This is a genomic window from Bradyrhizobium sp. 23AC (genome assembly GCF_054863025.1).
The window spans coordinates 222,694-280,364 of the sequence record NZ_JAVAYN010000005.1 but is presented as its reverse complement, the minus strand read 5'-3'; the positions used below and the strand labels follow the sequence as shown (position 1 = coordinate 280,364).

The following is a 57,671-nucleotide window of genomic DNA, read 5'->3' as shown; positions in this document are numbered from 1 at the left end:
CGCCAATGCGAAGATTGGGAGGACAGCGTAGCTCGATCGCGCGCCGGCGTATCGTAGCAGCCGATCGGCGGGCGACTCGAGTCTCTCATAAATTGCGTCGAGCGCGTGCAGAGCCGAAGTGGAGGGACCGTGCCTGAGAACTTCGCCCTCGTGCCGGGCCTCGGACGCTATGATGGTGCTCGCCTGCGTCATCAGGGCGGCCAAATTGGCGGGCGGTCTCGTCGGAATGAACAACGCAAGTACCACCCCGGCCAACGTAGCGTGGAGGCCGCCCGCGTATACGGAAACCCACAGCGCACCGCCCAACAGGATGTAGGGCGAGAGAAGGTAGACTCCAGATCGGCTCAGCAGCACCAGCAAAACTACAACTATCGCGGCCGCAGCAAGGTAGGCGGCATGGATCTCACCGGAGTAAACCGCAGCGACGACGACGATCGCGCCGATGTCGTCAACGATGGCCGTCGCGGTGAGGAAGATACGCAGCTCGACGGGAACGCGGGAGCCCATCACAGCAATCAAGGCAACGGCGAACGCGGTGTCGGTTGCCATCGGGACACCCCATCCGTGCGACCACGGCCCCGCAGGGATCACTAGCGCATACAGAAGCGCCGGTCCGACCATGCCGCCGAGCGCGGCCGCGATCGGAAGCGCGGCCGAACGACGGCTTGCGAGATGGCCCACCGTCATCTCGCGCTTGACTTCCAATCCCACGACCAGGAAGAACACTGTCAACAGCCCGTCATTGACCCAATTAAAGACCGGTATCCGAAAGGCTACGTTGCCCAAGCTCACGCCGAACTCGCGACGCCAGAGCGCCTCGAAGTGCGGCCCGATAGGCGAGTTCGTCAAGACGATCGCCGCCACGGCCGCGAGGACGAGCAAAATTCCGGCGGACGGGCCCCAGCTCGCAAAATCCAAGGCAGCCGTCCGGACTCGATGGCCTAGCGTGCCAAGCATCGCATCAACGAAAGAACTCTCGTCCCAGGGCCCGTCGTAACGCCGGCGGTTGATGTAGAAGGTCGGCGTGACTCTCACTCCGCTCGCGCGCGCGCTTGCGATGTCCAACTCCACTCTCGACCTCGCGCGCCGTACGGCTTCGCTGTCGCTAAGCGAGAGGTCGGCGTTCACACCGAGGTCGGCGGCCACCGCGAAGAGATCATCTTCTGTGAGCTGTGCCGATCTCGTCATAAGCTTGATGTGTGCCCACCAGAACGCTTCGGGCGTTTCAGCAAGCTCCACGATCTGTGCGGCCCGAAAGGAAAGGCTGTTGTCTGTGAGCGGCTTGTGACGGAACACATAGCAGACACGGTCGCCGAGTTGGTCGCGCGCCTGCGCGATGAGGTCGTTGGCGGCCCTGCAGTGTGGACACGCGTAGCTGCCGTACTCGACTAGCGAGATCTCGGCGTCAGGGGACCCGAGCACATGCTCCGTATTGTGATCAACCGGACGATCAAGTCGGCCTGATGGGAATACGAGCTTCATCACTGAGCCGGTCCGGTGTGTTCGCGCCTGGCCACGACCTCGGCGCCGCCGTCGCGGTGTTGAAGATTTGAAATACGCCACCATCGGGTGATGGCGTGTATGCAATCACGGTGTCGACGAGGCTGCAGGAGAGCCCAGCTGACTGCACGCGCGGCAGGAAGAGCCGCACCACGGTTGCGACACCCCGCCCGCTCTCTATCCAGACCGCGCCATCTTGTCTGTCGGCGAAGTGCCGGACCTGGGGAGTCCGGTGCCGCTACCTTTGAGCTTTGTCGTGAAGTATGGGATGAAGGCCTGCGACAGAACATTCTAGGGCATGCCCTCTCCGTCGTCGGCGACGAAAATCTCGACAAACTCTCCGGCCGTGCCGGCGGAAGACTCGATGTTCCGCGCCGCGACAGTAATCACGCCGCCGGTCGGCATTGCATGGGCCGAGGCGAAGTACAGCTGTTCCGGGTCGGCATTGAAGGCCCATAACTCAGGGGCGATTTCCGTGCGGACGGAAACGTCTGGCCGCAACACCCCGTCAAGCTTCCCCGCTATCACTGGGAGCCGACTGCCTGTTATAGATCCACCATTAGACTTTGGGCGCGGTCTCGCTGCGTCGAGGAGCTGCCGGCTAAGCAATGCGCTTCGTGTGATCGCTTCCTGCATTTTGTCGAAGATAGCCTTCCAGTACGCATCATCGCTCTGACGCTCGACTTCCCGCAGACCGCTCCCGATTACGGTGAGAAGGTTATTGATTTCGTGGACGAACTGCGTCACGTCCGCTATCCTCGCCGCCCTTGGCCCCCCGCCAGCGAACGCGCCTCGCGAGTCGCGCGGCGGATCGGTATTGCGCAAAATCCCCGATACCTCGCCGTCGGACCCGACGACTTTGATCTCCACACATCTAAACGTGCGGGCGCCACCACCATCGCGCACGCAGCTCATCCTTCTGACCGCACGCTCCACTTCAATCGCAGCACCGCTCCCGTCCACGAGCACGACCACGTCCTCCAGCAGCGGGCGTTCGACGGCGCCGGGGAATGTCTCGTCGATGTGCATTTCGGGATCTCCTGGCATCGGATCGTTCCGAAGTATCGTCGGCAACTGCGGCCACGGTCGAGAACGGGCGATGATGGATTTAGATTGGGCCAACGACGGTGGAAACGAAAATCACCTCTCGCCATGAAGTCGATAGCCGGCTGTTATCGGAATAGCTCTGCCGCGGTTCATCCGAGTTCTCAGTAATAGCAATGGCGCCGCGGGCGCCTCGTTAGCCAGAAGCGCCCGCCTACATCCCGCCGCGGCCGGAAGCGCGAGTACCATTACGGCAAAGCATTGCGAGGACCTGCCCCATACTTCGCGGTTCCCCACCCGCAAGGATATCCGGACGCCGAGGACGTCGGCGAAGCAGCGGCCCGACCGCTTCAGGCACCAATGCTAGTGCGCGCAACAAATTACCTGAACTAGCAGCGCCATCGCGCCGGGCTCCCTTGGACCACGAGAGCCATGGTCGGCCAGTGTCTTCCTTAAAACTGAAACGGACGTTCTTTACATAGCATTCGAGCTTGCCGCCATCGTGCTTTCGCCCGTCGTGCGATCGCGTGGTCCCTTACATGATTGTCTGCTCGTCAAACCGGCGGTTCTGGCTTGTAACGCCAAGTCTTCGCAATACCACACCCAGCACGTCTCGCCGGCACCATCAGCAGACTAACCAAATGGTGATCGGATGCCGGACCTAGAGAACAGCAATTGAGGTTGCGCGTGCCAACTTCCCACGATGACTACGTCGCGCCTCGCGTTGAAGACAACGCGTTTCTCACTCTGTTGATGAACGACGACAGCTGCCGCATCCGCAGAGACTTCTACCCCCTTGGGCCAGCAATTGGTGGCGCTTCTGACTGTTGCTTCACCTAGCGGTCCGCCAATAATGGTCGTCTATCGACTTCATGGCGAGAGGTAATTTCACTCACCGGCGTTGCAATGTCATTCTCCCCGCAGGGCTCAACTGTAACAGGATCTGCCATGAAGGCTCAACTTCGCATTTGCGCGTCTGCGGTCGCAATTGCGGTACCGATCGCAATTGCCGCCCCGCCCAAATCGTCAGCTGTCCCCATCATTAATACGTCCATCAAGGCGGCGATGCCGGCATTGACGACGAACGTGCACTTAAGGGGCCGACCGGGTCATCCCACCGAACCGGCAACGTACGGTCGCTCAGCTTACGACGGCTCTTGGGACCTCGTCTTTGTGACGCAACGAGGAACCTGCGATCCTAGCTACAGCTTTACTGTCGATGTGACCAACGGGATTGTCACGCATCCGAATCTCGTGAAGTTTCGAGGTTACGTCGCAAAGTCGGGCGCAGTTCGCGCTTCCGTGACGGTCCAAGGCAAATATGCCGCGGGTGCGGGCAAGCTGTTCGCGGCCTCCGGTCGAGGGACCTGGAGCGGCCACTCAGGATCGGCGCGCTGCTCAGGCTATTGGACGGCGCGACGCAATTGAAAACGCAACGTCGGCCCGCACCCGACTGGACACTGGCGCGAAAGCCGTCGCCGCTATGCGAGACGGAAGGGAATGTTCTTCGGTGAGCCGGGAACCATAATGGAATGAGATCTCCCAAACTAGCCGTCGTTGCGGTCTTGCTTAGCTTGCTCTCAGCCGCTTCCGACGGGACGATGCGGCCGGACACACCTCGGTCCACGAGCGAGTCCATCTGGCCGGGCCACGCCACGCCCCTCGATGCTAGTCGACTGGCGTTGGTGATTGGCAATTCAGCCTATCCCGATGCGGACTTTCCTCTTCCCCAAATAACACGCGATGCGGAAGCCTTGACAAATGCTCTTCGCGAGGACGGCTTTCTGGTCGATGCACTTGAGAATACGACGCGTCTCGGGTTGACCCGCGCAATCGATCGTCTAAAGACACGACTACATTCGAACTCAGTTGTGTTGGTTTATTTCGGTGGTTACGGCATCCAGTCTGACGGACAAAATTACCTAATCCCTATCGATGCGACGATCTGGAGTGAAGAGGATGTTCGTCGACAAGGCGTAAGCATCGACCGCCTCCTTTCACAACTCAAAACTTCCGGAGCTCGCGTTAGGCTCGCAGTCATTGAGGCCTCACGCCGCAACCCGTACGAGCGACGCTTTAGGACTTATTCACATGGGCTAGCACCCATTCCACCGGCCGAGAACGCACTTGTCCTGAGCTCAGCCGGGCCTGGAGAAGTAGTTGAAGACCTTGAAGGACTGCATAGTCAGCTGATGAATGCTCTTCTTATGCAGATGGAAGCCTCGAGGGAGATCAAGGAGGTCTTCAATGATACTCGAAACGCGGTGGTGGCTGCTACCCAGGGCCAACAGATTCCAGTTGTGTCATCTACGCTAACCGAGAGTTTCCATCTTTCGCCGGCGCAGAGCGGCGCTCCCGCGTACTCCGTTGGCTCTGCGGCTAGTGGTCACCAGTGACCATACAGATTCAGCCGGTTCCAGACTTAAAGCTCAAGGCTCTCTTCCCATGGAGGGCGCCGTTCAATTGCCGCCAGCTTTTTTGAAACTTTGACGAGGATGCACCGCGATGCCGAATAGATCCGTTCTACCCCGGCTGCCGCGCTGAATGCGATCGCTGAGTGCGCCCCTTAAAACCATCGTCGTTGCGGCGTACAGAACGCGCACGGCGCAGATCACAGATTACCGCTGGATGAACGAAAATCGCGCCCGCAGAGCCAAAATTCCCTGGATTTGCGGGACAGATGCCTCTCAGTCTCGTGCCCTGGGCGGATACCTGCTCGCTTGATTTTACTCAGGAGCGCTCTAAGCTAAAATGGCCGAGATCCCATAAGCCTTCGAGGCCATCATGCAGGGCGACCCCAGAGTCATCGAGTATCTTAACAAGGGGCTGCGTCACGAGCTCACCGCCGTCAACCAGTACTGGCTGCACTACCGCCTGTTGGCCAATTGGGGCCTCTTGGAGATGGCCAATGTTTGGCGCAAAGAATCGATCGAGGAGATGCAGCACGCTGACCGCATCACCGACCGGATAATCTTCCTCGAAGGCTTTCCCAACATGCAGGTGCTCGATCCGTTGCGGATCGGCCAGAACGTCAAGGAAATCGTCGATTGCGATCTCGCCACCGAGATGAGCGCGCGGGCGCTGTACCAAGAGGCGGCGACGCATTGTCATTCCGTGAAGGATTATGTCACCCGCGACCTCTTCGAGAACCTGACGATGGACGAGGAGCACCATATCGATTTCCTCGAGACACAGCTTGATTTGATCAACCGCATCGGGCTCGAACTTTACACCCAGAAGCATGTCGGTGAGCTCAAGACCGAAGAGCACTGAACTTTCGCGCCACACCGCAGCTGCTCGTACGCGCTCTCGCCGCGGCCGTGTGATGTCGCTGCGAGGCCGGGTCCAGCAAACGAGCGAGAGGCTGGGACCAACCTCCTTCCCAGTGCGAACGTACGTGCATCGATGCGACAGATGCGAGCCTCGCGGACTGGCAATTAGAGCATCCTAGCCTGCTCACTTGAGGCGGCCTGAAGGGCTACAGCCTTTTCGATGAACCCTGCACGTTCCCATCCGGTTCTTACTAAGACATTCTCGGGCGCGGCCGTTCAGCGACCGGTATCACCACAGACCAGGGTCGACACGATCGACAGGGCGCATCGGGCGCCGGAGCGATACGGACCTCGCTTGCGGCATGTGGCGCTAACATTGGCTCTTGAGTCGTCGCCCCGCGGTCCTCTGTGACTGGTGAGGCCGGAGCGACGGTGTTACACGCGTCGCCGCCCCGACTGCCGACCGACCCGCAGCGTCCGTTGGTATCGAGCTGCTGGCCCTTATGCAAAGCTATGCGTGGACTGAGATCAACGGCACCCGTCTTTCGCGAGCCACCAGTCGCGAGGCCCGCCGGAGCATAGACCCTGCAGTATGGCATGGCCTTGGGACGCGTCGATTGGAAGGAAGCCTCCATGGCGAAGAGACATTGCGCTCCTCGCGTTCGCAGGGGAGCCGCAATTATGCGATCGAGCGGCTATTCATTGGTGAAGCCTACAACCGGACAATTCACTAGATTCCCCGTCGTCTTCACCGGCCCTCCCGCAGGGCTCACCAGTAAGCCCGCCGCACTTTTGGATTCAAGATCGTCACCGTCAGTGATCAGTTTCCTTTGATCCTTCTCGATAGCTTCCTTGGTCCACTCGGCTAGTCGTACGTCCCACATCGGGGAGTACCCGGCGCTGATCTCAGTGAAGTGCGCGAGGATGTCGAGCGAAGGCCCCTCTCCCTTGATAGCACTGTTGATTCCCTGGCGATTCGGATCTTTCGCCCCCATGTTGCCATTCAAAATCGTGTAGATCACCTCGATCGCGCCGCTCTGAAGAATGTCGCTTTCCGCAGGCGCAAAGGTGGACGCCTCAAGGGTCGCCGACTCCTCGGAATTTGCGTCAAAACTAAGATAACGCAGGTGTTTTCCGTTCGCGAATCCAGACCGGAGTTTCAAGTCGACAGTGCCCTTATCAGGACAGATGCTTGCTACGGAGTCCGTCACCACGGAGTAGTCAGGGCTGCCGTTGCAGAATGAAATTTTGTCCGGCCCGACATCGAACGCGATGATCGGCGCATTGAAAACGATATTCATACTATTGGATACCCGCACCAGTGGGCTGTAGTGCGCATCCCCAATAGATCCGGCTCGGGCTGTCTTAGGAGGAAAGAAACTGGGCGCGTCCCCTCCGACCAACTTCTGCGAAGGTGAGAAATCGACCCGCCCTGATTTAAAGGTGAAGTTACCCGAGTCGTCCATTTCCGCAACCCGTGTGCTCTTCAGGTCCTTGGCATCAGTGAGACTCGGCGCCCACGTAAGTCCCATCTTTTGCGAAGTATCGTAATCGCTTACGTCGGTGAGAACGAACCAAACGGTCTCTCCCGAGGCAAGACGGCCGCGATGGAGCGGTAGCGTCACCACCTCTCGTACTAGGTCCACCTGGCCCGACGTAAGAAATTGCTTCGTGATCTTTTTGCCAGCAGCTGGATCGGCCGCTAGACTTACATGAGGTGTCGAAAACGACACCACAAACATCACCATCGATCCGCAAACGCATCTGACGAGCTTCGCGCTGGGCTTCATGACGCTACCTTCTTTGCATCCAGTCTGGTTATGCACACGTGACATTGACGCTAGTTCGCCGAGGGCCTGTCACTTTTTGAGTCCAGGATAACCTTGAACATAAATCCAGTCAGTCGCTTTGGCAGGGATGTGGCAACCTAGACAATCTGAGCGGAAGTCGGTTGAGGTCGTTTTCACCGGGTCACCCGCGTCAAACCAGGACCAGCCCCAACCGTTGCCCCACAACTTATTATCGGGGTGACTGTTTTTGCCGTCCTTCACCATCATGAACCATCCTTTAAGGCTTTGTTGATGGCTGACGGTCCCAGTCGTCATTTCCGAAGTCGCCGCGGCGTACACTTCTTTCACCAGGATCGAACCTTCGGGAAATTTGCCAGCCGTCCGATAAGCTGCCGCAGTTCCGGGCGACCCATAGACCACGTGCATCTCCTTAGCACCTTTGTCACCTGCAACAGACCAGCTCCCAAGGAATTCGTAGGTCGTTCGGTACTTCTTCGGGATATGCATGTTGCCTGCCCCGTCGACGAGTTGTTCTTGCGCAGAGGCGGCCTGGCTAGGTACGACCTGGGATACTAGGCAGCCGACGCTCACAGCGATGAACGATGCGGACGCTATGGCCGCACTTCTGAGAATTTTCATCACGGTTGTCCCTACTTTTTGATAGACGGATTCTCGCTGGGCGGCATTTTCTTGGAGCCACTCTGGCCGGGCGGTAGCGGCACCTGGTCGAGCAGCGCGTAGAACTGCGTCCATACGTCATCCCGTTTCGCGCTTGCGATGTGGCAGTAGCCGCATTCCTCGACCGGCCGGACTTTGGCAGTGGCCGCTTTCGGTTCGTGGTGATTGAAGTTGAAATAACCCCAACCGTCGCTTGCCTTATATCTCTCGGTGTCCTTGACGGTCACATCCGCTCCGTTGAACGCCCCCGGGAAAAATCCTTTTCCCGATGGCGCGGTACTCGAACCGTCCGGATTGGTGGCAGGCTGCATAAGCTGCAATTCCTTCACGAAGATTGTTCCTTCAGGGAAGACGCCCGTTTTCTTGTAAATATCGTAAGAACCGGGCTCGATATACACGTTATGAAATTCCGGGAAGTTTGCTTGAGGCGGGTTCAAAAAGTTGGGCGTCAGTGGCGATCCAACGTAAACCCATTCGTGAAAGTTTTTTGGCAGAATAAGGTCCCCGTCTTTCGTGTATTCAGGAAGATAGCGGCCGGTGGCGTGCCAATCGTCGGGTGGCGGAAGCTGTGGTTGCTGCGCGAAGGCTGCGGTTGCTAGAGCGCCAACGCCAAGGACCGCGGAAAGTGCCAGTACGGTGCGTCTCATGATCTCTCTCCTATGACAGCTCAATATTGCCGATGAGGCAATGACTGCATTCTTGCGCAGATGGTCTCATTAACTACGCGCAGATCAGACTAGGCGTGGATGCCCAAGTGCGAAAGCAACAAGGGGGCATGAAATCAATGCCCGATGGAAATGACGCACTCTCGAACTATCGATGTTTGATCATCGAATTTTTCTGTTCCCTCGCAACGCGGCGCAGTGAGTTGCGACTAATGGCCATGTCCAGTCCTTGCTGATGAGCTAGACTCTTTGCTCATCTGCAGATTGGGCAATTGAGTGTCCAATTCTTGTTGTTCCAAATGTCGCACGCGATCCCACCGAACGGGGCAGTGCAGTTTCTCGGCCGATACCGAGCCCCGATCACTCAATCCCTTTTAGCGTCGTCAACTCGCTCGCGGCTCGCCTCTGCCTACTCCGAGCATTGTCGCGTCACCGCAGCTTACGAGCTAATGTCCAGCGGGTTGGTGGAGGCACTTCGCGAGAAGGCATAGTGTCTCGACTGGCGACACCTCACCGCGCCAGCGCTGAAGAGGCCTCCTACATCAAACGATGGGTGCATGACACTACCAGTCGGCTGGCGCTCTTTGTTCACTTCGAACCGGCTGCCGATCCGGATCGCCCAGCTCTTCACTGTTGAACAGCCATCGAGCGGCTTGGACTATGATCTGGGCGGCATCTTAGAATGCGGTGAGCGACGAACCATCTCGCTGATCTTGCTGATCTGGTCATACAGTTGACTTAGCTTCCGGGACCAAGTCGCGACCAGGGGGATTTTGCGTCCGGGCGGCGTGCGCACCATGCAAACAGGACAGGAGGCTAGCCTAAGTTTGAGCTGCCTCGGAAGCGGCGCTCGATCATAACCGGAGGATTTTAAAATCATAACTGAGACGAGTGCGAAGCGCTCTGCGTGATGGGCTATGGTCGACCTATGCTCGAGCGACGGATAGGGAAGGTTGACATGGAAGATCTCGACGTATCGGCTGAGCGTCAAGCGAAGCATCCAGCGCACGGAAGCTCCGGTAATGGACATTCGTGTACGAACACACATTCGTGTGCGGACATGTTGTGCATGAAACGAGCGTTGACGACGTCCACCGCAACCTTCGTTAGGGGCGCCGTCAATTGTGCGGCCGAAACATACGAACACCATTTTCGTGGCTCTCTTGAGCGCCTGCGCGAAGAACAACGTTATCGCGTCTTCGCTAACATCGAACGCGTCTCCGGTCGCTTCCCAACCGCCAAATGGCGCCGCCTCGACGGATCGGTTACTGAAATCACGGTTTGGTGCTCGAATGATTATCTGGGCATGGGACAACATCCTGAGGTCGTGAGCGCGCTGACCGCGACGGCACACCGCTGCGGTGCAGGAGCAGGTGGAACTCGCAACATCGCGGGAAATAGTTCGCCCTTGGTTGATTTAGAGGGCGAACTTGCTGATCTGCACGGCAAGGAGGCCAGTCTCGTCTTCACCTCCGGCTACGTATCGAACCAGGCCAGCATCTCCACGATCGGTAAGCTGATCCCAGAGTGCGTAATCTTTTCTGATGCATTCAACCACAATTCGATTATCGAAGGCATCCGCCAATCAGGTTGCGAAAAGCGAATTTTCCGCCACAACGATCTTGGTCACCTTGAGGCCTTGCTTCGCGAGGCGGGAAGCCGCCCCAAGCTCGTCGTGTTCGAATCGGTCTACTCAATGGACGGCGATGTGGCGCCGATCGGCGCAATCTGCGACCTTGCCGAGCGGTATGGGGCGATGACCTACCTTGATGAGGTTCACGCCGTCGGCCTCTACGGCGCTCGCGGCGGCGGAATTAGCGAGCGCGAGGGTGTGATGCACCGCTTGACGGTGATCGAGGGTACTCTCGCCAAGGGATTTGGCTGCATTGGCGGCTATATCTCGGCGTCGCGATCTATTTGCGATGCGGTGCGCAGCTTCGCGCCCGGATTCATCTTCACGACCGCCCTCCCTCCACCGATTGCCGCCGCAGCGCGTGCATCTGTTCGGTATCTGAAACACTCGTCTGCCGAGCGCGAAGCACACCAACGACAGGCCGCTGCAACGAAAGAGGCGCTCCAAGCCGCCGGGCTTCCGGTTCTCCGGACCGGAACCCACATCGTGCCTGTGATCGTCGGCGATGCGGAATTGTGCAAGGCGGCAGCCGATCGCCTTCTACAGCGCCACGACATCTATATCCAGCCGATCAACTATCCGACGGTCCCGCGTGGGACGGAGCGGCTGCGCATCACGCCGTCGCCATACCACACGGATACCCATATAGCTGAACTCGCAGCTGCGCTCGCTGAGACCTGGGAGGCCCTTTCTCTTTACTGAGAGCCGTGATTGGGAACGCTCCCGCGATCGCCTACCCGGCTTCGTCGGCGGGGCGTCGGCTAACCGACGGCGCAGCGTACAAGGGAAGGGCGTCGGGCGTTACCGGTCGTGCAGCCGAGGCAGCAAGTTGGGCAATGCAACATCGCTTCACGTTTGTACAGGCGATCGCGTGGCACATCCTGCCCTCAACGTTCACAATCTGGCTCGCATCCGTTTAATTGGCAGCCCCGAAGAGCGAACTGGGCTGTTCTCCCGCACGTCGCCGCTCGAACACGTTTGTCTCGAACCGTCGTTCATTTCGATAAGCCCTCCAAATAAGGGTTCGTTGAAAACGATCACAACGAAACAACGGACAACGAGGACTGAACATGGATATTAGGCAGCGATCCCATCTACTGATCGAAAGTCTGTCCGTGGCGCGTGGCGAGCGCATCCTGCTCGGCGGGATATCTTTGCGACTAGGCTCGGGCCAAATCGCCGAAGTGACGGGTCCCAACGGAGTGGGCAAATCTACACTCTTGCGGGCGATCGCCGGTTTTTTTCCACTGAGATCCGGTCGCATGTCTTGGGTGGAGTCCGAAGCCGCGGATTCGGCGCCCTTGGCAGAACGCCTCCACTACGTGGGCCATCTCGACGGGCTGAAATCGGCGTTGACCGCCCGCGAAAACCTCGAGATCGGCCTGGGATTTTTGGGGCGAGACCGGCGAACCCCGTTACAGGCGCTGGACCGCATGGAGTTGGCCCACGTTCTCGATCTGCCAGTCGGTTATCTTTCCGCGGGGCAGCGTCGCCGTGTCGCATTGGCCCGGCTCTTGATCGTCGATCGCCCTCTATGGCTGCTCGACGAACCGCTAACTGCGCTCGACCGGCACGCGCGCGCCTTGCTGAAGGCTATCGTCGCGAGCCATCTCGAAAGCGGAGGATTGACGCTGGCCGCGACCCACGAACCTCTTGGTCTGCCAGAGACATTCCAAGTCAGGCTTGGAACCAGGTGATAGCCATTTCGCTGAAGTGCGGTCGCACCCCACGTAGCTGTTTGTCTCGAGGTCGGGAAAGAAGAGATTACGCTGCGCTTCCGATTTCAGTGGAGCGGTCTCAACGCAACAGCGATACCGGATGGGCACCATGACCCGTATTCTCCTCCTCGTTTTTCTTCGCGACCTCATGCTAGCCCGCCGCATCGGTGGCGGCGGGATTCTCGGTCTGGTCTTTTTCCTCAGTCTCGTGACGGTCGTACCTTTCGCGATCGGGCCTGACCTGCGTTTGCTGTCGCGGATCGGCCCAGCAATTCTATGGATAGCGGCACTTCTCGCGAGTCTATTGGGCCTCGACCGTCTGTTTCAGGCGGATCAAGAGGACGGTTCGCTGGACCAAATGTTCCTGTCGCCGGCGCCCCTAGAACTCATTGTTCTTGTGAAGTGCGTGGCTCACTGGTTTGTGACGGGGCTGCCGCTCGTTATGCTCTCGCCTCTGTTTGGCCTGATGTTGGATTTGGATGGTCCCGCCCTTCGATCGGTAGCAGCAACGTTGTTGGTTGGCACGCCGGCCTTCACCTTTCTGGGGGCGATCGGGGCGGCCCTTACTGTCACCCTGCGGCGCGGTGGTCTGTTGCTATCGATCCTCGTCGTACCACTAGCCGTGCCGGTGCTGATCTTCGGTGTCTCCGCGGCGCAAAGTGCCACAACGCCCTTTTTGACACCGTTCTTGGTCCTCTGCGCGCTCGGACTCTCGTCCATCGCGCTCGCTCCGATAGCTGCGGCCGCAGCACTTCGTAGCGCGGGAGAATAATGACGGCATACAACGATTGAGTTTTCTTTCAGGGCACCCTACGTGGAACGACTTCGGCCTTGCCCGAAGCCAAGACCGCTTGACCTCAGGAGGGCCTATAGCGGGGTATCGGAGTCAAACACAGCGGCAAGCCGATCCCGCTCGGCTTGGCTCAATGGTGCGGCTGGCGTGGACTGCTGGCGGCGCAATCCGAACAGGAGAGCGATGGCGCCCGCTACGAGCACGAAAGCCGGCATTCCCCAAAGGAGAGCGGTTTCCAGGTCGAGTGGCGGTTTCAGCAGGATAAAGCTTCCGTAACGCTTTACCAGAAAAGCACGGACCTGCTCGTCACTCTCTCCGAGCTTAAGGCGCTCGCGCACGAGCAGGCGAAGGTCCCGCGCGAGCTCTGCCTTGGAATCGTCGATCGACTGGTTTTGACAGACCAGACAGCGCAGTCCGGCGGAAATAGCGCGCGCGCGTGCCTCAAGTTTCGAATTGGTCAGGATTTCATCCGGCTGAACCGCCCTTGCCAAGCTAGGGGCCACGCTTGCGAGTACGATCGAAAGCAGAAGAATGCGACGAAGCCACGTCATTCGGCGGGCTCCGGCGCTGCGCGGCTGTCGGCGACGCGGAGGCGAGCCGCGCGGCGCGCGAAGCCAATTCGGAGGCGTCTATCGGACAACGACACCATTCCTCCAAACGCCATAATGATCGCACCGATCCAGATGCTCGTCACGAGCGGCTTCCAGAACAGGCGCGCATCAATCGAACCATCCGCGTGGCGGTCCCCAAGCGAAATGTAGATCTGCCCAAAACTCAGCGTTACGATCCCCGCCTCGGTGACGGTTGTCTGTCGTGTGGGAAAGCTGCGCTTGGCTGGCTCGACGGCGGTCACGTATGCGCCGCCCTGGCTGATGACCGTATGGCCAACGAGTTCGGAGTAGTTCGGGCCCTGCTGCAATCGAAAATTCTCGATGGTGGCTTGAAAAGGGCCGAGATCGATCCTCTGGCCTAACTTGACGGTCGCGATCCGCTCCACACCCCACCCCGTCGCCGCCAAGCCCATGAGTGTCAAGCCAAGGCCGGCGTGAGCGATCGCCGCACCCCAGGCGGAGCGCGGCAACCCGACCGCGCGGGCTAGCATAACCCGGCCGCCTTGCCCACGTGTCCAGATACGAGATGCCACATCGGTGAACGAACCGACGATGAGGTAGACGGCGAGGCCGAGACCGACTGCGGCGAAGACGGGGCCGCCTCGGATGACGGCAACGAGCACAATGGAGACTACAAGACCACCCAAGGCTGCGACCGTCACCCGTTGTGCTGCGCCGAGCAGGTCGCCGCGCTTCCAGGCGATCGACTGACCGAGCGGCATCAGCAGAACGATAGGCGCTACGAGCGGGCCGAGCGTTAAATTGAAAAACGGCGCGCCGACCGAGATCTTGTCTCCCGTCAGCGCCTCAAGCGCGAGCGGATAGAGCGTGCCGGTCAGAACCGTAGCGCAGCAGGTGGTCAGCAGCAGGTTGTTGACTGCCAGCGCGCTCTCGCGTGAAAAGGGTGCGAACACGCTACGCTCGCTCAGGGACGGCGCGCGCCACGCGTAGAGTGCGAGTGGCCCGCCGATGAATACGGTCAGTATGACCAAGATGAAGACGCCGCGAGCCGGGTCACTGGCGAACGAATGGACGGAGGTCAGTACTCCGGAGCGCACGAGGAACGTACCCAGCAGCGACAGCGAGAACGTAAGTATCGCCAGGAATAGTGTCCAAATCTTGAGGGCTTCACGCTTCTCCATGACAGCAGCCGAATGGAGGAGCGCGGTGCCCGCAAGCCAGGGCATCAGTGACGCGTTTTCGACCGGATCCCAGAACCAGAATCCGCCCCAGCCTAGGGTGTAATAAGCCCAGTACGACCCCATGGCGATGCCAAGCGTCAAAAAGATCCAGGCGATCAGTATCCAAGGCCGAACGTAGCGGGCCCAAGCGGCGTCTAGTCGGCCACTGATCAGCGCGGCTACCGCGAAGGAGAACACGATCGAAGAACCGACATAGCCGACGTAAAGGAGCGGCGGGTGTATGGCAAGGCCCGGGTCTTGAAGCAGCGGATTGAGGTCCTGACCCTCAAACGGCGCAGGAAATCGTCGCAAGAAGGGATCGGAGGTAAACAGAATGAAACAGAGGAAGGCAAGGGAGATCCAGCCTTGGACCGCTAGCGTATTCGCGCGCAATTCGTTCGCCATGCCGCGCTCGAAAATCGCCACCGCCGCTCCAAAAACCGCGAGAATCAGAACCCAAAGCAGCATCGATCCTTCGTGATTGCCCCAGACCCCTGCGATTTTGTATATAAGTGGTTTGGTGGTGAGTGAGTTCTCGGCGACCGTCACGAGACTGAAATCGGACACCACGTGAGCGTAAGTCAGTGCTACGAAGGCATAACCCAAGAGTAGGAACTGGGTGATTGCGGCAAGGACCGCGATTGAGGTAAGTGCCGAATCGCCCGTACGGGTTCCCCAGAGCGGCAGAATTGATTGAAGCAGCGCGACGGCGAGAGCTAAAGCGAGCGCGTAATGTCCGGTTTCGATGATCATCTTGTCGGTCCCATCAGCTGGGATGTTTCGTGGCGCGCGGCGCTATTGCGCTCGCGCAGATCTTTCGTTGCGCCAAGTGCCTTCTTGCTTGAGCTTGTCAGCAAGGTCCTTGGGCATATATCGCTCGTCGTGTTTTGCTAGCACGGTGTCGGCATGAAAAAGGCTCGGTCCTTCCACGGTGCCCTCGGCGACGACGCCCTGTCCTTCCCGGAAGAGATCCGGCAACAATCCGGTGTAGCTGACCTTGATGTCGTGCTTTAGGTCTGTCACCGCGAAGACGACAGTCGACGATCCCTGATGAGTAAGTGAGCCACGTTTCACTAAGCCGCCGATGCGCAGCCGTGTCCCTGACGGCGGCGCCTTTGCGGCCATTTCGCTCGGACCGTAAAAGAACACGATACTGTCACGCAACGCGAACAGGATGAGCCCTATCGCGATCGCCAAAGTGAAGCCAGCTGCGCTGATGATAACGAGGCGCCTGCCCTTTCGCGTCAAGATCTACTCCTTTAAATGAAGCTGTCTGGCGAGTTCATCCACGCGGGTCGACGCTTGCGCATCGCCTGCTAGCTCAGCCCGTGCGCTTGCGACAGCCGCCTCGGCCTTCTGGCGCTCACCCAATGTCACGTAAGACCCAATAAGTTGCAGCCATCCTTGAAGGTGATGGCCGTCCTTCGAGAGCTTCTCAGCGAGCTCCGCTACCATCGCGCGGATCGCGTTGCTCCGTTGCTCCGGAGGAAACACTGCAATGTTAGCTCGGGCTTCGCCGGCGTCGATATCAGGAACCGCGGCGGCGAGGCTAAAATCTCCATTGGTCCGCCTCGATGCGATCGGCATGTCAGGCTGGCTGGGAGCTCCGACCTGGAGATATGACGCGAGCGCGACGAGCGGCAGCACTAAAACGATTGCCAAAGCCGCCGCGGCGCGTCGCTGACTTCCACGACGGGACGCATGCGGCCGGCCCTCGGATGCCGAGTTGAGTGACGCGAGCAGCCGGCGCTCGATCTGGGCGCGAGTCGTCAGGGCATCTTCAGATGCTAGCAGTCCGCAGCGCACGTCTTCATCCGCTTCAGTCAGAAGATCGCGATAGAACGTCACATTCGGATCGTGAGCGCAAAAGGCCTCGCGTCGCTCGGAAAGCGACCGCGCAAGCGCCAGCACGACTGACGACGTCATCATTGCAAAAATGGCCCACAGCACGTTTCAAGACCTCCGTTCGTCCTCGCCACCGCATATCGCACCACCCGCTGGCATCGGCCGCCGTTGAAGCTCGGGCTAACCGACTGTGCCGTTTTCATTGTCCGGGCGGACTTTGCGAACAATGTAAGCGCACGGAGCCCTACGACGCCGAGACACGAAACGATCCTTCTTGCATCCATCGCGGAGTGCAATGGAGCCGTCATGGACGCTCCGCCTCGGCAATCGCGGCCATCAAACCAGGCCGGCTTGCGTCCGAGATGCCACCGACCAGCTTGTAAGCGATTGTGCCATCGCCCATGATCACGTAGGTCTCGGGAACGCCATAGACACCGAAATCGATTCCCGTTCGGCCCGAGCGGTCAGTGCCGACCTGTGCGAACGGGTTGCCGTGAGCGGCGAGATAGGCCAGCGCATTTTTGGGATCATCCTTGTACACAATGCCGGTGAGTTTCACGCCCCGTCGCTGCAGCGTCGGGTCGCTCGCCAACGCCATTAGGGCTCCTTGTTCTTCCCGACACTCAACACACCATGATGCAAACACGTTCAAGATTGTCACGTGCCCTCCCCGCAAATCTGCGCTCGACAAGCCGGGTGGACCGGATGTTGAAAGCCCTTCGAGCGGCTTCAGCGCAAATTGCGGTACTGACTTGCCGATTAGAGCAGAGGGCACGAGTGAGGGGTCTCCGGCCCCGAGCCGCACTAGAAGTAGTGCCGCAATGCCGCAGAAGACCAATAAAGGGATAACCACCCACAAGCGGGCCACTCGGCGTCGAGGCAGCCTGGCGCCCGATGATAGGTGAATTGAGGCCGGGATGTTGCTCATGCGCGACCACGCCGATCCGAGTGATCAAGAAGACGAGACAAGGTACGGCGCTGAAAGCGATAGTCGATAAGCACTGCTACAATCATTCCAGCTAGAACAGTGCCCGTCACCAGAAACGCCGCCATGATGAATCCGTCATGCCGCAACATAGTCTGCTCAGGAAGCTATTTCGGCAGGCAGCATACGAGCCATCACCGCCTCGCCATTTACCGCCAGCGTGATCGCAAGCCGCCGGGCTCGGCGTCGCATGATCTCGTTGCGAACCGCCATAACGTGGAGCGTCACGAACAAGAGCGTGTATGCGAGCGCCATAACGATCAGCGGCCATAGCATCGAGCCAGCAATCGCCGAGCCCTCCATCCGGAACACCGACGCCGGCTGGTGGAGCGTGTTCCACCAATCAACCGAGAACTTCACAATCGGAATGTCGATAAAACCCACCAGGGTCATAATCGAAACTGCTCGTGCCGCTCTACTCGGGTCCTCGATTGTCTGCCAGAGCGCGATGAGACCGAGATAAATGAGAAGCAGAACCAGCATGGAAGTGAGCCGTGCGTCCCAGACCCAATATGTGCCCCACATTGGTTTACCCCACAACGAGCCCGTGACGAGGCAGATGAAAGTGAAAGCTGCGCCTAGGGGTGCGGCCGCTTTTTGAGCCGCATCGGCGAGCGGATGACGCCATACCAATGATCCGAGCGCAGACACCACCATGAACGTGTAGGCAAGCATCGCTGTCCAGGCGGCGGGGACGTGGATGTACATTATTCGCGCCGTCTCACCTTGCTGATAGTCGGGGGGCGCGTCGAACGCTCCAAATAGACCAATCGCGAACGCGACGGCTGTCGAACCCCAAAGCAAAGGCAGCAGCTTTGCGGCAATGCGCACGAAGTTGCCCGGATTGCTATAGGCGCTAAAGCTCAGCTTCAAATTTCGCTCTCCTCGAAGCTACCCCTGCAGGCGGGGGGGAATTCGCTCGCTTCCGAACGCGGCTCGCGAAAGGACTCTGCTCTCGGGTCGCTTGCAAGCAGATGAGTATTGCATCACAGGAAGCACGGGTTCGCAAATTACCCTCAGTTATCATTTCAATGCCCGAAGGTCAGAGTTTAGACATATCTATCGAGACATCCGCCCGATGAGGTTTGATCCTTGACGCTGATTTTGCACGAAGCGAATTTGGCTACGCTTTGAGGCTCGGTGTTGTGCAGTCACGTAGTTGGCGTTGAGGATGTGGAAAGCGTCTGGGGATGCGCGATCACCTGGATAAGCGGCCTCGCGTCTGACGCATGCGTGTCGTGGTAACGGTCGAAGCACTCAACGTCTATCCGTGCTCCTGGCTCGCCGCTTGATCCGGAGGCGGCACTTATGATTACCTCGATGTGTAGTGCGGTAAGCTAACGGCTTAGGTCAGTAGAAGCGGTTCGCCGAGCGGCGAGCGTCTTGACCTTTCGTATAGGACCCTTGCTGCATTTGGATGGCTGACCTGTACCGGCGTTCAATTGAGCCGGCGATCGCGATCATCGTATGTATGAGGCTGCGATGGTCCTCCCCCCATCGCTGCCCACCTTGGGCGCCTCCCTAGACTTCGGCCGCTTGTGGCAACGCAGGCGGCCTTCTTTTGTCTACGCCCATTCGGAATTAGACTGTCGTTGATTCGACCAATACCTCTGTACTGTCACTTGATACCCGCGCCCAATGGCGTCAATCACACGACCCGTGCTAGCTGTTGATACGGAATGAAAACCAACGGAACCGGCCCGCGAGCAGGCAGTTGCAGGATAAGGTCGGCGGCGTAGCGCCCGACCGACCTTTCCCCTGATTGAAACGTGCGTCGCCGATCTCGCAAGTGTCTCTACTTCGACGGTTCGCTGCGGAGAGCCGGCCATGAAAACATCGTGGATCTCCTAATCTGGTTTTGGCGAGGGAGCCCGCCCGCGCCCAACACACAACTTGAGGCTATAGCCGAAAATCGGGACCAATCCAGCATGGCCGATTTTGTCCGCATCCTGCAGGCCTACGATCAAGACCAGTACGGAGGGAGTTAGGGGTGTCCGCGTAGCAATCGGTTTCGCGGGTGTCATGGGCCGGGATAGAAAATGCAGGCCACGGGACCGCTATCAAGGGTACTTTTCTAAACGGCCATCGCGGTACCACTGCCTCCTTCGAGAATCGGCCACGCATCTTCAAAATCAAACCCGTGACCGAACTCATGAGAACTATCTCGCACCAATCACGATAAGCACATAGTGGCCTATGATGTTGTGACCGCGACGATTAGGGACGCATTTCGATTGCACTCGCCACAAAGTCGCAAGCTCGGGCGGACGCGATGATCTACCACCTCCGAATGAATTGCCGTGTCTGACGAGTTTGCTCGGCGACGGCATAGTTTGCCTCCAAGTAGGGCGTACGGAATTATTGATTTGCTACAGGCCTGACTAGCCGGCGCGGCTAACCAAAGCTGCACTAAAATTGGGTTCAGGCCAAACAATAGGCGCTTGAAGAACAGTCGTTGCAGGTTAGACCCGCCGCCCGGTCTTTCTGGTCTTGTGTTTCTCCGTAGCATGCGCGCGATCCTGAGGGACATCCAACCAACTCGGGGGCGCGCACGACGGTTCAGAACTCCGAGTTGGCCATGTGAAGCTCCGCGTGAATTAAGTCGAAGCCGGGATATACGAAAGTCGCAGCTCGGCTCCGCGAAAGTTTATCCCCGTTTGGCCCTTCCTGTCAGACGCGCAAATGCGAGTGCAATTGAGGACCAAGGTATCACACGGCATGCTCACCTCCAGCCGTTCGTCGCGGATTCGGGCGAAGAAAGCCGACGCTCGGCCTAGTGCCCACGCAGAAACACCGAGACAATGGAATGGATGAAAGCGTCCTGAATGGGCACCCGGAGGTCGACCCCATGCGTCTAGCCAATGACGGTCAGTTGACAGCACGAACCCACTTTGAGCGAACAGGAGAAGCCATGCCAGAAGGCCCCCTACTACTTCCGACCTCCAAACTGGGAGCCGAACTCCACCAAGTCCGTTTACGGAAGAATTCGACGACGCTACGCCGTTCGCCGCGTGGCCCTGACGATCTGCAACAGCTTTCAAGATCGCAAGCGTTGCTCCCGATAACCCCGTCCCGAAACTTTGAAGGCGACCATGACTGCTCCATTTTTGATACAATTCGCCAATCAGATGGTCACCTCGTGGCGGACGTGATCCATCCCGTCGTTGAAATCTCTCCTTCCGACACTGTGGCACGCTTCAAGGTAAATGGGCATGGCATGACGGCCGAATCCTTGCGATTCACCGGACGAGGTAGAATCCAGAATCATTTTCGGGCCCCAGTCCATATGCTCGTGATGTACGAGAAGGGAAAGCGCGGTGAAGGAGAGACATTCGTGGAAGGTCTGCCGCGATCTGCGCTCCGAAACCTCGAGCGGAAACTGACATTCGTGCCGGCGGGCCACGAATTTCATGATTGGCACGAGCTGCGCGGGTCGCAGATGCGGCTCATGTACTTCTACTTCGAACCGAACAAGCTGGTGGACCTTTCTACGCTAGGTCTCGCTGAAGCATCGGCAGCTCCTCGCCTGCTATTCGAGGACGAAACGCTGTGCCACACCGCACTCAAGCTGAAGACGCTCGTCGATGGCTCTGCAGCAGACCTACTCTACTTCAGCAGCCTCGGTACTCTGCTCATACACGAACTCTTACGTTTAACTTGCGGGCTGCCCAGCATTAAACCTCAACTCCAAGGTGGCCTTGCACCGTGGCAGCAACGACTTGTCACCACCTACATTCGAGAGCATTTCAATGAACGGATACCGATCCGCACGTTGGCGCAGCTGGTGCGTCTCAGCCCGCATCATTTCTGCCGGGTATTCAAGCAATCTCTCGGGGTGCCACCACATCGCTACCAAACCAACGAGCGTGTTGAGCACGCGAAGTTGCTGCTTGCGGGGCGATCGGATTCGATGTCGGAAATCGGTCGGGCGGTGGGCTTCAACAGTCGTAACGCGTTCGCGACGGCGTTCCGGAAGGCGACAGGGATCGCCCCCGCCGATTACCGCCGGAGCTTGGTTCCTCGCATGAGTGAAGAATGACCTGAGACGTCGCTACCAGCTTCCCCAATCGGAAGATGGAGGCATCTCGGCGTCATTTTGGGATGAGAGCGATCAGGCTTTCGCTGCCTGTTAGCAGCTCACAACCCTGGTAAGGAAATGTATCTAGGAGCGACGGCCCAGGCGCAGCCGTTCTCGCGAGAGTCCCCCCAACGCACGTAAATCCTCAAGCCGCCAAACCACTTAACACCCACCAAACCGGAGATCTCGGCCTACTCGATGCTCCCATAGCCGCCAGCAACTGTAAGGTCGATTTGTCATTTGGCTCGGTGAGCCGGAAGACTCTTGGCGAAGAGAACGCACAAAACCCAAAGCCCGCGAGGCAATCGCTCCGCCACAGCGCTCGCAAACGCCTCTAGGGCGCTCCGCGATCTGGGGCGCCGGCGACCATCGATCTGACGAACTTCTCGCGGCCACCACCTGTGGCGTTCCACTCTGGAACTCGGGCGGTGTCATGCGTTGAATGACGTTCGCGAAGGTGATATTTTGCACACCCATTTGGTCGCGTGTCGGGAGAGTAGCACTAGTGGCGCAGCATTCTACTCGAACGCTTGCGGTAGCGGGGGAGCCGACTATTGTCGTTGTCGATGACGACAAGGATTTCCGCGACTCACTCGGAGCTCTCCTCAGCTCGGTCGGGTTCAAGGTCAAGCTGTTTGGGTCAGCCGCGGAGCTGCTCGAAGCCGACTTGTTCGCCGACGTGGTGAGCTGCCTCGTACTTGACGTCAGATTGCCAGGATTGGGTGGCCTCGATTTGCAAACGGAGCTGTCGAGAAAGAGCGCTTCAATTCCTATCATCTTCATGACTGGCCACGGCGACATTCCGATGTCGGTCAAGGCGATGAAGGCAGGAGCCGTGGACTTTCTGACTAAGCCGTTCCGAGAGCAAGACATGCTGGATGCAGTGACGATCGCGCTAGAGCGTGATCGAACGCGGCGGAAGACCGAGCAGCGGCTCACGGACCTGAAGTCGCGTTACGAGCGATTGAGCCCGCGCGAGCGAGAAGTGTTGGCTCTCGTGACCACTGGCCTAAAGAACAAGCAAATCGCTTTTAAGCTAGACGTGGCTGAGATCACCGTGAAGGCGCACCGCGCCCATGTGATGCAAAAGATGGGTACGCAGTCGCTAGCCGAGCTTGTCAAAATGGCGGAGACGCTCGGCGTAAAGTCGCCAGGGCCCTGATCGTTCAAGATGGCATGCTTCCATCAGCAAAGAACGTTGTTGCTTGCGCAACCAACGGATGCGCTTTGTCGCGCGCGGAAAGCCCTGCTGCTGCCAGTCGAGCGCAATGAGCCTTAAGCACGTTCTGATGTGCCAAAGCCGCCTTGAACTATTCAGAAGCTCCGCATTACTTATTCCAAACTATAGCACCGATTATTCCGAAGTATGGTGTCTCCTGTCCAGTGTATAATCGTCAATCCAGAGCCTTGCCATTACGTTACGCTGACTGCACGGTCACCCCGTGCGCTCCTTGAGATGGACACAGAACGAGAGATGCGGCGCACCGCATCCCCAGCAATCAGGTGGGGATATGTCAGCCGATATTCAAATTTCGCTCATAGATGATGATGAGCAATCTCGCACGGCATTAGCGGGCCTCATGGAGGCAATGGGGTTCACGATTGAGGCCTTCCCGTCCGCAGTGGATTTCTTGAGGTCTCCCAACTTCCAACATGCCTCCTGTTTAATCGTTGATGTCCACATGCCGCACATGACTGGGATCGAGCTGCATAGCTTCTTGATTAGATCTGGCTATGACCTACCAACGATTCTGATCACAGCTTACCCGGAGGACAGCGCGCGAGTTCAGGCTCTGCGTCAGGGCGTCGTTTGCTACCTGGCCAAACCCATCAACGAGCGGGATTTACTTGGATGCGTCCAATCCGCTCTGCAGCGCGTGAAATCGGATGAAAATTGAATGACTGACGGCGCTCGACCAGAATTTCGGTCATACTGTGGTTCGCGTTCGGCTCCGTTATCGTGAAGTATGGATTACACAATCGCTTCCTTTACGCGTCCGTGCGTACCTCGGAAGGAGCTCCGAATTCAGCAATAGTGATCAAGCGATCGAGCGCAAGAGCCGCAATGGCCTGGGACGGTGACCGAAAGGCCCGATTTCTTATTGGATAATTGGAATGGCGGCGTGATCACTCGCGTCTCTCCAGCCCGTAAGCGCGATCTTCCAAAGCCGTTAGCGAAGGCTTTCCTGGTCGACTGTATCGGCCCGCGGTCGTCTGTTGACGTAAATCTCGTGTCGTTCGGACGAAGTGCCCGCAGGTTGGGGTCTAACGATCGGGTTCGAACCAAGGTGGATTCGTCCCCACTCATATCTTGACCGTTCGGATGCTCAGCTCGAAGATCGTTGCTCTTTAAAGGGGTCACCGTAGATGTGGTAGCCATTAAATTCCCATAGCCCCGGCGACTCGCGATCCAAGAACTGGATCCCGCGCACCCACTTCACGCTCTTGTAGGCATAGAGGTTTGGCACCACCAGGCGCAGCGGGTACCCGTGCTCGGCCGTAAGGGGTTCGCCGTCATGCCGCAGGGCTAAAATTGTAGTCGGGCGCAGAAAATCCGCGATTGGTAGGTTTGCCGTGTACTTGTTCTCACCATGGACCATCACATGCCGCGCTTCTGGTCGCAACTTCACTCGCTTCATCAATTCTGTGACGAGCAATCCTCCCCAATTGTTGTCGAAGCGGCTCCAGCCGTTGACGCAGTGCATGTCCGCAGATAGCTCTGTCTGCGGCAGATTAGAAAACTCTTCCCACGAAAGCCGCAGCTGCACTTCTACTAGCCCGAATACGCGAAAATCCCACGAACCAGGACGAAAGAGCGGCACCGAGCCCACATGTATCACTGGCGACTTCAGCGTCAGCGACTGTCCGGGGGGAAGCCGCCCGGCGGCAAGCATCTCGCGCTCCCGTTCGCCTCGATGCTTCGATCCCACACTTACCTCCACCACGAGCTATAGTGCGTCTAGTCGGCGCACGTAATTTAAGCAACGGCGAGCCGGGTTGCGGCGGACACGTCAAATATTGGGTCTCCGAGCAGCAACCCGTCAAATAGCTGGTGAATCTCTAAGCGGCGAAGGGATCTTCACTGCTCGTCTTCATCAGCTTTGAGATCAGAACGACTTGCAGACTTGGGCTCAAGGCCAGGAACAGTCTTGCTAGTGTTGTGACGGAAAATATTAACTGCTCCGATCACTTCGTCCTCGTTGTCACGAATAGGAAAGACATTCACGAGAGCAAGAAGACGATAACCATTCGGGTGCTCGCAAATCACATCGGCGTTTCGAACAGTGCCGCCGTTATTGATCACCACGGAAGGTGGTGCGTGTTCGTGCGGCATCACTTCTCCTGAGGGATAACGAAGAAGGTGTGACCCACAAAACTTCTCCGAAGTTCCAAGAGACGGCGTGCGTCCCCAACCCGCAATCGCGGCTTTGTTGCACTTGACGACGGTCGCATTCTTTTCGAGAACGTATATTCCTACTGGGATGGAATCCATCGCCGCCTGATCTGCGAGAATGCCTTTTGCGACGAGGTGCCCATCGACGATTTCTCCTCGGAAATCGATTCTGTCGAAGTCACCTTCTAAAATCATCGTGCTTGTTGCGTTGGTTGCCATTTTCAACCTCCTTTGCGTACCCACATTGTTCATAGGACCTATTCGGCCTCACACTCGAATTTGGGCAAGCATAGCCTCGCCGGTCATTACCGTCGTCTCACCGTGCGCCGCACGATGTCTCATTTTGCGCCGATCGCCATTCGGTTGTTGTTCAATTAAGGCCACGGAGAGGCGGGTGCGGTGATCGGCTCGCCCGCTGGAATCGATACGCAAAGGAACTCTCCACGTCCGCCTTAGAAAGTGGCAGCCCCGAAGCTGGCACCCTCGCTTTGCCCATGTGACCGGTCTAAGATTGGGTTCAAAGGCATTTGATCGGCCCACGGGATGGTCATGCAAGTCCACTTTTCCACGGACGATATTGCACCGCGCGACCGCGTGAGGTTCTGGTGCGACTTTTTCGCGAAGCAGGCCCATAGCATCACGCCGGGCGAGATTCCGGATCCCGCTGCCTTTCGCGCGGAAGCGAGCGGATCGATTGCGGGCGAATTTGCGCTGCTGGAGATAAGTTCGGGACTTGAGAGGGTCCAACGGACGGCGGCCGACGTTGCCAAGGACAAGATCGAAGCGTTCTTCGTCCGCCGATTTCGCGCGCCGGTCATCTGGAGGGCCGCGGCACGCAGCACGCCAGTCGACCTGATTCATGAGCCCGGTGATTTCTGCATAAGCTCGACCGAATGGCAATTCGACGCGGAATGGAAAGGCCCAGCGTCGTTCGACATGCTGATCATCCCGCGGGCTGCACTCTCGCCGATTATAACCGGGGGCCGACTGGAACGCCCGTATCGGTTGGCCGGTGCCTCACCGCTCGGCTCGCTGCTCGGCGCAGCTATTGATGCGGCAAAGGCGCAGGCGCCGCTGCTCCCCAACGAACATGGTGAAGCCGTGCTGCGCAATCTCTGCGGTCTCGTGGCACTGAGCTGCAACATGTCCAACGAAGGCGTTAATCGGGGGCGGGATTCGCTACAATCGGCGCGGCTCGCGGCCGTCAAGCGTTACGTCGACCTGCATCTCGCCGATCCTTCCCTGACCCCCGCCAGCGCCGCGGCCGCACTCGGCATCTCGGCGCGCCAGCTGCATCGGCTGTTCGAAGCAAACAATGTCAGTTTCGCCCGATACGTTTCGCGCGAGCGACTGCTCCGGTGCCGCGACGCCATCGCCGACGCGACAGGAACCGGCCGATCGGTGATCGATATAGCTTTTGGCTGGGGGTTCAACAGTATGGCGACGTTTTATCGCGCGTTCGCAAGCGAGTTCGGTAGCCCGCCCACCATGCTGCGTACGGCATCGCAAGGACGAGTGAATGGCCAGGGCACGATAGGGAGGGACACATCGTGAATGTTCGGGGCGATCTCCTGCTTGGCGCGAAGTAAGACGTTGCTTGGCGCTAAATGAGACGACTTCGCAACTGCTTCCGTGTGAATGACGTCGTGACCCACGAAAATCGCGCGCCAATGAGATGCGTCAGGTTGCCCGACGCTTCTATGCGCTTGAGGGCTCGTATCCGATTGCTATCATGTGCGCGCCCGCACGCAAAGGAAATGACATCGTGGATGCTGTGCAGCAGGAGCTTGTCCAGAACACCTTCGCCAGGCTGGCGGCGATGCCAGAGGTCACCGGAGCGTTGTTCTACGAGCGGCTATTCGCCACCAATCCGAATTTCCGGCCGCTATTCAGAAACAACTTGCGTATTCAGGGCGTCAAGCTAATGACTATGCTCGCTATGGTCGTCTACAATCTACCGGCGCCGGATCAACTTTCGCCCGCGATCCATGACCTTGCCGTCCGCCATGTCGAGTACGGGGTTAAGCTCGCCGACTACGACGCGCTGCGGGAAGCGCTGCTCTGGACCCTCGAACAGGCGCTTGGAGAGGATCTCACGCCCGCCGTTCGTGAGGCCTGGACGGTCTGCTACGATGAACTTGCGGGTGAAATGAAGGCGGCTGCCGGCGTCTGATTGATGATCTCCCGCCTGGCACTAAGCGCCTTTTTTCTTCTCTGGAAGCAGTGATCCCGATATGTCCGCTCGGGTCTTGGTTGTGTGCAAACGGATAGGATCGGCGCGCGGCCGTTGTCGGCCGACGTTTATGACCTCGTGCGTAACAATCAGATGGTGTCGCGGTGCCCACCGCTGGACATTATAGCCGACACCCAATCCGCGTCCGCTGGTAGCCATCGAACGGGCATCCGGATCGCTCAGCGATATCTGCTGATCCGGGCGTGTTGCGCATCGTACGCGCACGACGAAGACCGCCTGATTGACGCATGCGCGCGAGAGCCGGGTAGTGCTATGATTGCGCTGCGTGAAGGTTAGGCAGCTTGCTGATCGGTGGGTTCGTCGGCTTGGCGCGGGAGCTTTCGTTCCCAGGACAGCAGTTCGTGCAGACGCGAAGCGGGAAGATCGGCGATCCGGGCGAGGAGGTCGAGCCCGAGCCGACGACGAGGTTGAACACGCCGGCCGGAATGCCGGAGCGGATGATGATTTCAAGCAGTTCGGCTGCGGAAGCCAACGCTTTGACCTTCAACCCGACCCAACGGAACAAGATGCTGAGCGACCCGCGAGTGAACGGATCATCGATCACAAATACGGTCGGGCCTTCTGAGGCTGGAACGCTAAGCACGCGAGATGATGGTAGATAAATCATGGTGCGATAAGATGGCTCAGCCCTACTTACATTACGCCGAGGAATATTCTTTGCGGCGCCGCCATCGCCGACTTGGAGAATGCGCATGACCATGCCGCGCGTCGTGCGCTCGCCCGTTTTGGCGAATTACAAGGGATTGGCGCAGCGGCGTCCTGCAGGGAGATGATGTCTGCGTCGAGACCTTTGTCGCGGCGCTCCCCAACGCCATCCAGAGAACAATGATCCTAACAAGATAACTCCCAGAGCACTAGGGGCCGTCGCCATCCTGGTGCTCTCGCTAGAAAGTTTCACTTCGTTAGAAAGAACCAAGTCTACGCTCGGCCATTGATACTTCGTTCCTGTGAGCATCCTATCCAAATGAATACTCTGAAGTGGTGATGCTGTGGCAACAAGAATGTCACCTATCCCGGGTGCCTCGGGGTACGACCTCGTGCCCCTGCGCGAGAGCTCGGATTTCACTCTCTACCGCGGCCGAAAGAACGACGACTCCTCCCCGGTCCTAGCTATTGCACTTTTGGAACGGCCGTCGGCTCAGAGCGTGAGGCGGCTCATGCAGGAATACTCGTTGGCAGCCCAACTCGATTCCGCTTGGGCTGCCACGCCTCTGGCCATTACTCGTCACGAAGGCCGGACGACCCTTTTACTCAAGGACCCTGGCGGGCAGCCGCTCGATCTGATTCTCAAGCGTGACCAGGGGAAACCCCTCGACCTGACTTGCTTCCTCAGTACCGCCATTGGGTTGGCAAGAACACTCGGTCAAGTCCATCAACAGGGCCTCATACATAAGGATATCAAGCCCGCAAATGTCCTCGTCGACAACGCCTGCAACGCATGGCTCACCGGATTCGGAATTGCGTCCCAGCTTCCGCGCGAGCGCCAGTCGCCCGAAGCTCCCGAGCTAATAGCGGGAACGCTCGCCTACATGGCACCCGAACAGACGGGACGAATGAACCGTTCAATGGATTCTCGGAGCGACCTTTACTCGCTTGGAGTGACGTTTTACGAAATGCTGACCGGGAACCTTCCATTCACGGCCTCCGACCCGATGGAATGGGTGCACTGCCACATCGCGCAACAACCTGCCGCACCCAGCGAGCGATTGGGAGCCGTGCCGGCCTCGGTGTCTGCGATCACGATGAAGTTGCTCTCCAAGACGGCGGAGGAGCGGTATCAGACAGCGGCGGGAGTTGAGAGCGATCTTCGGCGCTGCATGACGCAATGGCAGTCCCGGCGACGGATCGATGACTTCACTCCTGGCGCTCGAGACGTCCCGGACCGCCTCATGGTCCCCGAAAAGCTGTATGGGAGAGACCGGGAGGTTGACTGTCTGCTCACCGCCTTCGACCGCATCGTTGGCGGTGGCCGAGCGGAACTAGTGCTGGTCTCCGGACACTCTGGCATCGGCAAGTCCGCGGTCGTCAACGAGCTCCACAAATCGCTCGTACCACCACGCGGCTTGTTTGCCTCAGGCAAATCCGAACGCGACAAGCGCGACATTCCGCATGCCCCGTTGGCCCAGGCGTTTCAGAGCCTGGTCCAACGGCTCCTCAGCCAAAGTGAGGAAGACCTGCGCAAATGGCAGGACATACTTCGTGAGGCGCTGGGCGCCAACGGACTTCTCCTTGTCGATCTCGTTCCGGAATTAAGGCATGTCATTGGCGAGCAGCCGCCAGTGCCTGAATTGCCGCCGCAGGAGGCGCAGAAACGCTTTCAAAGTGCATTTCGACGCTTCATCAGCGTGTTCGCGCGGGCTGAACATCCGCTCGCCCTTTTCCTAGATGACATGCAATGGCTGGATGTCGCAACACTTGACCTCCTCCAAGATCTGTTGACGCACGGCGATTTGCGGCACTTGCTGCTTATTGGTGCGTATCGGGACAACGAGGTCAATGCCACCCACCCTTTGGCACGTAAGCTAGACGCGATCCGTCAGGCGGGAGCGGCAGTGCAGGACATCGTTCTCACGCCACTTAGTCGCGACGATCTAGGTAGACTGCTTGCAGATACCCTTCAATGCCAACTAGCGCGTGCCGCCCCGCTGGCGCAATTGATTCACGAGAAGACCACGGGAAACCCGTACTTCGCGATCCAGTTCATTTCTACTCTGGTGGATGAACGCCTGCTGACATTCGATTACAGCGCACGGCGTTGGGTATGGGATCTGCGCCGCATCCGTGCCAAAGGGTTCACGGATAATGTCGCAGAGCTGATGATCGAGAGGTTGAAGCGCCTTCCGGCCGCAACGCAGAAGGTACTCCAGCAGCTAGCCTGCATGGGCAACACCGCAGACTTCGAGATGCTCCGGATAGGCTATCAGGGCTCGCTTGAGAGCATGCACGACCTTCTCTTGGAAGCTGTGCGATTGGGCTTAATCTTTCGTGCGGATAATTCCTACGGATTCACGCACGACCGCGTCCAGGAAGCAGCCTATTCGCTTATACCGATGGAGCTGCGTGGCGAGGCTCACCTTCGTATGGGATTGCTCCTCGCCAGGCACACGCCCGCTGAAAAACGCGAGGAAGCCATATTTGAGATCGTCAATCAACTCAATCGGGGCTCTCATCTCATCAACTTTGTAGAGGATCGCGAACGCGTCGCAGAACTTAATTTGATCGCCGGCCGACGTGCGAAACTCTCGACGGCATACGACTCAGCGCTCAAATATCTCAGAGCCGGCAGAGCCCTGCTTGCAGACGAGACGTGGGAACGAAATTACCGGCTGATCTACTCAATCGAATATCTGACAGCAGAGTGCGAGCTGCTGGCCGTCACGGTTGGCCTCGCCGCCGGGGATCCGCTCGTGGAAGTGCAAGAAGAGTGCGAGAACGGCTTGGCATTTGCTAGGCGGGTGCGTTTTGGCCTTGTCATAGAACGCTGCGGAGCTCAACTCGGTCTGATCCTCACCTTGCGCGGGTTAACTGCACAGTTCGGGTGCCTGGATCATGAGGAATACGGCGAACTGGATACCGAACGCCGCTTGGCTAACAGCCCCGATCCCGATCTGCTGCTCGCCGAGTTCCATTACTGGACGCGAAAGCTGCAGGCGCATTTCTTGGCCGGAGACCTTGCGGCGGCGGTCGACGCCTCGCTGCACGCGGAACCTCTGCTTTGGACGTCGGCGGCGACGTTCGAGCTCGCGGAGTATCGATTCTATGGCGCGTTGGCGCACGCGGCGGTCTGGGTTCACGCCACACCGGAGCAGAGATCGTTGCATTTCGATTCTGTGCTGGACCATCACCGTCAGCTCCAAGCGTGGGCGGAGGTCGACCCCGACACTTTTGAAGACCGCGCTGCCTTGGTCGCCGCCGAAATCGCCCGCATTGAAGGCCGGGTGCTGAACGCTCAAGAGCTGTACGACCAGGCCATCCGCGAGGCTCACAAATGTGGGTTCGTACACAACCAGGCAATTGCCAACGAGATTGCTGGGCGGTTCTACGCGGAGCGCGGCTACGAGGAGATTGCGGCCACCTATTTGCGGGCGGCGCGGGCCTGCTATCTACGCTGGGGGGCGGACGGGAAAGTTCGCCAACTCGAGGAGCTTCATCCGCATCTCACAGTGGGCAAATCAATCTCGGGTTCCACGGCGACGATGGTGACACCCAACGAGCAGCTTGATTTGGCTACCGTAATCAGAGTCTCGGAAGCGGTATCGGGAGAGATTGTTTTCGAGAAACTGGTCAACACGCTCATGAGTCTGGCAATCGAACATGCGGGTGCCGATCGAGGTGTCTTAATTCTGCCGCACGGCGGCAACTATGAAATTGAAGCAGAGGCTACAACCAGCAACGGTAACGTGAACGTTGTCCTGAAACAGGCACGCGTCACGGCCGCGGATCTGCCGAAGTCTGTGTTTCACTACGTTCTTCGAACTAAAGAAAGCGTTCTCCTGCACGATGCTGCCGGTCAGAGCTCGTTTTCGACGGATGTTTATATTCGCGACCGCAGCTCACGTTCGGTGCTCTGTCTCCCGATACTGAAGCAGACCAGGTTAGTCGGGATGCTGTACTTGGAGAACAACCTCGCGACGGGCGCGTTTACTCCTGCTCGAATGGTGGTCCTCACACTCCTTGCTTCCCAAGCGGCTATCTCAATTGAGAACGCCGGCCTGTACCGCGAACTAGCTGAGCGGGAGACCAGGATCCGACGGCTGGTGGACGCCAACATCATCGGCATTTTCGTCTGGGATTTTGAGGGTCGGATCATCGATGCCAATGAAGCCTTTCTCCGCATTGTCGGATATGACCGCGACGATCTCGCCTCCGGTCGACTGCGCTGGCGGGACCTGACGCCCACCGAATGGCGTGATGCCGACGACCGGCGAGTAGCGGAGCTGGACGCGACCGGAACCGCGCAACCCTATGAGAAGGAGTACCTCCAGAAGAGCGGCAGCCGAGTGCCCGTGCTGGTCGGGGCAGCGACGCTCGGTGAACGACACGAACAGGGCGTCGCCTTCGTGGTCGACTTAACCGAGCGCAAGCTGGCGGAGGAGGAAATGCGCGAGAGCGAGCGACGTTACAGTGAGATGCAGATGGAGCTTGTGCACGCGAATCGAGTCGCAACAATGGGCCACCTGTCCGCTTCGATCGCCCATGAAGTTAACCAGCCAATTGGGGCGACACTCAATAATGCCTCCGCCGCGTTGCACTGGCTGAGCAAAGAACCGGCGGATCTAGAGAGCGCGCGGCAGGCCCTCAACCGGATCTTTGCAAATGGCAATCGCCTCAGCGAAGTAGTCGGCCGGATGCGCGCTCTCTTCAAAAAGGCACCTCTCCGCAACGAAGACGTGGACATCAACGCAGCAATCCTCGAGGTCATCGCCCTGACCCGTGGTGAAGCCATGAAGAATGGCATTTCGGTGCAATCACACCTCGTGGATGGCTTGCCGCTCATTCAAGGGGATCGGGTGCAGGTGCAACAAGTGATCATGAACCTGATCATCAACGCGGTCGAAGCCATGAACACGGTCTGTGAGGGGATGCGAGAACTAGTGATCACCACTAGCAAGAGTGAACCGGATGGCGTGCTTGTGGAAGTCCGGGATTCGGGTCCCGGTCTGAGTTCCCTGGACCTCGAGCGCGTCTTCGAGGCCTTCAATACGACCAAGCCTAGTGGTTTGGGGATGGGTCTATCCATCTGCCGCACCATCGTCGAAGCGCACGGGGGACGACTGTGGGCCGCCGCCGAACCTCGAGGCGCAGTTTTTCGATTCACGCTGCCCTCACAGTCAAATCGAGCGGCGTGAACCGGCAACAAGGAGCGGGTTTCCTTGGCGTGACCTCGTTCGCGATTCCAAGCGCCCCCGTAGCCCCGGCGACAGAGTCGCACCTAGTATCACCCTCGCCCGCTGAGCAGGCTTGGTGCAACAACCGGTGGTGATCTTACACTGGAAAGCCTCTCCTTTGATTTCGAGTTCAATGGCGCCGCCCTCCACTAACCGATCTAACTCCAAACGACCGCGGATTGTTGGAGCAATTGGGTAAACCGGTGATCGCGACTGTTGAGGTAGTGGGCACGCCAGGACGCGAGCACCACGAAACAGAACTCAACAAACCCGCAAGAATGATAACGCCATAGCAAGAACTGCGCTTAACGCCACGATCAAGCTACTCTATCTATTGCCAACAAGAAACCATCGGACACCGCAGCGCCACGGACAATCAGGATGCGCACCATGTTCACTGCGCCAACTGCATCGCCCGCGGGCGCCGATGTTAACGTCAATAACACCAAGTGTTATCCCGACGCTTGTGCGGCTACTGCACTTCTGACCGACAGGAGCCAAACGCTCAGGCCGTGGAGCTAGACTGGACGATGAAATACGCCGACAGCGGAATTTCCAATGCGAAACTGACGTTTGATTTCGCCCTATCCAGTGCTGGCAAGCGACTTCGCTGCTCGGCATGGCTTAACACCCTCTTGCCAGGAAGGACACTATGGAAATCAAGAACGTCGCCATCCACGATTTCGCATGACAGGCAGCGACATCAACTGACCAAACATTCGATGAATCTAACGAGGTCGACATCTGAGGTCGCCATCAGCGCATCGAGATTGGACCGAGTCAATGCAGAGTCTGTACGATCGAACCCGTTTTTCGGACCCGCGGATTACGCTGACGTCATGGCCCGCGACGTTAGTCGGAAGCAGCGTCAGCGAGAACACTTCCCCCAATATGCAGGCCGAGAATTCCGAGCTGGTGCACAATAGGTTTGTAGGCAACTCCGCGACAGACACTTTGGCCATCGCACCTCCCCACCATGGCAACGAACTGGAATGGTTCGAACCATGGCAGATCTTTCGGGTGTGAGCATGCATATGCAATTTCATCAGGTGCGATACTTCTTGGCCCTCGCGAGGACGCTCAATTTCACGCAAGCCGCGAAGCAATGTAATGTAACCCAGCCGGCACTGACAAAGGCGGTCCACAAGCTGGAGGAGGAGCTCGGCGGCGCCTTGATTCACCGTGAACGTCGTTTCACCCAGCTCACCGAGCTCGGCAAAATGATTTTGCCGACGCTGGAGAAGGTATTCGTCGCTGCGGAGGCGGTAAGCCATCAAGCGCGAAGCTATCAAAAGAAGACAATCGCCCGGCTCAAGATCGGGCTGGCGCCGTCAATTTCCGCTACACTGATTACGGAATTGCTCCTGGAACTCGCCAAAATCATCCCTGAGCTTCGATTCGATCTGCGCGAAGCCGATGCCGACGAGCTCGTCGCGTTGCTTTTGGACGGCGAAATTAATGCGGCCCTTGTCGGCGACACTGTGGAGCTACCCGAGCGGATCGACCGTTGGCCGCTCTTCGAAGAGCGGTACGTGCTTGTCCTGTCTCGGGAACATGCGATGGCGCGGCAAACCGTCATCCCGGTCCAAGACTTGTGCGAGGTGGTATTTCTCGAAAGGCTCGGATGCGACGTCGTGGGCAGATTCATGCGGGAGTGTTTTGTCGACCATCCTGGGCCTAAGGTTGTGCACACCAGTGATCAGGAAAGGCATCTTCAGCAAATGGCATCAGCCGGTTTTGGAGCCATCCTCGCCCCAGAGCACGCTCCCAGGCTGCCGTCGCTCGCTGCTATTCCGATTGAGGGCGACCCAGTTCGGCGGGAGGTGCAGCTCTTGGCCGTGGCGGGGAGGCAATATTCGCCGGCGCTTGACGCGTTTATAAAGACTGTCCGTGCTCGCGACTGGACGAGTACGTTGGAAACGCTCCGCAACTCATCTGCCCCTGCCTCAAACAACGATAAAGTTCGGAACGTTGACGAGCAACGTGGCGGTGCCTTATTTGAGTCACGAATCCAGGCAGATCGCCCAAGAGATTCTCAGACAACTCGGAGCGAAGACCTGGAAGCGCGGCTATCCCGGCAGCCGCATTCAATAGAGCGACGGTGACTGCACGCGAGACTCACGATGTGGTCATGGCTGTTGCCATCACGATCTCCGGGCCGCTCCTCAGAATGAAGGCCTTCTAGTGGCGCGATCCTCGGGGCGGCCCCGCTGACGCGCAGACAAGTTCCCGACTCCATTTGTTTCATGATCCCCGCTTGGGCAGATCCGCGGCACGACTGAAGATCAAGTCACGCCGCTTATCTTGAAGGTCGCCCTGGCAGCCTAGGGCTCAACTATGCAAGAAACGGCCCTGAACCACGCACGCATGCCCGATCAGTCCCATCAAGTTGATGCGGCTTACGGTACGACGTGGCGAAGTTGGCGTCGTTCGTCTCTGCTTTCTTCTTGGTGGCTTGCTTTCTAGCTATCTGCTGCAAATCAGGCACAGAGCCCTGCTTGGTACACCTCGACCTTAGGCGGCCGCCCCACTGCGTTGCCGCAGTCTGTGTGTCGAGCGATATCGCACTTCTCTCAGGGACTCTGTTGCGTGGCTGCGAAATTGCTCGTCTTTGGGAAAGAGAGGTTCTTTCCCGCCGGTCACACTCTGATCGAGTGTAGTCAGGTCGGTAGAAGGGTCTTCGGAACAAACAGTCCCTGGTAGATAAGAGGGTTGCGACGGGGATTCGCGACCGTCTCCTGATGCACTTAGGGGAGACAGGAGGGCGATAATGAAGTGGTTGTTGCAGAAGTCGCCTCGATCGGTAACCCTCTCGATGCGTAACCCTCAACAGCAGCACAACGATACACTCTCCGGGGATGCAGCTGATGGGCAACTCACGGCTTTAGGCATTGAGCAGCATGGCAATAATGACCGTCTATCGACTCGATGGCGAGAGGTGATTTCCATCGCCGACGTTGCAAAGTTATTCTCGCTGGGTAGTCCAACACGAAAAGGAGCTACCATGAAGACTCAAGTCCGCACCCTCGCGGCTGCGCTCGCAATTGCTGTTCCTATCGCCATCGTCTCCACGGCTGAATCGTCGGCCGCGCCGATCAATGGCACATCCATTAAAGCGGCGGTACCTACCGGAACGACGGACGTGCGCTATCGGCGGAGCCATCCCTTCCCTCAGCACTGGGACTACCCCGCCTATTATTCGAGCTGGGGCTATCCCGCCTATAGTTCGTATTGGGGCTATCCGACCGATGAGTCATACGATGCGGCCTACGGTTACGGATATTACAGGTCACGTTGCCTGCCCGGACCGCGTGTCGGCGCATTTGCGACGGCACCCTGGACTGACACACCGACGTGTCCGCCGTATTGATAAGAATCTCATACGCTTCCGAAGAGCTGGGCGTACATGCAAGGAGGTTAATGCGGCCTCCAGGCAACCCGAGATCGGATCACCGCCTTCGAAATCCAATGTATTGATGCTTACATCGGGGCCTTCCGAACTATTACTGCCCCAACTCCTCATGCGACTGGTGGTGGCTAGGGCGAATTGTGACAGCAAAGCTTGGCAGCGCGCGGCTCCTAAAGCCGCCGCTAGCCGCGATGTTTTTGAGGCGTTAGCGTTCTTCAGCTATCCGCGCCTCGCCCGCTGGGACGTTAGCAGTAATGCTTCGAGGGGCCGGATTATTTCCGGTTAACCCTCCTAGATCGATATCGCTTCTATGATGGATGCGGACCGCCCCCGCCTGAGCTCGCCGATTGCGGAGGTGGAGCTGCTAAGCCTCCGCATGTTGCCGGACTTTGTTCGTTGCGCGGCCACGGGCCGCTTGCGCAGGCATCAGGTGATCGAAGGAGCAGCACGCCCTTTGTTCGCCGAGTAACAGCCCAGAAATTCTTCGCCGGCGACCGACGAATTGCTTCCTGAAGGTGGGCCACAGCAAGAGTGACTGGAGCCGCCTGGACCAACTCCTCGATTGCCGCCACGACGTGCTGGAACATTCTCGCTAGGGTAGTCCTCCGCCAGCGGCCGGTTCAGTTTCCGGAGATGGTCGCGATAAGCCCTTTGCGTACCGCGTGCCTCTGCCAGCCATGTGCTGAGGCATTGATTATCCATTTTTTGCATCACGCAAAGCATCAGATTGCGTGGTTTGCCGCCCGCACGCTGAACATGATCTCGATGCTATCGTCATTTTGTTAGAGTTGGACGCCACTAGGCCGCGGCGATGTCTGCCTCGAGTCATAACCGCCGTCCGGAAGGTAGGCCGGTTGCTTCCAGTCTACCCCGATAACCTGACCTAAACTTCAGCATCGCGACCGGCCGGAACGGGCCAGAAGCAGCCCCTTCCCTCAGGAGTTGTGTGTCTCTGTCCGTCGATCGCATGCGTCATCGCCGTGCACTACGTCCCCGGCGGAATCTGAAGGCGATGAAGAGAAGATTGAAGATACGGCGAAGTGGCCAGGGCAACCGCAGCAGCAACGCCGCGCGACGCAATCGCCGCCCGAATTGAGGTCCATGATAAATGGTTATCGGATAGATAGTCACACGGCATTTCCCTTTCTCGGGCGGCGGCGGCATCCTCCACCCAATTCGCAGTATGCAATTAAGGCCGCTGTGCTGTAGCACGCGGCATCGGGCGGTTCGGTCGGGGTGGGCCATGAGGCACGCGCGATGATCGACAGTCGACAACAGGAGGTTAGAAATGCCAGTCCAGAAGCCAGTTCTCACGGCGCCCAAGGGCGGTCAGACGGTGACCTTGAGCAAAGGCTCAACCATTGAGTTGAAAGTGGAGAGCGGCCAATCCGGAGGCGACTATGGCGCTGTCCTGTGGAACGTGCGAGCCGGCGAGGAGCCGCCGCTGCACACTCACTCGCGCGAGGACGAGCTAGTCTTCGTGGTTCAGGGGCAGCTCATCGCGCGGGTTGGCGATACCCGCGTCGAGGTCGGGCCGGGCGCCTACGCGGCTCTTCCCCGCGGTGTGCCGCATACGATCGAGGTGGTCGGCGACCAGGCGACCCTGCTCGTCAGCTTCGTGCCCGGTGGGTTGGAGCGCTTCTTGGTCCCGAAGGACGGCAAGGAGCCCAACCCAGCCGATTTCGGCATAGCGCTCGCCTAGAGCTTAATCGGGAAAAGTGCAGCGGTTTTGATGCGGCTGGTGGCATTCCTCGCGACGGCATCACGCGACACGGCGGCAATGACGATCGTCTATCGTCTCTATGGCGAGAGGTGATTTCCCTCGGCGGGCGTTGCAAGGTCACGCTCCAAAGCATCGTCGCACCGACATTCGATGCCGCCACCGAGACGCTGCGAGATTGAGACGCCAGGAGGCTCGACATGCAAAGCAAGGACGTAAAGGCGACCTTGAATGGCAAAGAAGCCACCTATTTCGGCGTGCCATGGGAAGATGCCTACGGATACGCGCAGGCGATCAAGGTTGGCGACACGATCCATGTCTCCGGCCAGCTCAGCCACGACGAGAAGGGGAACCTGATCGCGCCTGCTTTTCTCGATGAATCCGGCAAGCCGGCGGACTTCTCGATGATGGAACAGCAGATGCGGGTGACCTACGCCAATGCGGTGAGGCTCTTGGCGCGCTTCGGGGCAACGCTGGACAACGTCGTCGAGGAGACGCTCTACGTCCTCGATGTCGACGCCGCATTCGCCGTCGCGGGCAAGGTACGCAACGAGGCCTACGGCACAGAACGACCTCAGTGCGCCAGCAACCTGATCGGTGTGGTGAGGTTGGCCTTTCCTCAACAGCTCATCGAAATCACCTTCAAGGCTATACTGCCGGTAGAAGCGAAGCCGCGGTGATGAATACCCGATTTGGAGCTAATGAAATCGTGACTGAAGGACCTAAAACCGAAAGAGCAATGTCCGATATCCCGATCGAGCCGACGGATTGCGCCTTGCTGGCCGATCAGCAAGACGGACTTGCTTTCGGCGTGCATCGATCGATCGCCAAATGCTTCTGAACAACGTGATCGCTCTAGCACGCACTGCCACTGTTTTCGGCATACCGATCATGGTGTCTACGTCCCCACCAAGGTCTACAGCGGCCCGATTCCCGAAGTAGTCGCGATCGATTCGCCGCAACATAAACATGTGGGATGACCACGCTGCGCGGCGTGATCGTAGCGACTGGACGACGGAAGCCGATCTTCGGGGAACTTATGACGGAGGCGTGCGTGACCTTTCCTGCGCTCTCCGCTCTCGCCGCTGGGTATCAGGTACATGTCGTCGGCGCATGCGACCTAGGATGGAGCGCGAGCGATCGTCGAGGCTCATGGCGGCGGCTACGGTATCGGCCTGGCCTATGCGCGGGATATGATCAAGCCCGCGTAAGAAACGCCCCGATCCGCCATTAGGAATTATCACATATCCAGTTCGTCGGACAATCTCACAACTTACTTGCCTCCGCTCGCACGCTTACGAGCCTTTTCATCTGGGACGGCCACACCGCTGCTCAGTCCAAGCCTCTTCGCGCAGTATTTCGCGAGCGTGCACGTGCCGCTACCCAATGCGGCATTTTGGATCGCGGCTATTATCCATCTTGTCGGGGGCCTGGCAGTGCCATTGGGTTTCAAGACTCGGTGGGCAGCTGCTCTACCCGCCCTGTTAAGTGTTGCCACTGCCTTTGGCGTGCATCTGCCGATCGGAGACCAAGAAAACACAATGAATTTCTACAAGAATCCGGTGATGACGGGGTCCTCCTCTACGTGATAGCCTTCGGCGCTGGTGCCGTCAGAATCGGCGGCAAGGCCCGGTAGTGTATTCACGCTCTTTGGCCGTCATGTCGGAGATGGGTCAAGATGTGGCGTGGTTGCTTACGGATTGGCGCGGCGGCTCTACCCCGGAGAAGCCGACCTGCCGTTGAGGGACCATCGGTGGAATGGGCCAATACGCGACATCGGCTGCAAGAACTCACGCAAGGACGGGGTGCTGTCCTGGATCGTAACGGGAAACAGGTCGAAGTTGTGCCAAGGCAAGCGCTACGCATTCCACATGGTGCGGTTCATCGGTTGACAATAACACGAATCAAGACGTGAAGGCGCTCTGTGCGATTACGCCGGCAGCTATAGGTCCGCAATACTTCCGCGAACGTGCCGAGGTGATCGACAAGGCAGCCGGTGGTGGACCGGATAGCGAAGATCATGCGTCGCCATGGTCTCACGCCGGCTCCCTCGCAGTCGTAACGGCGCCTATGGAGCCGCATTGGGACCGCTAACGAGGTGCCCGGCCGGCCGGCCGCAGCCAGTGCATTGAATACATCGACAATTGTCGATCAAATCGTCGAGTCGCCAACCATCTTCAGCGATGCGAACTCATCCATGCGCGTCCAACATCGATCAGGATTGCGATCAGACGGCGCGATCGGGAGACGCGACGCGGAACGCGCGTGTTTCAGGCAGGAGTTGCGTGCCATCGATCGCGTTGAGCGCTCGTTCGCCACTGTAGTGGCGGCAGGATTTTCTGCGCTGCTCCGACGAAAATCTCGATCGAAAAGCACCCCTCCTAGTTATTGGGCCACGACGAGAAAGATAGCGCATTCACGCTGCTTTGGCGCGCTGTGAATGCGAGGTAAGAACAAGATTTGCTCAGACTCGATCGGGTGGAAGACTCGCAGCCGCCCGTGCGCGGCTGGCACCGATCCTGAGGTACAAATCGGGAGCATTCAAATGGAAGAGATTTCTACGCTAATCACTTTCTAAACTCTCGTATCGGCCGCTTGAATTAAGCGCTTTAGACGCGGCAGCTCCAGAGAATGAAAACGATAACGATCCTGCATTTCTAATGGCGGACAGACGAGAATATCGTCCCCAACACTTCATCGATACTGGTGGCAGCACGAGTCGCCTATCAATCACAGCGCGGTTGATCTCGTGCGCCCGCCCTACTCTCGATGTCCCAAGAACTCAATCGAGCTGCCCAGCATGCAGGAGTTGCGCTATGCCCTTTCGTCACATCACAAGATCTATCCACACCTATCTAATCGACTATCCTGCAGCCAGCGTCTTGATGGTCGCGCCTTTCCGGTTGAACTTTGGCAAGAACAGTCCTATCGCGCTCTGGCTCTGGGCGGTGACCCGCGTTACGGCGCTTCTGCCGCCCGCTTTCTCGGACCACGCGACGGGGCTCGTCCGGGTCATCCGTTACTGGCTGCATCCGTGGATGGATAGCGCATTGGGCGCGATTTCCGTTACTACCCCGTCTGCCGACCATTTTGGTGGGGTCGACATCTGTTGCTACCCGGTTCTCGCCGCTGCGGTCTTGCTGACGGCCCCAGCCCTCAGTGCGATCGGAACGGGCACTGCCGTGGTAGCCGACCTCGGCACTGGGGCTATCATGTGGCGATCGATTTGATTTTAACGCAGCATCCCCGTTGCAGATTTGGCTCCAAACCGCATGGCTGACCTTCTCCGTCTAAGACGTTGCGTATTGATGAACACGCCGGGAATTATTCGCTGTCCTTTGACGACAACGGACTTGCCGGTTCGGTTGTCAATGTCCCGTTCCACGTCGCGACTATCATTTCTCATTCCTTCTCGGTGCTGTGAGCTCAAGCCGAAGAGCTCCGGGCTCGATCCGTTCGACCGACCCGAGAAAGCTGATCCGCGAAAGCGCGGTCAAACGGCTTACGTGCTTCCTTGAAGGTGTCTGCGCAATGGCAGGCACCGCATGCATCGATATTCGCGTCTCGCTTACGGACGAACGCGGATGACCTTCTTCCCGTTGATCCGCTTAGTGTGATTAAGGGCGGCAACCGCGTCATGGAGCGGCGAGACAATACCGATGTTCGGCCGCAGTCGTCCGTCTCGCACCCGCTGGACGATCTCACCCAGTTGCCCGCGATCAGACTCGACGACAAAGTCGATCGCCAAGAAGTTGGTGGGCCGCGTCTCGCTCGGCCCGACGATGGACACCAGCGTTCCTCCGGCTTTAACTAGGCGCGCCGATCGTTTCCCAATATCGCCGCCAAGGACATCGAAAACCAGATCGACGTCACCGACCTCTTCCAAGGCGTCGCTCTCGAGGTTGATGAACTCTTGCACCCCGAAGTCGAGCGCCTTCTGACGGTCGGCGGCGCGTCCGGAGCCGATGACGTAGGCGCCGGCCTCACGCGCGAGCTGGGTCACCATCGATCCGACTGCGCCGGCAGCGCCATGCGCGAGGACGCTCTGGCCAGCCCGTAAGCGGCCGTGGTCGAACAGCCCCTGCCATGCGGTCAAGCCCGAGATCGGTAAGCTCGCGCCCACCGTGAAGTCGACGTCGCCCGGGAGCGGCGCGAGGTTGCGTGCCTCGACCGCGACGTACTCCGCCAGGGTGCCGTCGCGATACCAGTCCGCGAGGCCGAACACTCGCTGTCCAACCGACAGCCCTGTCGTGCCATAGCCGAGGGAGGTGACCACTCCGGCCAACTCGTGCCCAGGGATCGACGGCGTCCGGTCGCGGTCGAGGCGATCGGTCCAGGTAGAGGGCCACGCCAGCTCAGTCCCCACGAATCCCGACGCATGAACCTGAACGACGACGTCGTTTATTGCCGCCTGCGGCTCGGCTCGCTCTATCAACTTCATCCCGGCCGTTCCCGCGGCCTGGCTGGTCACTGCAATAGCTTTCATTGTCCACCTCTTTGAGTGTGGTGTGCTGTCATGTTCGTAGTTTTGGCGGACACCGAAATTACGATGCAAAATTTGGTCGTCCAATAATCTATAGCTATGGAATCGATGCCATCGACGCAGCGCGCAAAAGTTCAAAGGTGTGATACAGATACAAACATCTGCTTCTTACGACGAACCGAATCGTGAGGGGGTGGTACGTGATAATTTCGATGCAGAATTGGCGACGCTCAGCCGTACGCCGGCTGGATGCGGAGACCGGCGGCGGCTCGTTAGACCCAGCCATAGATCGGCTGCAAGGCGTGCGACTGCGATTGTGTCGAGGGCCATCCCAGAGCAGCACCTCCTGTTCAAGGAGTCGCCCGATTAGACTTTCGATAACCGCGATGAGATGGCCGGGGGCCTATCCTCCAGATGCGCCTGTAGCCCACGCCGTTATCGGAGTAATAACTTTACAGGTCGGTTCTTAGTCAACAATGCAACCGGGATGCGCGCGGTTATAAAGTTGTGGTCAACGGCGTGCAGTTCGCGCGATTAGAAGGCAAGCACACCGGCGTTGGGGGGCACGTCGACATCGAAATGGACTACGCCGCGGCACTCAGGAGCGAGATACCATATGTTTTCAGTGATCTTCGAGACGCTTCCCAATCAAGAGAAGTGGGATGACTACCTCGACAAGGTCAAGGTACTGCGCCCCGAGTTGGAGCGGGTCGATGGCTTCGTCGACAATACCCGGTACAAAAGCCTGACCCGCGAGGGCTGGATCCTTTCGCTTTCGAGCTGGCGGGACGAGAAGTCACTCGTGCGCTGGCGCACCCGCTTGCCCCATCATCAGGTCCAGCAGAAGGGCCGTGACGAAATCCTCGCTGACTACCACCTGCGCGTCGGCCAGATCACCGCTGACAATCGAGTGCCGCCGGGATACGCCCTCACGGACCAGAGGCTCGAGGAGACCGAATTCGGCGAGGGAACGGCGGTCACGCTGATTAATGCGACTCGCCCCACGGAATGGAAGCAGACCAACAACCCGTATGAATGCGCCGAGTGGCTGGGACTAAATCCGTGGGCCGCCGACAGCACGTCCTGGGACATTTTCGAGGCCTTGCTCACGCCCGGCGAACTAATTTTGCTCATAACTTGGAAGAACGCGGCTGCAGCGCTGGCCTACGAGGACACCTCCGTGCTGGATGACGAGCCTAGGGTCCGGAGAGTGCGGATTGTGCGTGACTACGGGAAGTACGATCGGCGTGAGGCGCCTCAGTATTTCGCAAATGCCAGAGGCGGTGAGAGCATCCACGCCTGACACTGCGATCCCGAGCGGGCTGAACCGCGAAGAAGCGATCTCCTTCGGTTGAGATACCCGCGTGCCACATTGGGAGATTTAAAGGCGTAGCGATTCATACTCGCCTCCGTAAGGAGATTTGGTCTCAAGCCACAGTTCAGCTCCCGGGTCTCGCAATTGCACTCCGTTGTAGGCTCCCTTGCTTTCGCGAGATTCCCTTTGGGCCCGCCACGCCCGCATCACCCACCTAAGCGTCGAAATGGCCAATGCGACCGGATAGAGTTCAGAGGGAGCCGGCCGGCGGAACAACGGGAAAGTCCTCCTCGGGATCAAACACGTTATTGAAAAAGTTCGTCAGAGAGTACATGGCCACCAGGGCGATGATCTCGATGACGTTCGCGTCCGTATAGCCGGCATCGCGGACAGCATTCAGATCGGCTTCACTGACTTTGCCCCGGCTCTCGATGACCTTGCGCGCAAACTGGACGGCGGCGTCCCGCTTCGGTTCGATGGCATGCCCTTTCCGAGCGAGAATAATTTCATCCGCCGGCAGCTTGGCCATATGCTCGGCAGTAAAACTATGAACATTCAGACAATAGTTGCAGCCATTCACTTCAGACACGGCGAGCCCGATGCTGTCACGGGTCTTCACGTCGAGCGCCTTGCTCAACGACCCGAGCAGCGCGGCCCAGGCGTTGAACGCAATCGGGCTCTGCGCGAAGGTCGCCATCATGTTTGGCGTGAAGCCGATCGCCCTGGTGAACGCATCAAGAGTCAGTTTGCAATCCGCAGGCACGTCTTCTGACTTTAAGGCTGCAGTTCTTGGCATCGTAGTTCCCCAAATATCTTCTAAACGAGTTCCAGCACATCGGCCACCGGACGACGCGGCTTCTGCGGCCAATTTCCCGGACGCTCCGCCCCTACAGACAAGAGCATGACGGGTACCTCCTCCTTACTTAGTCCGAACTCGCGGTGCACCGCCTCAGCATCAAAACCGATCATCGGCGTCGATCCCAGTCCGAGCGAACGGGCCGCATAGATCATCGCAGCCGCGCCGAAGGTGCCGGTGCGTATTGCTTCGTCGCGCTGGCGCTGCGGGTACTCCATGTACAGATCGCGCGCAGGGATCTCCCATTCCGGCACCATCTCTTCAGGCATAATGCCTGCGTTCACCAGAGGTGCTAGACGCTCTGGTATTACGCTCGAATCGGCCAGCTGGCCGCAGACGATAAAGGTAACGGCCGCTTCGGTGATTGCAGGCTGACTCCAAGCGATCGGACTCAGTCGCGCTTTTGCTTCCGGCGTACGCACGGCGACGAATCGCCAGTTCTGCAAGTGGAAGGATGTCGGCGCGGTGGTGCCGATCCGCACGAGCTCGCGGATTTGGTCGTCACTCAACTTAGCGGCGGGGTCATAGTACTTGGCCGCGCTTCGGCTCAGGATACATTCGATCACGGCGTTGGTCATGGCGATTCCATTGGTCATGGTACTTCCGGTCATGGTGGTTGATAAGCGTGCTGGCATTCTTGCGGTGACGAACCCATTCGACACCTCACACTGGAAGCCATGGAAAGCCCCAGGTTGCTCCCGGCAGGTCTGATAAGACCCGGTCGGTGGATCCGGCCGGCGCCAGCCACCAGCGCCCTCGCCCGGTTCGTCGCGACTACTGTCTTCTCCGTCCCCACGCTTGGGCGCGGTGGGCCATCCTCTTCCGCATTCCTTTGCATACGAACGAAACTATTCCGGCAGCACTCGCTCGACCAATGACCTTTCGTTATGAAATTGATGCCATGGTCCGGTGTTAAAAACCTCTGCTTCTAAAGACGAAACCGACTCTTATTGGACGGAGGGTGTTTAGTTTCGGGAGGCTGCTAGCAGAGACGCCTGATTGTTGCGCAGAAGGAATATCCGAGAGAAACGAGATCACTTCCCAAACCAACCAAGATGAACGTCTTGGGCTTTCGATCGAGCGTGTCAGGCGCACAATACTACGATGCAGATCTCTAACGAGCGCATGATTACGCAATTGTTGGTCTCTATCTCGATCGCGCTTGTCAGAAACAACATTACCTGACCGTCCAATTCGCGGGATCAGTATTAATGAATTGTTTTTCGGGTCGACATCATTCGTCAGATCCGTAGGCACGCTCGGCCTGAAACTCTACAAGTTGCCGAAGCTGGTTGAGGACGTCAGATGGTTCTCGGCGGATTGTGAAGTCAGGCTCGACGAAGGCGTCCCTGACAACACCGCCTTGATCTATCACGAAAGTCGCCGGAATTGGCAGCATCCACTCAGTCGATCCATGACGGTCCGCGAAGTCGTAACCTTGGCCCGCGAAGTGCGCTTTGGTTTGGTCAGGGACACGAAATAGGACGCCGTAGGATATTGCCACGGCGTAGTCGACGTCCGCGAGCATCGTCAGGTCGAGGTTCAGCTGCCGTTTGAGCTGCCTCGGAAGATCACGTGTCTCGGGGGACAGCACCACAAGCTTCGCTTTTAGACTATCACACTCGGGTTTGACCGCCTGAAGAGCGCGAAGCTCTGCGTTGCAGAATGGGCACCATCCGCCCCGGTAGAAGCTAACTACAAGCGGCCCCTCACGACGAAGTTGTTCCGACGAATGAAGCCGTCCATCCGCATCGGGCAGGAGGAACTCTGGTGCCGTATCGCCAACCCGCAAAGCGCGCGACGCGACATCAGTTTCTCGCAGCCAATCGACCAGATTGGTGTACGCTTCTCGGTCCGTCTGGCTAAGCCCCGCCAAAAGCTCTGAACGCACCAGTTTTAGGGTCTTAGTTAACTGGTCGGACCTCATTGCGATGTTCATCTGTACACCGGATCTCTCGAGAAGTGGCGACCGCGATTCACGCGGACATAGCAGTTGTTTCGACGAGGCCGCATTGTTCGGTCTGCGGCCCCCGAGTGAAGAGACCAGTCGTACAGCCGCGTAATCTTTACGAAGGCGTCGAGCGCTGGTAAGTAGCGGCGGCCCTGCACCGCGAGAAGTCGGACCTGTCGCCATACCGGGTCTCCCTCGATCGGAACAGCCTTTAGGGAGGGTAGCCGGGGCATATGCTCGGGCGAGGACTATTCCGAGCCCAGCGGCTGCCAAATGCTGCAGGTGCAGGTCCCGGCTGCTGCGATGATTGTAGTGCGGCAACGCACCGGGAAAGCATATACGGTGAAATTTGCGAGCCACGTCACAGTTGAACCGATCCAGAATAGTGGCCGCGCGAAGCGCTTCCATTCCGATTACTGGAAGGCGAGCGAGTTCGTGAGACGAGGCGAGCACGCCGACATAACGCTCTTCAAACAGCGCCCAATCGTCAATTCGTTCTGGAGCATCCTCGAGATCACCAACCAGGGCAACATTTGCTTCGCCCTCTAACAGTAGCTCGATTAGGCGCCTTGGCGGCTCTTCTCTCGACATGAAGGCGTGGGAGGACTCTGCGCACCTCTGCGATGGGCTCAAGAACTAGGGAAGCGGAATTGGACGGGGCGAGACCAATGATTAATCGAGCTACTTCCTTCTTCTGAAACTCCCTCGCTCTACGTTGAACAGCCTCCGTTGAGGCGAGCGCACGTTCAAGCGTAGGCAACACAGCCTTCCCCAGCTCCGTAACGTGGGTGAGTTGACGTTCTCGGTAGAGAAGCGCCCCCGAGCTCGTGCTCGAGCTTCTGCACGCCCCTGGTCAGCGCCGGTTGGGAGACGTTGCACATTTCCGCAGCACGCGTAAAGTTCAGCGTGCTCGCAACAGCTAGAAAGTACCGAACCTGGTGGAACTCCATTGGGCGTTCACCATCAAATATTTGTTGTCACTATTGAGCACGATCGACAGCTCGCGGCATCACGCGAACGCGCAACGCGCTATATCCTAGCGCCACCTTGCCACTGGCGCGCTCGCAGTGAAAGCCACATCGGGCCTTCCGGGACGAACGGACACCCCTTCTGGATTCCAGAGCTGGCCCCCCCGTGGCTCAGTGGGCCAGTCTCGTGCGAGCTAGAAACGAGGAAGATCTCGGTCAGGTCGCAGCGTCGAATGGTAGTCAGCACCGATATCGGCGTGTTGGACACGTACCCGCCTAATATTCCGCGCTGTGTTTTGATGGCACTTCTCCCTAGGCGCATCGAGCAGTCGCATTGCGGCTTCCCTCACCGCATTCCGCAATGTTCCTATTGACGTCGGGTCGGCGACCGGCGGTAGTTCTTCCATTTCCGAACAGTGCATAGATTTCTATCGAACCCAGGTCCCAATCGGCGAGAATACGAACGAGCGCACCGGTTTCCAGCTCGGCTTTCGCACTGATAAGGCTTGAGGCGGCGATACCTAGCCCGGCCTTCGCGCCGACGATTGCGCCTTCAGCGATTGTTACCGACAAATTACTTTGCACACAGACGGATTCGACTCGCCCCTCCTTTCGAAATGAGAGCATCGTTGAGAGATGGGCAGGTCCGATGATCATCGCATGTTGTGCAAGATCCGACGGCGTTAGCGGCGTGCCCCGCTCTTCGAGGTATTGGGGAGCGGCAGTAAGAATGCGCGGAACTTCGATCACCTTTCTCGCGGTGGCGCTTGAGTCAGGCAGGCTTCCGAACCGGAAGGCGACATCAATCCCCTCGGCGACCAGGTCCTGATATCGATCGTTGGACAGCAATTCGACACGGAGCGCAGAATGGGCTGACAAGAACTTTGATAACCTCGGCGTGATCTCTCGGATCACGAAACTCGACGAGGTTCCGACGCGAAGGACGCCTCTCAGTTCTCCGGTGCCGCGCGCCTCATGGTCGGCCTCCTCGAGCGAGGCGAGGATCGCATCTACACGCATCAAGTAGGTTGCTCCAGCGTCGGTCAGCGCGATCGCCCTTGTGGTGCGGCTGAAGAGGGTCGCGCCGAGTTCACCCTCCAAGGCGGCAATAAGGCGCGATGCGGATGGCTGCGAGACACCGAGTTCGCGACCAGCCCTCGAAAAGCTTCCCACGCGAGCCGCACGAGCGAACAGCTTCAGCGCTGTAAGTCTGTCGTTCATCTGTGGACGCGGTTCGGCACCCACCTCTTCTTGATGAGGTGGTTGGTGCATATGCCGATACGGCCGGTACAGTTTCTGATCTGCGAGACCCGCAAAGGATTTCGGTCCACCAGCTCACTCATCACAACGCAGTGCATGACGTAGCCAAGGAAGCCGCCGCGCGCATTGGTCCCGTCGAGCGCGACTTGGTTGCAATCGAACCTCTTCGTCACAATTTTGAGCCATTCAATCTTCCTCACTGTGGTGGTGAGCGCCTTGGCAGGCACTTTCACTTCGTTAACGATTACTATCGCCCCGAGTTAGTTATGCTTCGTTCAGTGTCAAAGCAACGAGCGAACGTATCTTGCCAATGATTGGGCGCCGCCAGACCGCACGAATTATCGAGCAAGCCCTTGCGTGGTTCATGGCCGATCCAGCAACTGAGCATGGCTTAGAAATCACTGCCGAATGGACGCATCGGCTTTGCTTGCGCCACGCCTCACCTCCTTCCCATCTACGGCATCATGAGGACGACGGCGGCAATAACGACCGTCTATCAATTTCATGTCGACAGGTGATTTCCCTCGCCGGCGCCGCGAGGTCACTGTCCGACCCGGATGGTGCGATCACTCTCACGATCATTCGCTGGCGCTCCGCCGGTAGGCGGCGTTAAATGATGCAGATTGGCGCAAGAGAGAAAAGCCGCTGATGTCTCAACAAGCCTACGATATTGTCGTTGTCGGTGCGGGGGCAGCGGGATGTGTGGTCGCGAGTTATCTTGCCGAACACACCGATGCTTCGATCGCGCTGATCGAAGCAGGCGACACAGATCGCGATCCGTTCATCCACATTCCTGCCGGCTTCGCCAAGATATTGGCACACGATCGGCATGTCTGGAAATACGAGACTATTCCCCAGCACGGCACCAAGCGAGCCTATCGCTCAGGAAAGGTGCTTGGCGGCGGCTCCTCGATCAACGCTATGGCCTACGTTCGCGGTCAGATACGCGACTACACAGCGTGGCAGGACGCGATCGGCGAGACCGGCAACTGGTCGTATAACGACTTGCTTCCCGTCTTTATGGCGCAGGAGAACAATGACACCTTTCACGACCAATTTCACGGCATCGATGGCGGCCTAGCGGTCCAGCAGCCCAAAGGCATCAATGAACTGAACCAATACTGCCTGAAGGCCTTCCAGGAATATGGGCTACCCTTCAATCCGGACTATAACGGCAAGAGCCAGATCGGCGTCTCACCCGTGCAGTCAACGGTCGGAAACCAGCAGCGCTGCAGCGCGGTCGACGCTTATCTGCGTCCACACCTGACGTCGGGCCGCGTGACTCTTGTCACCGGCAAGACGGTCGTCCGCATCCTCGTCGAAAACAAGCAGGCTGTTGGCGTCGAATTCACGAAGGGCCCCAGGATCACAGCCGGAAAGATCGTGCTGTCGGCCGGCAGCGTCAATAGCCCGAAGATCCTCATGCACTCGGGCATCGGTCCAGCCGAGCAGCTTCGCCAGCATGGTATCGCCGTAATCGTCGATTCTCCAGAGGTCGGCGAGAATCTGCAAGACCATCCGATGGTACCGGTGCGTGCCTACGTGAAGGGCGATCTCGGCTATCAGGCCATCGCGCAAGGCCTCGGCACCGTGAAGGCGGGCCTTCGCTATCTCGTCACCAAGGATGGCCCCGCGGCGGGCAACGGTATCGAGACGGTTTCCCACTGGAATCCGTCGGACTTCACCGCCGAACCCACGATACAATGCTATCACGCCCCTATTATCGCGAACCAGGAACTCAGCCCGACGGGCGACCGGTCCGGCATCACCTTCGAACTCGTAGTGCTTCAGCCCAAGAGCCGCGGTTGGGTGCGGTTGGCCGATAGTGACCCGATGTCGATGCCCCTCATCAACCCGAACTTCATTGGCGAGGAGGACGACTTGAGGGCCGTGGTGGGATCGGTGCGCGCAATTCGCAAGGTTATGGCCCAGGAGTCCCTGAGGCGCGTCATCGAGGAAGAGATGGAGCCCGGACCGAGGATCCAGTCGGACGACGAGATCGGCGAATGGATAAAGCACGTCGTGACCACGATGTGGCATCCTGTAGGCACCTGCCGAATGGGCAAGAATGCGCGAGCGGTGGTTGACGCGAGGCTCAGAGTTCGCGGGATCGACGGACTCCGGGTGATCGACGCCTCGATCATGCCGAACATCACTAGCGGCAATACCAACGCTCCAACACAAGCACTCGCCCGCCACGCCACCGCGATGCTGGTCGAGGATCTCAAGCAGAGCTAAGGCACTCCAGGGCAAGCCGACATAGGCAAACGTCGATGGTCTTTGAGACGCACCGACCCAGCCGCGTCAACGTCAAAGGGCCCACCCCTTGCAAAAGGACAGTCTCTATTCGCGACGCTTTCATATTCAGAGCCACCACCGGCGAAGAGCAACACAGCAGCACCCTGGAAGGAGAGACCACAATGAGTTTAGAAGACGCAAGAAAGCGCCGAGAGGCACCACTCGACACTCCGACCAATCTCGGCTCCAATGCTACGAAAGATATTTCGGCTGCCCTCACGGTGCTTCTGGCAGATGTGTTTGCGCTTTACGTCAAGACTAAGAATTTCCATTGGCACATTTCAGGTCCGCACTTCAGGGACTATCACCTTCTTCTCGATGAGCAAGCTGCGCAGATTTTCGCGATGACGGACGACATAGCGGAAAGAGCCCGCAAGATCGGGGGCACAGCGATCCGCTCGATCGGCCACATCGCCAGGGCGAAACATATCGAGGACAATGACGCTGATTTCGTTACACCCGGCGACATGCTAGCCGAGCTGAAGGAAGACAACCTCGCGCTCACCCAGCGCTTGCGGCAGACACGTAACATCTGCGACGAACATGGCGATGTCGCCTCGGCCAGCCTGATCGAAAATTGGATCGACGAGGCGGAACGTCGCACATGGTTCCTGTTCGAAGCGACCAGGAGGGCTTGAGCGCAGGCCAATTCCAATTCGGGCGACCGGATCCGCTTCACAAAGAAGGAGGGTCTCTGGCGACCCCGAGACAGACGGCAAACGCCGGGTTTCTGGATGGCGTAAAGATCTGCTCGACGTCGATACTAATTCGCGATCCGCTCCTCTTGATCCGCTAATCCTAGCAACGGGTTCGTTATCGATCGGCGCGGTGTCATCGGATCTAGCTTCGCCGTACTGATCGTCGACGGATGCGTTGGTCCCAAATCCAAAATTCGATGCCCCGAGCTCGAAGTAACAGCGTTTGCGTCAGAACTGCCATGAGCGTGCACAGACGCTTCGATCCTACGCACGCATCTCGACCGGCCTCACAGAATGAGTTGGATACCTAACTTGAGCGACACAAATGGATTGCGGGGTCTCCGAGGCGCGTCGAGGCCGGCGGACGACGCTTCGGAGCCTCGCCCCGACCCGGAATTCGACGTTGACCTGTTCGTCATCGGCGGCGGTTCAGGGGGCGTTCGGGCCGCGCGCGTTGCAGCGGAGCACGGCGCCAAGGTGATGCTCGCCGAGGAGTACCGGCTGGGAGGGACGTGCGTTATTCGCGGTTGTGTGCCGAAGAAATTGTTTGTCTACGCGAGCCGCTTCCGCAGCACGTTCGACGAAGCCAAAGAATTCGGTTGGCACTTGCCGGCTCCGCGTTTCGACTGGTCATCGCTGGTGGCGGCGAAGGACCGCGAGATCGCACGCCTGGAAGGGCTCTACGGCACCGGCCAAGAACGTGCAGGCGTCGAGGTCGTGAGATCTCGCGCCGTACTCGACGACGCGCATACGGTGCGTATCGTCCGGGACGGCCGCCTCATCCGGGCGCGCACGATCCTGATCGCGACAGGCGCACGGCCCGAACTGCCTCCCTTCGAGGGCATTGAGCTCGGCATCACTTCGGATGATGTCTTTGACATGAAGACATTCCCCAGGAAGCTCGTCATTGGCGGTGCCGGATACATTGCGATGGAGTTTGCCGGCCTGTTCGCCGCGTTGGGAAGCGACGTCACGGTCGTCTGCCGCGGAAGCAATGTTCTGCGCGGCTTTGACGAGGATGTGCGCCAAGCGCTGGCAGCATCCTACACGAACCGTGGCATTAAGCTGATGTTTTGCGACAGCATCTGCCGCCTTCACCGACGGAACGGTGGCGTCGGCGGTGGTGACGAGGCAGGAGGGATTGATGTTACGACCGAACAGGGCGCGAGGCTGTTGGCCGACCAGGTGCTGCTCGCCTTCGGACGCGCTCCGAACACGAGCTCGCTCGGACTCGACCGCGCCGGGGTCAAGACTGCGGCAGGCGGTGCAATAATCGTAGACGCTGACTCGCGCACCAACATCGGGAATATCTACGCAGTGGGCGATGTGTCGAATCAATTCAACTTAACCCCCGTCGCGATCCGAGAAGGCCACGCGTTCGCCGACACGGTGTTCGGCAAGAAAGCTTGGCAGGTCAACTACTCCAATATACCAACCGCGGTCTTCTCCAGCCCGGAGATCGGCACTGTTGGTCTGACTGAGCTGGAAGCCAGAGCGCAATACCTCACAGTCGACGTCTACAAGGTCCGCTTCCGCCCGCTGAAGGCGGCTGTAACAGGAGATTGCGAGGCCTCTTTTCTGAAGGTCGTCGTGGATAGCGAGTCTGATCGGATTCTGGGCATCCATATCTTCGCTCACGAGGCCAGCGAGATGATCCAGGTGCTTGCGATCGCTATAGGCAGCGGAGCAACCATGAAGGACTTCATGTCGGTCATGGCCGTGCATCCAACAGTCGGCGAGGAGATCGTCGCAATGCGTACGCCGACAGTGCATTACGACAGGCGCGCCGCCTCCGCACCCCTTGTCTCAAGCACCGCTTTTTGACTCAGCGGTAGCGGGCGCGGAAGGACCCGCGGGGAGCGCAACGTGGCCTCGAGCTCTCAAAATGCCCATAATGGCAGCGATCACGAAACAAAGGATGAGGTCTCACCGCCTCCTTAACGCCGAGAGCCCTGCCGGTTTGTGCCGGTTACCTAATGCGCCTCGTCGACCCCGTGCTGCGCTTACATGCGAACATTCCGAAATCTCTGATCTGGGTACGACGAATCCCTTACAAGCCAACCAAGGTCGTTCCGATCTTGAAGACTGGACAATGGTATGAGCTGGTACTTCGACACCAGCAAGAGTGAGCAACACCAGCCGCCATTTCGCTAGCTCATGCCGCCGCGCGAGTGGAATAGAAACAATAACGATCCGGCATTTCAAGTGTTTGGCGTTCCGGCATACCTATCGGTGCGTCTAACCGGACTCGCGACGGTTGTGCGGAGGGCCCGCCGCCATAGAGCGGCCCCATCGCCGTCTTGGATGGAGGCACTCTCCGCGTCGCAAGGACCGGCCCGAGCAATCGTGCAGGAGCCACCGATGTCATTCCGCTTTATCACGAAGTCTTTCCACGCTTATCTGATAGATTATCCCGTCGCGTTCGTCCTAATCGGGGCCCCGTTCGTGCTGAAGCTCGGCCACAGCGGACCATTCGCAATGTGGCTTTCGGTTTTTGCCGGTGTCGCCGCGCTGCTCTTGGCTGCCATGACCGACCATCCCACCGGGTTGGTTCGCATCATTCCCTACTGGCTGCACCTTTGGGCCGATCGTGCAGTTAGCATTGTATTTGCTGTCGTGCCATTTGCCTTTAAGTTCGCTCAGGTAGATGCCCAGTACTACTGGCTCCTCGCCGCCGCTATCCTGCTCACGACTTCAGTTTTCAACACGCCTGAGGAGCCAGTTGCGACGCCTTCGGGATTGTATCGGCGGCACAGCAGTTAAATTCCCTATCATGTCGAGGGGGGTAGCGGCATCTCCGTCGCAATGGGTCACTGCCTCGAAAAAACAGGATCCGCTCCAATTCGTTTTCTGGAAACCTCTAAGAGTAGCTACCTCACCGGATGGCCTTGACGCGGCCGGAAGAGCGGCAGGCAACGCTATCCGTCTGCTCATCCGTTTGCGGCACGCGCCCGGATCTCGGTCACTACATCGTTCGTCGAGATTCCACACGACTGTGGCGCGCGACATGGCAGCTACGACGCACTGGCCGACAGATGTCAGTTAATCCGTTTGGAGTCATGGACTGGTTCTTCTGAGGCACAGCTTCGCTAGCAGCTTTCAGCCTTTCGAATTTGGCAGCATTCCACGACCGGTTCACTGAGATGTGGCTTCGCGGGTGCGCTACGCAGATTGGGAGATACCCACCAACGCTGCCCTGATTAGACACACTAGATCGACTTCAGTTTTGGCTTCGGGCCAGTCATGGGCCCCATCGTAGCGACAAGTCCCGCCTGGGTGATCCGAAATTTCCCCCACCCACTCAGAACTATCCATCTGTGATCGCCGGCAAACCCAATTCCGCGCTCAGATTCGTACTCGTTGAGACCTGCCTCGGTGAGCCACGACTGCGCCATAGCGTCCGCGATATCGATATCGGGTCCGCACCCATGGTCGATGAGAACCCGCATCACACGCAAAGCTTCTTGTTCTTCCATTTCCGTGCTCCTAGTTCCCATGCGGTTAGGGCCCGCCGGGTCGTGCGCCTGCCTTGCCACTTCGGACAGCGTAGTTCTGCAAGAGCGCACCAAATGTGCCTCGCGTCTACCAGCCCTGACGAATCTTGGAGAACCTGAAGGATACCTGCACTCGTCTCGTCTCCGCATGCATAGCGAATGACCGGTGCTCGAGGCCGATTGTGACGGATTCGCTTGAACAAGCAGATCGAAAAGTCGGGGAGCCAACTGCAACAACCTTGGCAACCGGCCATTTTTGGCTTGGCATCGCAGATAGCTATCGGTTCCCATGCGCCAACGATTCTCTGTTCGGAGTGCCAATGTTCAGCAGTTGTCGCTCGTACTCGCGCTCGATCAAGCCCCAGCAGTGGCAGGAGATCTGCGCCAGCCGAAAAGCGTCGCGGATGACGAGGCGGCCACGCATCATTTCGATGAGCTCATCCTTCTTTAATTGAAGAAGGCAATCCGTAACGCCTGCACGACGGACTCCGAGAAGCTGAGCAAGCACTTGGTGCGTGAGAGGGATCTCGTCAGACCCCAGGGCATTGCGAGCGAGCAGCAGCCATCGCGCAAGGCGCTGCTGTAGTTGATGGGACGTATTACATGCCCCTGATTGGGCAGTCTGAATAAGCACGGAAGCAATATAGGCGTGCACCACGCTGCGGAAAGTCGGCAGACGAGCAATCGCCTCCTGAAAGCGATCCACCGTGAGTCGAATAGCCGCGCCGGCCACCTGCACAATTCGACGGTGCATCGGCTGCGTTTTTGCCGTCAACGCGAGATGTATTCCCGCAAGCCCTTCCGAGCCGATCAGCCACACCTCAACGAACTCTTGCGGTCCCACCTTCGCACCGACCGACACAAGGCCACTCTCGATGAAATAGACGTGTTGCATGCGAACGCCGTAGCGATGAAGAACTTGCCGTTTCGTAAGCGGCACCTCTTCCGAGAGCAGCAGAACGTGCTTGAGTTCATCAGGTGGGAGCAGACGTAGTAATCTGTTGCGCACTTCATACATCAGATTCAACGTCCTAGTACTTTCTGAGTAACCGAGCTATCCAACTGTACGTTTTCGTACCAAAAAACTGAGACGGAGAGCGACGTAACGCTCGCGGGTCAGCTCGGATTTAGTAGCGGGTCGGGGACTTGGCTCATGCCGCTACGAGACCTGAGTGTGTGAGGATATTGCACGCCAGTTATGATCAAGATGGTCAACGTCGATGCCGCGCGCAACATCGATTGGTCCATGGTGGCAACGGAGCCTCTGCAGTTGGTGCCAGTTGAATTCCGCCTATGGCGCTTGCGGATCGCGGCGGCAATAACGATCGTTTATCGACTCTATGGCGTGACGTGATTTCCCTGGGCAGCGCTGGAAGGTCATTCTCGTCGGTGGGGGACAGTCATTATCAACACGAATAGGATCCACCATGAACATTCAAGGCGGACGCGTGGCAATTGCTATTCCTCTCGCACTGCCGCCGCCCCCGCTAAATCGTCTGCTGCACCGATTAATGCCAGGTCGATCAAGGTGGCGGACCGGCCGTGACAATGGACATGCGTTATTGGGCGCAGCGGGGTCATCCCGATGCCTCGTACTGGGGTTATCTCGCCGATGGTTCGAGTTGGGGCAATCCAACGTATGATTCATACTATCGAGTAGACCGCTACCGATATTACACGTCAGGCTTCCCGCACCACAACCTCGGCCTTTGGCCACGGGCGCCCCGGCCGACGTGTCCGCCGTATTGATAAATTTCCTCTGCGTTCTCCTGAGGAGAGATGCTGAAATGAACAAGACTGCAGAGCCCCAGCCGACCGATCCAAGGGATGTCGCATGGGCAATTTAGCGAACTGGCTTTATCTTATCGGATCGCTGTGCTTTGTTGTTGG

The 57,671-nt window shown here is 58.4% G+C and carries 49 protein-coding genes and 2 pseudogenes (1 of these 51 running past the window's edge); 25 read left to right on the top strand and 26 right to left on the bottom strand.

What is annotated here, in order from left to right; genetic code table 11:
* Both nhaA and RAD10_RS15010 read right to left on the bottom strand, forming a co-directional pair.
* A protein-coding gene (nhaA, locus tag RAD10_RS15015) for a Na+/H+ antiporter NhaA (RefSeq protein ID WP_461618112.1) crosses the window boundary here: on the bottom strand, positions 1-1,482 show its 5' portion. The gene continues 384 nt to the left of window position 1, outside the view; the window shows 1,482 of its 1,866 coding nt (coding positions 1-1,482); it begins with the start codon at positions 1,480-1,482; its stop codon lies beyond the left edge, outside the window.
* Positions 1,483-1,791: 309 nt separating this feature from the next.
* Positions 1,792-2,529, bottom strand: a complete 738-nt coding sequence (locus RAD10_RS15010; protein ID WP_461618111.1) for a nitrogen regulation protein NR(II) — start codon at positions 2,527-2,529, stop codon at positions 1,792-1,794.
* A 1,700-nt stretch (positions 2,530-4,229) separates the two neighbouring features.
* On the opposite strand from RAD10_RS15010, the gene RAD10_RS15005 reads away from it, so the two are divergent.
* The gene (locus tag RAD10_RS15005) at positions 4,230-4,940 is read left to right on the top strand and encodes a caspase family protein (RefSeq protein ID WP_461618110.1); all 711 of its coding nucleotides are present in this window, start codon (positions 4,230-4,232) and stop codon (positions 4,938-4,940) included.
* A 388-nt stretch (positions 4,941-5,328) separates the two neighbouring features.
* Complete coding sequence (gene bfr / locus RAD10_RS15000; protein WP_461618109.1) at positions 5,329-5,817, top strand: bacterioferritin; 489 nt, start codon at positions 5,329-5,331, stop codon at positions 5,815-5,817.
* Between the two features lie 694 nt (positions 5,818-6,511).
* On the opposite strand, the gene RAD10_RS14995 is transcribed toward bfr, so the two are convergent.
* The 3 genes from RAD10_RS14995 to RAD10_RS14985 all read right to left on the bottom strand — a co-directional run bounded on the left by RAD10_RS14995 (position 6,512) and on the right by RAD10_RS14985 (position 8,931).
* Positions 6,512-7,606 (bottom strand): DUF7482 domain-containing protein, encoded by a 1,095-nt coding sequence (locus tag RAD10_RS14995; RefSeq protein WP_461618108.1) that lies wholly within the window; start codon positions 7,604-7,606, stop codon positions 6,512-6,514.
* A 69-nt stretch (positions 7,607-7,675) separates the two neighbouring features.
* The gene (locus RAD10_RS14990; RefSeq protein WP_461618107.1) at positions 7,676-8,245 is read right to left on the bottom strand and encodes a cytochrome P460 family protein; all 570 of its coding nucleotides are present in this window, start codon (positions 8,243-8,245) and stop codon (positions 7,676-7,678) included.
* An 11-nt stretch (positions 8,246-8,256) separates the two neighbouring features.
* Complete coding sequence (locus RAD10_RS14985; RefSeq protein ID WP_128935402.1) at positions 8,257-8,931, bottom strand: cytochrome P460 family protein; 675 nt, start codon at positions 8,929-8,931, stop codon at positions 8,257-8,259.
* Positions 8,932-9,506: 575 nt separating this feature from the next.
* On the opposite strand from RAD10_RS14985, the gene RAD10_RS14980 reads away from it, so the two are divergent.
* From RAD10_RS14980 to ccmB, 4 genes are all read left to right on the top strand, one after another.
* Complete coding sequence (locus tag RAD10_RS14980; RefSeq protein ID WP_461618106.1) at positions 9,507-9,686, top strand: hypothetical protein; 180 nt, start codon at positions 9,507-9,509, stop codon at positions 9,684-9,686.
* Between the two features lie 332 nt (positions 9,687-10,018).
* Positions 10,019-11,284: a 5-aminolevulinate synthase gene (hemA, locus tag RAD10_RS14975; protein ID WP_461618105.1), complete on the top strand. Its 1,266-nt coding sequence runs from the start codon at positions 10,019-10,021 to the stop codon at positions 11,282-11,284.
* Positions 11,285-11,652: 368 nt separating this feature from the next.
* Positions 11,653-12,279 (top strand): heme ABC exporter ATP-binding protein CcmA, encoded by a 627-nt coding sequence (gene ccmA / locus RAD10_RS14970; RefSeq protein ID WP_461618104.1) that lies wholly within the window; start codon positions 11,653-11,655, stop codon positions 12,277-12,279.
* A 130-nt stretch (positions 12,280-12,409) separates the two neighbouring features.
* Positions 12,410-13,072: a heme exporter protein CcmB gene (gene ccmB, locus RAD10_RS14965; protein ID WP_461618103.1), complete on the top strand. Its 663-nt coding sequence runs from the start codon at positions 12,410-12,412 to the stop codon at positions 13,070-13,072.
* A 95-nt stretch (positions 13,073-13,167) separates the two neighbouring features.
* Here ccmB and RAD10_RS14960 read toward each other — a convergent pair whose 3' ends face one another.
* From RAD10_RS14960 to RAD10_RS14930, 7 genes are all read right to left on the bottom strand, one after another.
* A complete protein-coding gene (locus RAD10_RS14960) occupies positions 13,168-13,644 on the bottom strand; it encodes a cytochrome c-type biogenesis protein (protein WP_461618102.1) in 477 nt (158 codons plus the stop codon).
* Positions 13,641-15,638, bottom strand: coding sequence for a heme lyase CcmF/NrfE family subunit (locus RAD10_RS14955; protein ID WP_461618101.1), 1,998 nt, complete (start codon positions 15,636-15,638; stop codon positions 13,641-13,643). The genes RAD10_RS14960 and RAD10_RS14955 overlap by 4 nt, the downstream gene beginning before the upstream one ends.
* Before the next feature lie 42 nt (positions 15,639-15,680).
* Positions 15,681-16,133: a cytochrome c maturation protein CcmE gene (gene ccmE / locus RAD10_RS14950; protein ID WP_461618100.1), complete on the bottom strand. Its 453-nt coding sequence runs from the start codon at positions 16,131-16,133 to the stop codon at positions 15,681-15,683.
* Between the two features lie 3 nt (positions 16,134-16,136).
* Positions 16,137-16,835, bottom strand: coding sequence for a c-type cytochrome biogenesis protein CcmI (gene ccmI, locus RAD10_RS14945; RefSeq protein ID WP_461618099.1), 699 nt, complete (start codon positions 16,833-16,835; stop codon positions 16,137-16,139).
* A gap of 199 nt (positions 16,836-17,034) precedes the next feature.
* Positions 17,035-17,658 (bottom strand): DsbE family thiol:disulfide interchange protein, encoded by a 624-nt coding sequence (locus RAD10_RS14940; RefSeq protein WP_461618098.1) that lies wholly within the window; start codon positions 17,656-17,658, stop codon positions 17,035-17,037.
* On the bottom strand, positions 17,655-17,807 hold the full coding sequence (gene ccmD / locus RAD10_RS14935) for a heme exporter protein CcmD (RefSeq protein ID WP_461618097.1): 153 nt from the start codon (positions 17,805-17,807) through the stop codon (positions 17,655-17,657). Before ccmD ends, RAD10_RS14940 begins: the two co-directional genes overlap by 4 nt.
* Before the next feature lie 7 nt (positions 17,808-17,814).
* Positions 17,815-18,588 carry a heme ABC transporter permease gene (locus RAD10_RS14930; RefSeq protein WP_461618096.1) on the bottom strand — a complete coding sequence of 258 codons (774 nt, stop codon included), beginning with the start codon at positions 18,586-18,588 and terminating at the stop codon, positions 17,815-17,817.
* A 1,933-nt stretch (positions 18,589-20,521) separates the two neighbouring features.
* On the opposite strand from RAD10_RS14930, the gene RAD10_RS14925 reads away from it, so the two are divergent.
* The 3 genes from RAD10_RS14925 (at position 20,522) to RAD10_RS14915 (ending at position 23,691) form a co-directional block, all read left to right on the top strand.
* A complete protein-coding gene (locus RAD10_RS14925; RefSeq protein WP_461618095.1) occupies positions 20,522-21,754 on the top strand; it encodes a helix-turn-helix domain-containing protein in 1,233 nt (410 codons plus the stop codon).
* Between the two features lie 544 nt (positions 21,755-22,298).
* Entirely contained in the window at positions 22,299-22,955 is a 657-nt protein-coding gene (locus RAD10_RS14920; RefSeq protein WP_461618094.1) for a response regulator transcription factor, read from the top strand.
* A gap of 349 nt (positions 22,956-23,304) precedes the next feature.
* Positions 23,305-23,691: a response regulator transcription factor gene (locus tag RAD10_RS14915; protein ID WP_461618093.1), complete on the top strand. Its 387-nt coding sequence runs from the start codon at positions 23,305-23,307 to the stop codon at positions 23,689-23,691.
* 429 nt (positions 23,692-24,120) lie between these two features.
* Here the strand turns inward: RAD10_RS14915 and RAD10_RS14910 are convergent, their stop codons facing one another.
* Positions 24,121-24,687 carry a sulfite oxidase-like oxidoreductase gene (locus RAD10_RS14910; protein ID WP_461618092.1) on the bottom strand — a complete coding sequence of 189 codons (567 nt, stop codon included), beginning with the start codon at positions 24,685-24,687 and terminating at the stop codon, positions 24,121-24,123.
* A 185-nt stretch (positions 24,688-24,872) separates the two neighbouring features.
* The gene (locus RAD10_RS14905) at positions 24,873-25,406 is read right to left on the bottom strand and encodes a PAS domain-containing protein (protein ID WP_461618091.1); all 534 of its coding nucleotides are present in this window, start codon (positions 25,404-25,406) and stop codon (positions 24,873-24,875) included.
* A 330-nt stretch (positions 25,407-25,736) separates the two neighbouring features.
* Here RAD10_RS14905 and RAD10_RS14900 point away from each other — a divergent pair, with 330 nt between their 5' ends.
* Both RAD10_RS14900 and RAD10_RS14895 read left to right on the top strand, forming a co-directional pair.
* Entirely contained in the window at positions 25,737-26,741 is a 1,005-nt protein-coding gene (locus tag RAD10_RS14900; RefSeq protein ID WP_461618090.1) for a helix-turn-helix domain-containing protein, read from the top strand.
* Positions 26,742-26,862: 121 nt separating this feature from the next.
* Positions 26,863-27,360: a globin domain-containing protein gene (locus RAD10_RS14895; protein ID WP_461618089.1), complete on the top strand. Its 498-nt coding sequence runs from the start codon at positions 26,863-26,865 to the stop codon at positions 27,358-27,360.
* 111 nt (positions 27,361-27,471) lie between these two features.
* Here the strand turns inward: RAD10_RS14895 and RAD10_RS14890 are convergent.
* A pseudogene (locus RAD10_RS14890) lies at positions 27,472-27,621 on the bottom strand (IS5/IS1182 family transposase); the annotation flags it as partial.
* A 70-nt stretch (positions 27,622-27,691) separates the two neighbouring features.
* Positions 27,692-28,141, bottom strand: coding sequence for a hypothetical protein (locus RAD10_RS14885; RefSeq protein WP_461618253.1), 450 nt, complete (start codon positions 28,139-28,141; stop codon positions 27,692-27,694).
* A gap of 301 nt (positions 28,142-28,442) precedes the next feature.
* Between RAD10_RS14885 and RAD10_RS14880 the strand changes: the two genes are divergently transcribed.
* From RAD10_RS14880 to RAD10_RS14845, 8 genes are all read left to right on the top strand, one after another.
* The gene (locus tag RAD10_RS14880) at positions 28,443-33,290 is read left to right on the top strand and encodes a trifunctional serine/threonine-protein kinase/ATP-binding protein/sensor histidine kinase (protein WP_461618088.1); all 4,848 of its coding nucleotides are present in this window, start codon (positions 28,443-28,445) and stop codon (positions 33,288-33,290) included.
* A 1,043-nt stretch (positions 33,291-34,333) separates the two neighbouring features.
* Positions 34,334-35,434: a LysR family transcriptional regulator gene (locus tag RAD10_RS14875; RefSeq protein WP_461618087.1), complete on the top strand. Its 1,101-nt coding sequence runs from the start codon at positions 34,334-34,336 to the stop codon at positions 35,432-35,434.
* A gap of 665 nt (positions 35,435-36,099) precedes the next feature.
* On the top strand, positions 36,100-36,699 hold the full coding sequence (locus tag RAD10_RS14870; protein ID WP_461618086.1) for a hypothetical protein: 600 nt from the start codon (positions 36,100-36,102) through the stop codon (positions 36,697-36,699).
* 1,327 nt (positions 36,700-38,026) lie between these two features.
* Positions 38,027-38,440, top strand: coding sequence for a cupin domain-containing protein (locus RAD10_RS14865; protein ID WP_354098209.1), 414 nt, complete (start codon positions 38,027-38,029; stop codon positions 38,438-38,440).
* Positions 38,441-38,658: 218 nt separating this feature from the next.
* Positions 38,659-39,138, top strand: a complete 480-nt coding sequence (locus RAD10_RS14860; protein ID WP_461618085.1) for a Rid family hydrolase — start codon at positions 38,659-38,661, stop codon at positions 39,136-39,138.
* Positions 39,138-39,299 carry a hypothetical protein gene (locus RAD10_RS14855; protein ID WP_461618084.1) on the top strand — a complete coding sequence of 54 codons (162 nt, stop codon included), beginning with the start codon at positions 39,138-39,140 and terminating at the stop codon, positions 39,297-39,299. The genes RAD10_RS14860 and RAD10_RS14855 overlap by 1 nt, the downstream gene beginning before the upstream one ends.
* A 436-nt stretch (positions 39,300-39,735) precedes the next feature.
* Positions 39,736-40,047 carry a DoxX family protein gene (locus RAD10_RS14850; protein WP_461618083.1) on the top strand — a complete coding sequence of 104 codons (312 nt, stop codon included), beginning with the start codon at positions 39,736-39,738 and terminating at the stop codon, positions 40,045-40,047.
* A gap of 1,227 nt (positions 40,048-41,274) precedes the next feature.
* Entirely contained in the window at positions 41,275-41,688 is a 414-nt protein-coding gene (locus tag RAD10_RS14845; RefSeq protein WP_461618082.1) for a hypothetical protein, read from the top strand.
* 338 nt (positions 41,689-42,026) lie between these two features.
* Here the strand turns inward: RAD10_RS14845 and RAD10_RS14840 are convergent, their stop codons facing one another.
* Positions 42,027-42,944, bottom strand: a complete 918-nt coding sequence (locus RAD10_RS14840) for an NADP-dependent oxidoreductase (RefSeq protein ID WP_461618081.1) — start codon at positions 42,942-42,944, stop codon at positions 42,027-42,029.
* A gap of 613 nt (positions 42,945-43,557) precedes the next feature.
* Here RAD10_RS14840 and RAD10_RS14835 point away from each other — a divergent pair.
* Entirely contained in the window at positions 43,558-44,244 is a 687-nt protein-coding gene (locus RAD10_RS14835; protein WP_461618080.1) for an antibiotic biosynthesis monooxygenase family protein, read from the top strand.
* A gap of 262 nt (positions 44,245-44,506) precedes the next feature.
* Here RAD10_RS14835 and RAD10_RS14830 read toward each other — a convergent pair whose 3' ends face one another.
* The 7 genes and pseudogenes from RAD10_RS14830 to RAD10_RS14800 all read right to left on the bottom strand — a co-directional run bounded on the left by RAD10_RS14830 (position 44,507) and on the right by RAD10_RS14800 (position 49,518).
* Positions 44,507-45,052, bottom strand: coding sequence for a carboxymuconolactone decarboxylase family protein (locus RAD10_RS14830; protein WP_461618079.1), 546 nt, complete (start codon positions 45,050-45,052; stop codon positions 44,507-44,509).
* 20 nt (positions 45,053-45,072) lie between these two features.
* The gene (locus RAD10_RS14825) at positions 45,073-45,708 is read right to left on the bottom strand and encodes a nitroreductase family protein (protein ID WP_461618078.1); all 636 of its coding nucleotides are present in this window, start codon (positions 45,706-45,708) and stop codon (positions 45,073-45,075) included.
* Positions 45,709-46,346: 638 nt separating this feature from the next.
* Positions 46,347-47,051 carry a peroxiredoxin-like family protein gene (locus RAD10_RS14820; RefSeq protein WP_461618247.1) on the bottom strand — a complete coding sequence of 235 codons (705 nt, stop codon included), beginning with the start codon at positions 47,049-47,051 and terminating at the stop codon, positions 46,347-46,349.
* 300 nt (positions 47,052-47,351) lie between these two features.
* Positions 47,352-47,654 (bottom strand): annotated as a pseudogene (locus tag RAD10_RS14815) (LysR substrate-binding domain-containing protein); the annotation flags it as partial.
* 155 nt (positions 47,655-47,809) lie between these two features.
* Positions 47,810-47,944, bottom strand: coding sequence for a hypothetical protein (locus RAD10_RS14810; RefSeq protein ID WP_461618246.1), 135 nt, complete (start codon positions 47,942-47,944; stop codon positions 47,810-47,812).
* A gap of 399 nt (positions 47,945-48,343) precedes the next feature.
* The gene (locus RAD10_RS14805; protein ID WP_461618077.1) at positions 48,344-49,252 is read right to left on the bottom strand and encodes a LysR family transcriptional regulator; all 909 of its coding nucleotides are present in this window, start codon (positions 49,250-49,252) and stop codon (positions 48,344-48,346) included.
* The gene (locus RAD10_RS14800; RefSeq protein WP_461618076.1) at positions 49,249-49,518 is read right to left on the bottom strand and encodes a hypothetical protein; all 270 of its coding nucleotides are present in this window, start codon (positions 49,516-49,518) and stop codon (positions 49,249-49,251) included. Before RAD10_RS14800 ends, RAD10_RS14805 begins: the two co-directional genes overlap by 4 nt.
* 421 nt (positions 49,519-49,939) lie before the next feature.
* Between RAD10_RS14800 and RAD10_RS14795 the strand changes: the two genes are divergently transcribed.
* From RAD10_RS14795 to RAD10_RS14780, 4 genes are all read left to right on the top strand, one after another.
* The gene (locus RAD10_RS14795) at positions 49,940-51,529 is read left to right on the top strand and encodes a GMC family oxidoreductase (RefSeq protein WP_461618075.1); all 1,590 of its coding nucleotides are present in this window, start codon (positions 49,940-49,942) and stop codon (positions 51,527-51,529) included.
* 182 nt (positions 51,530-51,711) lie between these two features.
* On the top strand, positions 51,712-52,227 hold the full coding sequence (locus tag RAD10_RS14790) for a Dps family protein (protein ID WP_461618074.1): 516 nt from the start codon (positions 51,712-51,714) through the stop codon (positions 52,225-52,227).
* 468 nt (positions 52,228-52,695) lie between these two features.
* Positions 52,696-54,111 carry a glutathione-disulfide reductase gene (gene gorA / locus RAD10_RS14785; RefSeq protein WP_461618245.1) on the top strand — a complete coding sequence of 472 codons (1,416 nt, stop codon included), beginning with the start codon at positions 52,696-52,698 and terminating at the stop codon, positions 54,109-54,111.
* Between the two features lie 537 nt (positions 54,112-54,648).
* The gene (locus RAD10_RS14780; protein WP_461618073.1) at positions 54,649-55,050 is read left to right on the top strand and encodes a hypothetical protein; all 402 of its coding nucleotides are present in this window, start codon (positions 54,649-54,651) and stop codon (positions 55,048-55,050) included.
* 446 nt (positions 55,051-55,496) lie between these two features.
* On the opposite strand, the gene RAD10_RS14775 is transcribed toward RAD10_RS14780, so the two are convergent.
* On the bottom strand, positions 55,497-55,763 hold the full coding sequence (locus tag RAD10_RS14775) for a hypothetical protein (protein WP_461618072.1): 267 nt from the start codon (positions 55,761-55,763) through the stop codon (positions 55,497-55,499).
* A gap of 295 nt (positions 55,764-56,058) precedes the next feature.
* Positions 56,059-56,799 carry a Crp/Fnr family transcriptional regulator gene (locus RAD10_RS14770; protein WP_461618071.1) on the bottom strand — a complete coding sequence of 247 codons (741 nt, stop codon included), beginning with the start codon at positions 56,797-56,799 and terminating at the stop codon, positions 56,059-56,061.
* A gap of 180 nt (positions 56,800-56,979) precedes the next feature.
* On the opposite strand from RAD10_RS14770, the gene RAD10_RS14765 reads away from it, so the two are divergent.
* Positions 56,980-57,135 carry a hypothetical protein gene (locus RAD10_RS14765; RefSeq protein ID WP_461618070.1) on the top strand — a complete coding sequence of 52 codons (156 nt, stop codon included), beginning with the start codon at positions 56,980-56,982 and terminating at the stop codon, positions 57,133-57,135.
* Positions 57,136-57,671: the final 536 nt, after the last annotated feature.

Coding starts and splice junctions, on each gene's coding strand:
- RAD10_RS15010 (WP_461618111.1), bottom strand. CDS start 2,529: ATGCACATCGACGAGACATTCCCCGGCGCCGTCGAACGCCCGCTGCTG.
- bfr (WP_461618109.1), top strand. CDS start 5,329: ATGCAGGGCGACCCCAGAGTCATCGAGTATCTTAACAAGGGGCTGCGT.
- RAD10_RS14995 (WP_461618108.1), bottom strand. CDS start 7,606: ATGAAGCCCAGCGCGAAGCTCGTCAGATGCGTTTGCGGATCGATGGTG.
- RAD10_RS14990 (WP_461618107.1), bottom strand. CDS start 8,245: ATGAAAATTCTCAGAAGTGCGGCCATAGCGTCCGCATCGTTCATCGCT.
- RAD10_RS14985 (WP_128935402.1), bottom strand. CDS start 8,931: ATGAGACGCACCGTACTGGCACTTTCCGCGGTCCTTGGCGTTGGCGCT.
- RAD10_RS14980 (WP_461618106.1), top strand. CDS start 9,507: ATGACACTACCAGTCGGCTGGCGCTCTTTGTTCACTTCGAACCGGCTG.
- hemA (WP_461618105.1), top strand. CDS start 10,019: ATGAAACGAGCGTTGACGACGTCCACCGCAACCTTCGTTAGGGGCGCC.
- ccmA (WP_461618104.1), top strand. CDS start 11,653: ATGGATATTAGGCAGCGATCCCATCTACTGATCGAAAGTCTGTCCGTG.
- ccmB (WP_461618103.1), top strand. CDS start 12,410: ATGACCCGTATTCTCCTCCTCGTTTTTCTTCGCGACCTCATGCTAGCC.
- RAD10_RS14960 (WP_461618102.1), bottom strand. CDS start 13,644: ATGACGTGGCTTCGTCGCATTCTTCTGCTTTCGATCGTACTCGCAAGC.
- RAD10_RS14955 (WP_461618101.1), bottom strand. CDS start 15,638: ATGATCATCGAAACCGGACATTACGCGCTCGCTTTAGCTCTCGCCGTC.
- RAD10_RS14940 (WP_461618098.1), bottom strand. CDS start 17,658: ATGAGCAACATCCCGGCCTCAATTCACCTATCATCGGGCGCCAGGCTG.
- ccmD (WP_461618097.1), bottom strand. CDS start 17,807: ATGTTGCGGCATGACGGATTCATCATGGCGGCGTTTCTGGTGACGGGC.
- RAD10_RS14925 (WP_461618095.1), top strand. CDS start 20,522: ATGGATGAAAGCGTCCTGAATGGGCACCCGGAGGTCGACCCCATGCGT.
- RAD10_RS14915 (WP_461618093.1), top strand. CDS start 23,305: ATGTCAGCCGATATTCAAATTTCGCTCATAGATGATGATGAGCAATCT.
- RAD10_RS14910 (WP_461618092.1), bottom strand. CDS start 24,687: ATGCTTGCCGCCGGGCGGCTTCCCCCCGGACAGTCGCTGACGCTGAAG.
- RAD10_RS14905 (WP_461618091.1), bottom strand. CDS start 25,406: ATGGCAACCAACGCAACAAGCACGATGATTTTAGAAGGTGACTTCGAC.
- RAD10_RS14900 (WP_461618090.1), top strand. CDS start 25,737: ATGCAAGTCCACTTTTCCACGGACGATATTGCACCGCGCGACCGCGTG.
- RAD10_RS14895 (WP_461618089.1), top strand. CDS start 26,863: ATGCGTCAGGTTGCCCGACGCTTCTATGCGCTTGAGGGCTCGTATCCG.
- RAD10_RS14885 (WP_461618253.1), bottom strand. CDS start 28,141: ATGGTCATGCGCATTCTCCAAGTCGGCGATGGCGGCGCCGCAAAGAAT.
- RAD10_RS14880 (WP_461618088.1), top strand. CDS start 28,443: ATGTCACCTATCCCGGGTGCCTCGGGGTACGACCTCGTGCCCCTGCGC.
- RAD10_RS14875 (WP_461618087.1), top strand. CDS start 34,334: ATGGCAGATCTTTCGGGTGTGAGCATGCATATGCAATTTCATCAGGTG.
- RAD10_RS14870 (WP_461618086.1), top strand. CDS start 36,100: ATGAAGTGGTTGTTGCAGAAGTCGCCTCGATCGGTAACCCTCTCGATG.
- RAD10_RS14865 (WP_354098209.1), top strand. CDS start 38,027: ATGCCAGTCCAGAAGCCAGTTCTCACGGCGCCCAAGGGCGGTCAGACG.
- RAD10_RS14860 (WP_461618085.1), top strand. CDS start 38,659: ATGCAAAGCAAGGACGTAAAGGCGACCTTGAATGGCAAAGAAGCCACC.
- RAD10_RS14855 (WP_461618084.1), top strand. CDS start 39,138: ATGAATACCCGATTTGGAGCTAATGAAATCGTGACTGAAGGACCTAAA.
- RAD10_RS14845 (WP_461618082.1), top strand. CDS start 41,275: ATGCCCTTTCGTCACATCACAAGATCTATCCACACCTATCTAATCGAC.
- RAD10_RS14840 (WP_461618081.1), bottom strand. CDS start 42,944: ATGAAAGCTATTGCAGTGACCAGCCAGGCCGCGGGAACGGCCGGGATG.
- RAD10_RS14835 (WP_461618080.1), top strand. CDS start 43,558: ATGTTTTCAGTGATCTTCGAGACGCTTCCCAATCAAGAGAAGTGGGAT.
- RAD10_RS14830 (WP_461618079.1), bottom strand. CDS start 45,052: ATGCCAAGAACTGCAGCCTTAAAGTCAGAAGACGTGCCTGCGGATTGC.
- RAD10_RS14825 (WP_461618078.1), bottom strand. CDS start 45,708: ATGACCAATGGAATCGCCATGACCAACGCCGTGATCGAATGTATCCTG.
- RAD10_RS14820 (WP_461618247.1), bottom strand. CDS start 47,051: ATGAACATCGCAATGAGGTCCGACCAGTTAACTAAGACCCTAAAACTG.
- RAD10_RS14810 (WP_461618246.1), bottom strand. CDS start 47,944: ATGTGCAACGTCTCCCAACCGGCGCTGACCAGGGGCGTGCAGAAGCTC.
- RAD10_RS14805 (WP_461618077.1), bottom strand. CDS start 49,252: ATGAACGACAGACTTACAGCGCTGAAGCTGTTCGCTCGTGCGGCTCGC.
- RAD10_RS14795 (WP_461618075.1), top strand. CDS start 49,940: ATGTCTCAACAAGCCTACGATATTGTCGTTGTCGGTGCGGGGGCAGCG.
- RAD10_RS14790 (WP_461618074.1), top strand. CDS start 51,712: ATGAGTTTAGAAGACGCAAGAAAGCGCCGAGAGGCACCACTCGACACT.
- RAD10_RS14780 (WP_461618073.1), top strand. CDS start 54,649: ATGTCATTCCGCTTTATCACGAAGTCTTTCCACGCTTATCTGATAGAT.
- RAD10_RS14775 (WP_461618072.1), bottom strand. CDS start 55,763: ATGGAAGAACAAGAAGCTTTGCGTGTGATGCGGGTTCTCATCGACCAT.
- RAD10_RS14770 (WP_461618071.1), bottom strand. CDS start 56,799: ATGTATGAAGTGCGCAACAGATTACTACGTCTGCTCCCACCTGATGAA.
- RAD10_RS14765 (WP_461618070.1), top strand. CDS start 56,980: ATGATCAAGATGGTCAACGTCGATGCCGCGCGCAACATCGATTGGTCC.